Below are 57389 nucleotides of genomic sequence, written 5' to 3'. Positions count from 1 at the left end.
ACAAGCTGCAGCAAATCACCCACACTACCCTACGCCTGTGGCCTGAACTGCTGAAGACCTGATCGCTTTGTTGACCGGGAAACGTCATTTCCCGGTCCTTCCACACCATGATTCCCGCATAATAACTAATGTTATCACTGAGTTAGGTTCACTTTTTTGTAAAAAAACATTGATAATAACAATTATTATCAGCAATATTCGCATTTGATTTTGTATCTGTTTCACAATGTAACAGCCGGCTACGACCGGTGAAAACCTTCACCTGCACAGATATTTTCAGAAAGGAATGCGAATGAATAAGCGTCTTTGGGTTCTCAACCCTGTCCTGTTAGCCCTGACTCTGCCCGCTGCGGCGGCGCAAACAGAAGAAGAAAACCTCATCGTCAGCGCTAACCGTAGCCAGAAAACTGTCGCCGAGATGGCACAGACCACCTGGGTCATTGAAGGCCAGGAGATTGAGCAACAGGTTCAGGGCGGCAAAGAGTTCAAAGACGTGCTGGCGCAACTGATTCCGGGCATCGATGTCAGCAGCCAGGGACGTACCAACTACGGAATGAACATGCGTGGTCGTGCGATTGTCGTGCTGATCGACGGCGTACGCCTGAATTCTTCACGTACCGACAGTCGTCAGCTGGATTCTATCGATCCCTTTAACATCGCCCACATTGAGGTCATTTCAGGCGCAACCTCGCTATATGGCGGCGGCAGTACCGGCGGCTTAATCAACGTTGTGACCAAAAAAGGCCAGCCGGACCGCCAGGTTGACCTTGAACTGGGCAGCAAATCGGGTTTTAACAACAGCAACGATCACGACGAGCGCGTTGCCGCCGCGGTCAGCGGTGGAACGGATCGCGCGTCTGGTCGACTGTCCGTAGCCTATCAGCGCTTTGGCGGCTGGTACGACGGTAACGGTGATGCCCTGATGCTTGACAACACGCAAACCGGCCTGCAGCACTCCGATCGTCTGGACGTAATGGGGACCGGCACCCTCGATATCGATGACAATCGCCAGATACAGTTGGTCACCCAGTACTACAAGAGTCAGGGCGATGAAGATTACGGGTTATACCTGGGCGAAAACATGTCCGCCGTTACCGGTAGCGGCACCGCCAGCACACGCAGCGGACTGAGTTCAGACCGTATTCCGGGGACGGAGCGCCATCTGATCAGCCTGCAATACTCTGACGCGGACTTTTTCGGCCAGAATCTGGTCAGCCAAATCTATTACCGCGACGAGTCGCTAAAGTTCTACCCCTTCCCGACGCTCAGCAAAGGTCAGGTGACCAGCTTCTCGGCGTCGCAGCAGGATACCGACCAGTTCGGCGCCAAAATCACTCTCAACAGCCAGTTGATGGACAACTGGGAGCTGACGTGGGGTGTCGATGCGGATCATGAAACCTTCGACTCCAACCAGAAGTTCTTCGATCTGGCCTGGTCTGTGCCGTCAGGCGGGATGGACAATCGCACGGCCTACACGACCGGACGTTATCCCGGATACAGCATCACCAACTTCGCTCCGTTCCTGCAAAGCAGTTACGACATTAACGACATCTTCACTCTGAGCGGTGGTGTGCGCTATCAATGGACAGAAAACCGCGTTGATGATTTCGTGGGTTACGCGCAGCAACAGGGGATTGACAACGGTTTAGCAAGTTCTGCCGATGTCATCCCTGGCGGCAAAACCGATTACGACAACTTCTTGTTCAATGCCGGGCTGTTGGCGCATCTCACCGAACGCCAGCAGACTTGGTTTAACTTCTCCCAGGGCGTTGAGCTACCGGATCCCGGGAAATACTACGGCAACGGCACTTACCAGTTGGTGGGCGATCATTACCAGCTCCAGCGCAGCGTGAACGTGGCGGATTCGCGTCTCGAAGGGATCAAGGTCAATTCGTATGAGCTGGGCTGGCGTTATACCGGCGATAATCTGCGTACCCAGCTGGCGGCGTACTATTCGACGTCCGATAAGTCGATTGTGATTAACCGTAGCGATATGACGATCCGCGTGGAACCTGACGATCGCCGGATTTACGGCGTGGAAGGCGCGGCGGATTACTTCATCCCTGACACTGACTGGAGTCTCGGTGCGAACTTTAACGTCCTGAAATCTGAAGTGAAAAAGAACGGGAAATGGGAAAAATGGGACGTAACGCTCGCGTCGCCGTCCAAAGCCACCGCCTGGGTCGGCTGGGCGCCCGAGCCGTGGTCGCTGCGGGTTCAGACCCAACAGTCGTTTGATCTCACCGATGCCAGCGGCAACAAGCTGGATGGCTATAACACCGTGGACTTTATTGGCAGCTATCAACTCCCGCTGGGCAAACTGACCTTCAGCATTGAAAACCTGCTGGATGAAGATTACACCACCCTGTGGGGACAGCGCGCGCCATTGCTGTACAGCCCAACCTATGGCAGTCCATCGCTGTACGAATATAAGGGCCGGGGTCGCACCTTTGGTCTGAACTACGCCTTAACTTTCTGATAAAAAAAGCCCCTCAGCCTGAGCGAATGAGGGGCTAACTTACAGAGTACCGCTTTTTTACGCGTTGTTATTCAGAATCAGCTGGCCGTTATTATCCAGCGGGATCTGTGTGCCGGGATCTTTATCCATGCGAATCTTGCCCTGCTGGTCGCCAATCTTATAGGTGACATCGTAACCGAGCATTTTTTCCGACTTGTCATAGACGGTTTTGCAGCGCTGCTGCGTGGACGTATAGGTGTCGTTTTCCTGCATCGAGCCCTGGATCTGGTTACCGGCGTAACCGCCCCCCAACGCCCCGACCACCGTTGCCACATCCTTACCTCGTCCGCCGCCGAACTGATGACCAATCACGCCACCGGCAACCGCGCCCAGCACTGAACCGGTAATGCGGTTCTCATCCTGGACAGGCTTGCGATGCGTCACCGTCACGTTGCGACACTCCTGCCGCGGCGTCTTAATCGTCTCTTTGATAGGTGTTGCAGAAACCACCTGAGCATACTGTGGGCCACGATCAAACACGTTAAGACTGGCAACCGCCGCCACACCCAGCGCAGCAGCTACGCCAATCCCTATACCCGCCAACATCGATTTATTCACGGGAGATCCTCCTTCTTTGCTATTGGTTACAATTTTGCAACCAATGCAATAAGAAGCCCATCAGACTGCGGATGAAAATATCGTTGGTCGTCGTTAAAACAGGATGATTCAGAGAACTCTGAAGGAAGAGGCAGAACGGAGAAGGCACTCAGCACCGCCAACGGGCGATGCTGAGTCAGGCGGGATTAATGCAGTTTCAGACGCGGGCGGATCACACGGTTAATGCTGCCCACCAGCATCATCAGACCGGTTTTAAAATAGCCGTGCAATGCGATCTGGTGCATACGGTACAGTGAGATGTAGACGAAACGAGCAATACGCCCTTCCACCATCATCGACCCTTTGGTCAGATTGCCCATCAGACTGCCGACGGTCGAGAAGTTGGAGAGCGACACCAGCGAGCCGTGGTCTTTGTACTGATATGCTTTCAGCGGCTTACCGTTCATCTGCGCCAGAATATTGTTCATCGCACAGGTCGCCATCTGATGCGCAGCCTGAGCACGTGGCGGCACAAAGCCCCCTTCCGGACGCGCACAGGAAGCACAGTCGCCAATCGCGTAAACATCAGGATCGCGGGTGGTTTGCAGCGTCGGTTCGACCACCAGTTGGTTAATCCGGTTGGTCTCCAGACCACCAATCTCTTTCATAAAGTCCGGCGCTTTGATGCCCGCCGCCCAGACCATCAGATCGGCCTCAATATATTCACCGTCTTTAGTGTGCAGGCCGCCCGCATCCGCGCTGGTCACCATCGTCTGGGTCAGTACGCGAACGCCGAGTTTCGTTAATTCGTTATGCGCCGCCGAAGAAATACGCGGTGGCAGTGCAGGCAGAATACGTTCACCGGCTTCCACCAGCGTCACGTTCAGCGCGTCGTTGGTCAGTCCTTTGTAGCCGTAGCTGTGCAGCTGTTTCACTGCGTTATGCAGTTCCGCCGACAGTTCTACGCCCGTCGCGCCGCCACCGACAATCGCAATATTCACCTTACCGTTCGCGCCCAGATTGGCGGAATACTTCAGGAACAGGTTCAGCATTTCCTGGTGGAAACGACGCGCCTGATGCGGGTTATCAAGGAAGATACAGTGTTCTTTCACGCCCGGCGTGTTGAAGTCGTTGGAGGTGCTACCCAGCGCCATCACCAGCGTGTCATAGGCAATTTTGCGTTCAGGCACCAGCAGCTCACCTTTCTCATCGCGCAGTTCTGCGATAGTGATGGTTTTCGCTTCGCGATCGATGTTCATCACCGAGCCCAACTGGAACTGGAAGCCATGGTTACGGGCATGCGCCAGATAGCTCAGCGCGTCCACGCCTTCATCCAGCGAACCGGTTGCCACTTCGTGCAGCAAGGGTTTCCACAGGTGGCTGTGGTTTCTGTCAACCAGCGTAATTTTCGCTTTTTTCTTGCGACCCAGCTTGTGTCCCAACTGCGTCGCCATTTCCAGCCCGCCAGCTCCCCCGCCGACAATCACGATCTTTTTCAATGGTGTAGTCAACGTGACCCCCCTTAAAATTATTAACCAATTGTTAATTAAACGTTATAAACATAGCCTTTAATTAACAACAAGTTACGACAATGAAAATGTCCTTCGAGAGTGAGAATAACACATGCGGTGCATTGGTCATACCAAAATTGATGTGTATCAAGTTTTGCTGCTGAAAAGATAGACAACGCCAGAAAAACAGGCAAAAAAAACCAGCCCGAAGGCTGGCTTGATTCGACAATTCTGACAGACAAGGGGTCAACCCAGGGTCTTAAACGCTTTGATGCGCTGCAAGTGCGGCGAAATATTCTTAAACTTATGTGTCTGCTCTTCATCCCACACGATCTCATAGAAATGGTGGAGCTCTTCTGATGACCGTTGGCTGTTCAGGGCTTCGTCATGACGCGAGAGAATAACCAGGCAACGATCGCGATTCTTCTCGCGGAAGTTGGTCACGCACTTAGTGGCGATATCGGCATACTCTTCCGGACGATCGATCTTGCCTTCCATGTTCTCATACGGGAACAGGTTCGGATTAAACACCACCTGGCGAACATCGCAGAGAAAACCAATGCGTTCTGCCCAGTAGCCGCCGAGGCCAACGCCGCAAATCAACGGTCGCTCATCAACATTAAGCTGCAACATTTTGTCCACTTCTTTCAGCAGATGCTGCATGTCATGTTTCGGATGACGCGTGCTGTAGCTTATCAGTCTGACGTCCGGGTCGATAAACTGCAGCTGCAAGACTTTTTCGTGGTTTCCCGGACTGTTAGAGTCGAAACCGTGTAAATAGATAATCATCGCATCCTCACCAAACGTGCGTTAATGACCTGCTTTCTCTTCCTGCCAGCGTTCATGTAACTGGTTGAGCTGCGCGCTGACGGTTTTCCAGCGTGCCGAGTCCATCAGTTCCTGACGCGAAAATGAACCTTTATGATACAAACGTGTAACACGCTCTGCATTGATCGGCGACAGATTATCTAACACACTGACCGCCCCTTTACGATTATTGCAGACCAGAATCATATCACAACCCGCATCCAGCGATGCCTGCCCACGCTCAGCATAGCTGCCCATGATCGCGGCCCCTTCCATCGACAGATCATCAGAGAAAATGACGCCGTCAAAACCTAACTCCTGACGCAGAACTGTTTTCAGCCAGTGCGGAGAGCCGCTCGCCGGACGCGGATCAACGTCGCTGTAAATGACGTGCGCCGGCATGATAGCGTCCAGCTTGTTTTCGGTAATCAGCGTGCGGAACACGGACATATCTTTCGCCCGAATTTCCGCTTCCGGACGCGGATCGGTCGGCGTCTCTTTATGCGAATCGGCGGTTACCGCGCCGTGTCCAGGGAAATGTTTGCCGGTGGTTTTCATTCCTGCCGCGTGCATACCGTCAATAAAACGGGTCGCCATCGCCAGCGCTTTGATCGGGTCAGCATGATAGGAACGTTCGCCAATCGCGGCGCTGATATGCCCGACATCCAGTACCGGCGCAAAGCTGATATCAATATCCATCGCGATCATTTCACTGGCCATCAGCCATCCGGCCTCTTCCGCCAGTTTACCGCCTGTTTCCAGCCCGTGCAGCGCCGCAAAAGACTGTGCGGCGGGCAGTCGGGTGAATCCTTCCCGGAAACGCTGTACGCGCCCGCCTTCTTGATCGACGGCCACTACCAGATGGTTGCGCGACGCCGCACGGATCTGGCGCACCAGTTCACGTAACTGTTCCGGGTCGTGGTAATTGCGCGTAAACAGAATCAAACCGCCCACCAGCGGATGGGCCAGAATCTCACGCTCTTCCGCATCCAGCTCAAACCCTTCGACATTCAACATTACTGGACCCACACTGCTCTCCTTAATCCTTCGTTGCCAGCTGCCGCCAGGTTGCATCGGCCAGACTGATAAATTGTCGTTCGCCGGTCTGTTGCCAGCGGTATTCAAACCAACCGGCCTTCAGCATCAGTATCCACGGATACCAGCGTCTGACCTGTTGCCATAATTTGTGCCCGTCTATGCGTGCGCTAACGGCATACGCATCGACCAGTTGCCGGTGTTGCTCAACATCGTCCACCCACACCGCTGCCAGTTCAAGAGCGATATCACCGTCTCCGGCATATTCCCAGTCGATCAGCTGTAGCCCTGCCGGGCCATGAACGATGTTGGCGGCGTGGACATCCATATGCAGCGGCGCGAGGCGTAGCGGACGAGGCTCCCCTCGCTTGCGCAGACGTTTTAACTCTCTTAACCAGCGTGGTGTTCGCCGTGCCGGATCGCTTCCCTGCCAGTATTGTTCCAGCAGCGGTAGCAAACAGATACGCCAGCCAAAGCAGGGCTGCTGATGAAGATAATACAGTAAGCTCGCCAGTTCGTCGGCTCCCGGCAGTCCGGATTTTATCTCACCCGGAACATAGTCCACCGCCATCCAGCCGTTCAGGTAAAAACGCGGCTTCGGCGCAAGGCTTTCAGGAAGCCGCGATAAAGCATGATACTGGCGTAAAAAATGCGCTTGCGGCGCATCGGGATCGTGATGGCGGCGAAGAACCAGCCGCTGGGTTGGACTTTCAATAATCACACTCCCACCGCTAAGACCGCTCTGGCCTTCAGCGACGGGACGATAGTGCGGAAAGTAGCGCGACAACACCGCGTCGCGCTCTGGGATATTATTGCTGCTGAACGGCACCTTTACCTGACCAGATTATCTCGCCAGTTTGTACCAGCATTAGTTGCATTTGCAGTGATGGCGCGTTGACGTTACCCGAGGCGCTGGAATAAAGCACATAGTGCGCGCCAACGTTACGGGCAATACCAATCGCTTTGCTACGCGTTCCCAGACTGTCCTGCGGCGACAGCCCTAACTGCTGTTTTGCCATCGACAACTGTTGCGCAGAGACCAGGGTAAATTTGCCATTGTTCGCCAACGCATTGCGCAGCGTTTCAGTGGCTTCACCCGCGTTCAGCGAACCGTTAGTACGGTTATTCACGCTATCGACCAGCAGTACGCTCCCCGCCGTCACGCCATCGGCCTGCAACATTTTGCCCACCATCGGCTGCATCGCGCTATTCCAGTCGTAATGACGTATGCGCGGCGCCGGTGCCGCAGTCTGATCTTCATGTTCAATAGGCCCCGGCTGCCCCGGGATCGTGGGCACCGAAGGCACCCCTGGAGCAGGTTCTTGCGGCTGTGCGGGCTGTTCCGGCGTGGGTTTCACCTCTTCAACCGGAGCAGGTTCACGTTGCACCACACAACCGGACAGGAACATCGCCAGCGCGGCTATCAATGCGTAGCGACTCATTTTTGTCTTCAAGATTCACCCCTTACAAATAAAGATAGAGTCTGACTTTGTGCGCCCCCAGATAATTGGCGCTGCCATACAGCGTGACCGACGAATGCGCCGGAATCGTCACGCTGCGCGGCGCTTCCAGAGGATGCATTTCTAACCCCCTGGCGTCATACCAGTAAAAGCGATAATGAACGGTAACGGGTTTTTGCCTTTCGTTATACAGCGTTGAGGATGCAGAGGGCTGAATATCAGACGTGGTCAATGTCGGCGCTTGCGCGGTGATCCCCGCCGCCAGCAGCGTCGACTCCATCACCAGCGACTGTTCATCGCTTACCGGGATCTCAGGATGAGAACGGCACCCGGCAAGTAAGAGCAGACCCAGTGACAGCGCAATGCATCCTCTGGTCATCATGACAGGCCTTTGTGCGCGAGCATAGGACCGAGCGCGCGACCGCCCAGCAGATGCATATGGATGTGATACACCTCCTGACCGCCATGACGATTGGTATTCATGATCAGGCGGTAGCCATCTTCGGCAATGCCTTCCTGCTCGGCAATTTTTGCCGCCACGGTAATCATCCGTCCCAGCGCCTGCTCATGCTCTGCGCTGACGTCATTGACCGTCGGGATCAGAACGTTGGGAATGATCAGGATGTGTGTAGGCGCCTGAGGTGAAATATCCCGGAATGCCGTCACCAGGTCATCCTGGTAAACGATATCGGAAGGGATTTCACGACGAATAATCTTGCTGAATATAGTCTCTTCTGCCACGACGTTTTCCTTTTCTAAAAATTGCCATGCGTGATGTCATGCTACGCTGAGCCACATTGCGAGTATAGAGTATGATCGACTTAAACCTGCTCTTTCAACCTTAACCCACGATTTCTTAAGCAAAAAACCATCACAATGGCGCTCTTATAACCATTTATCCCCTCTCCTGTGCCAAAAAGTAATGAAACAAGATTTCAGAAAGTAAGTTACATCTGTTTACAGAGTAAATATGAATGCGTATATTTCGCATTTGCATTTTCATGCGTATTAAATGGTTAGAAAAATAAAAAGGGGCTCATCGCCACCTTACACGGCCTGAGCCAGAGTTCGTTCACTATTAAGGGCTTTCTGATGTCTTTCACAACACACAACAAGGATGAACAATGCCAGGCTGGCGCAACACCCTCGTTGCTGGCAGCCTGCATCGCGATGGCATTGATACCATCCATGAGTTTCGCGGCGACCACACCGGAAGAGACCGTCATTGTTGACGGTTCTGCACCAGCAACCTTTGCGGACAACGACGAACAGGATTACAGCGTCAAATCCACCACCGCCGGAACCAAAATGATGATGACCCAACGCGATATTCCGCAGTCGGTCAGCATCGTCAGCGAACAACGTATGGAAGACCAGCAGTTGCAAACGCTGGGCGACGTGATGGACAGCACGCTGGGGATCAGCAAAAGCCAGGCGGATTCTGACCGCGTCAGTTACTTCTCCCGTGGTTTCCAGATTGATAACTATATGGTTGATGGTATTCCGACCTGGTTCGAATCCCGCTGGAACCTGGGTGACGCCCTCACCGATATGGCGCTCTACGAGCGCGTGGAAGTGGTACGCGGTGCAAACGGTCTGATGACCGGCACCGGCAACCCGTCAGCCTCCATCAATATGATCCGCAAACACGCCACCAGCCGCGAGTTCAAAGGTAACGTCTCGGCGGAATATGGCAGCTGGAATAAACAGCGCTACGTGATGGATCTGCAAAGCCCGCTCACCGATGACGGTAATGTACGCGGCCGCATAGTGGCGGGTTATCAGGACAACGACTCCTGGCTCGATCGCTATCACAACGAGAAAAACTTCTTCTCTGGCATCATTGATGCTGACCTGGGTGAAACCACCAGCCTGGCCGCCGGGTATGAGTACCAAAAAATCAGAGTGGATAGCCCAACCTGGGGTGGCCTGCCGCGCTGGAACACCGATGGCAGCAAAAACAGCTATGACCGCGCCCGTAGCACCGCGCCAGACTGGGCGTATAACGATAAAGAGATCAATAAAGTCTTTGTCACGTTCAAACAGCGTTTTGCCGACACCTGGCAGGCGACGATGAATGCCACTCACTCGGAAATCAAGTTCGACAGTAAAACGATGTATGTCGATGCGTATGTGAATAAGGCAGATGGCATGCTGGTCGGTCCTTACAGCAACTATGGACCGGGGTTCGATTACGTGGGCGGTACGGGCTGGAACAGCGGCAAACGTAAAGTCGATGCGCTGGATCTTTTTGCTGACGGCAGCTATGACCTGTTTGGTCGTCAGCATAACCTGATGTTCGGCGGCAGCTACAGCAAACAGAACAACCGCTATTACAGCTCCTGGGCTAACGTCTTCCCGGATGAGATCGGCAGTTTCAATAACTTCAATGAAAATTTCCCGGAAACCGACTGGGCACCGCAATCACTGGCCCAGGACGACACCACGCACATGAAGTCGTTGTACGCCGCAACGCGCGTTTCACTGGCTGATCCGCTGCACTTGATCCTCGGCGCACGCTATACCAACTGGCGTATTGATACCCTAAGCTACAGCATGGAAAAAAACCACACTACGCCCTATGCCGGTCTGGTTTATGACATCAATGATAACTGGTCTACTTACGCCAGTTATACCTCCATCTTCCAGCCTCAGAATAAACGCGATAGCGGCGGGAAATACCTTACGCCCATCACCGGTAACAACTATGAGGTTGGCCTCAAGTCTGACTGGATGAACAGCCGACTGACCACCACCCTCGCCGTGTTCCGCATTGAGCAGGATAACGTTGCCCAGTCGACCGGTTCACCGATTCCGGGTAGCAATGGCGAAATCGCCTATAGAACAGCGAACGGGACCGTCAGTAAAGGGGTTGAGTTCGAAGTTAACGGCGCGATTACCGATAACTGGCAGATGACCTTTGGCGCGACGCGTTACGTCGCAGAAGACAATGAAGGCAACGCCGTTAATCCGAATCTGCCACGTACCAGCGTCAAGCTTTTCACCCGCTACCGTCTGCCGGTGATACCTGATTTGACCGTCGGCGGTGGTGTGAACTGGCAGAACCGCGTCTACACCGATACCGCGACGCCGTACGGTACCTTCCGTGCTGAGCAAGGCAGTTACGCGCTGGTGGATTTGTTCACCCGCTATCAGGTAACCAAAAACTTCTCCGTGCAGGGTAACGTCAATAACCTGTTCGATAAAACCTACGATACCAACGTTGAAGGGTCGATTGTTTATGGTGAGCCACGCAATGTGAGCATCACCGCAAACTATCAGTTCTGATTGTAGCCCGTAAAAAAGGCAGCCATTCGGCTGCCTTAGTTCTCCCCAACTTCTTAGGTCTTAGCTGTTACGGATGTATTCATCCATCTCAGTTTTCAGGTTATCGGATTTCGTACCGAAAATTGCCTGAACACCGGAACCTGCGACCACCACACCTGCGGCACCCAGTTTCTTCAGGCCAGCCTGATCCACTTTCGCCACGTCAGCCACGCTGACACGCAGACGGGTAATGCACGCATCCAGGTTAGTGATGTTTTCTTTACCACCAAATGCCGCAATCAGCGCAGGAGCCATTTCACTGGTCGCGCCCGCTTTCGCGTCATCGGTATTATCTTCACGACCCGGAGTCTTCAGATCCAGCGCTTTGATCAGCACGCGGAAGATGGTGTAGTAAACAATCGCGTAGCCCGCACCGACAATCGGGAACAGCCACAGCTTGCTGCTGTTACCGGACAGCACGATAAAGTCGATCAGACCGTGTGAGAACGACGTACCGTCACGCATACCCAGCAGGATACAGATTGGGAACGCCAGACCCGCCAGAATCGCGTGGATAACGTACAGGATCGGCGCAACGAACATGAAGGAGAATTCGATCGGTTCGGTGATACCGGTCAGGAACGAAGTCAGCGCCGCGGAGATCATGATGCCGCCCACTTTGGCGCGGTTTTCAGGTTTCGCAGAGTGCCAGATAGCGATCGCAGCCGCCGGCAGACCATACATTTTGAACAGGAAGCCGCCAGACAACATGCCCGCCGTCGGATCACCCGCCATGTAGCGAGGGATATCGCCGTGGAAAACCTGACCTGCCGCGTTGGTGTATTCGCCGATCTGCATCTGGAAAGGAACGTTCCAGATATGGTGCAGACCAAACGGTACCAGGCAGCGTTCAATGAAGCCGTAGATACCGAACGCCACAACCGGGTTCTGATACGCAGCCCACTGAGAGAATGTCTGGATTGCCGTACCGATTGGCGGCCAAATGAAGGACAGAACCACACCGGTAAAGATCGCCGCCAGACCAGAGATGATCGGCACGAAACGCTTACCAGCAAAGAAGCCCAGATACTCAGGCAGCTTGATACGGTAGAAGCGGTTAAACATGTATGCTGCAATCGCACCGGAGATAATCCCCCCGAGTACACCCGTATCCGCAAGGTGTTTTGCTGCGATTTCTTCAGCAGGTAAATGCAGAACCAGCGGCGCGACCACGGCCATGGTTTTTACCATGATGCCATAGGCGACAACCGAAGCCAGAGCCGAAACGCCATCGTTGTTGGTAAAGCCAAGCGCGACACCGATAGCGAAAATCAGCGGCATGTTTGCAAAAACAGAACCGCCGGCTTCTGCCATCACGTGCGATACAACGGCTGGCAGCCAGCTGAAGTTTGCGGACCCGACGCCCAGCAGGATACCTGCGATAGGCAATACGGATACCGGCAGCATCAGCGATTTACCGACCTTTTGCAGGTTAGCAAATGCATTCTTAAACATAATTGAGAGTGCTCCTGAGTATTTGTGCTTTCTACGTTCACACGCATTGGCGAGGGGGGAGAACCCCGCCGTGGACAGGGCATCTAAGTGCCCTTTATTTATTACACAGAGTAAAATAAATCGGCGAAATATAGTTTGACGGCTATCACGTTTCAACTCTGGACAGCGCGTTAAGTTGCACATTTTGACAAAAAAGGTATCAGAATGTGTCAGTTCGCTCATTCACCGCCCACTTTGTGGCGGTGAACTTTACTCGCTTTAGTTATTAATTACGAGCTTTAAAAAAACTCAACTACGAGGCTGAATGCAGGCGGGAAGCGTTGATATGGAACAGGCGGGCAAAGTTATCGGTGGTGATCTGCGCCAATTCTTCAACCGCCACACCTTTCAATACGGCCATGTATTCCGCCACATCGCGGACCATCGCAGGCTGATTCTCCTTACCCCGATGCGGTACCGGCGCGAGATACGGAGAGTCCGTCTCCACCAGCAGTCGATCCAACGGCACATATCGCGCAGCGTCACGTAATTGTTCAGCATTACGGAAGGTCACAATGCCGGAAAAGGAGATATAAAAACCCAAATCCAGGAGTTTACCCGCCGTTTCTCTGTCTTCTGTAAAACAGTGTAGTACGCCGCCACAATCCGTCACGTTTTCATGACGAAGAATCGCCAGCGTATCGGCGCGGGCATCGCGCGTGTGGACGATCACCGGTTTGTTCAGTTCACGGCCGATCTGGATATGATGAATGAACGACGCCTGCTGGCGCACTTTTGTTTCGGGAGTATAAAAGTAGTCCAGTCCCGTCTCTCCCATCGCCACCACGTCGTCATCAGCCGCCAGATGACGCAGTTCTTCCACATCATACGGTTCGTCCTGATTGAGTGGATGTACGCCGCACGAGAAAACGACGTTATCGCGCTGGCCGACCAGTTCCCGCATACCGCGGTACCCTGGCAGCGTTGTCGCCACCGCCAGACAGAATTTCACATCGCGCGCAGCGGCTTTCGCCAGCACGTCATCCACATCCTTATGCAGAGATTGATAATCCAGGCCATCGAGATGGCAGTGCGAGTCGACTAAAAACATAATGTCTCTCTTACAGGTGGGGAACAGGCAACACAGTGCCTGGTTGCAGGTAATGCTCGATTTGCAAAAGAAGATCGGTTAACACCAGTTCACGGTTTATTCCGGTCACGTTAAGCAGTTGTTCGCGGCAGTGGCAGATGGCATTGAGGATTGCCTGAATACGCGTCTGAGAAAGCTGACCGGCAATCGTGGCGATCAGTTGCCCGGCATCCGCGTTGGTCATCACACTGGCCCCATGCTGACGTTTAAGCGCATCCATCATTAACGTCGCCAGCCAGTGCAGTCTGGCAGGCGCCTGTTCATGGTTAAGCACCGTCAATAATGAGTACCAGTCACCAGCAGGAATGCTGCTCGCCAGCGCCTGACACAACGCGTCACGTTGGGACCAGCTTTCGGACCCCAGGAGCGTCAGCGCCCCCCCCGGAGAACCGGCACTCAGGCGCAGCGCAGTCAATGACGCAACTTGCGACACTGTCACTTCTCGTGCAAGCCACGATACCGCGTATGATTCACTCGGCGGCGCGAGATGATGTAAACGACACCGGCTGCGCAGCGTTGCCAGTAACCTCGCGGGTTCACGGCTGGCGAGAAAGAACCAGGTTTGCGCGGGCGGTTCTTCCAGCGTTTTGAGCAGCGCATTGGCGGCGGCATCAGTCATCAGCGCCGCATCCGGGATCCAGACCACTTTGGCTCCGCCCAGTCGCGCACGCTCATACAGTTTTTCACTCACTTCACGCACAGCATCAATGCCCAGCGTGCTTTTCCCTTTTTCCGGGAACAGTGAATAGTAGTCCGGATGCGTTCCTGCCTGCATCAACTGGCAACCACGGCAGTGGCCACAGCTTTTATGTCCATCCGGTTGTTGACAAAGCAAGTAGCGGCTCAACGCATAGATCAAAGCATCGTCGCCCATCCCCGGTAGGGCCTGAATCAGTAACGCATGGTGACCCCTTCCCGCCTGATAGCTCGCTACCAGCTTCTCGAAGTCAGGTCGTAACCATGGATACCATTTCATTCTCCCTGCTCCTTCACCCACTCGGTGATGGTGGTACGGATATCGCTCATCACCGTATCCAGCGGCTGCGTCGCATCAATCGTGCGGATACTGGCATCCTGAGCGGCAAGCTCGAGGTAACGAGCGCGAGTACGATTAAAGAAATCAAACGATTCCTGTTCGATGCGGTCCAGTTCGCCACGGGCGCGAGCGCGCTTCAGACCCACCTCTGGCGTGACGTCGAGGTACAGGGTTAAATCCGGGCGGAAATCCCCCAGTACCGCATCACGAAGCGTCGCCAGCATCTGCTGATCGACCCCGCGACCACCACCCTGATACGCCTGCGTGGACAGATCATGACGGTCGCCAATTACCCATTTACCTTCTGCGAGCGCAGGTTTAATGACCGTCTCAACCAACTGCACTCGCGCGGCATAGAACATCAGCACTTCGGCTTTTACGGTAATGGTTTCGTCACCGACCGAACGAATGTCCAGTACCAGGCTACGCAGTTTTTCTGCCAGCTGCGTACCGCCCGGCTCGCGGGTAAAAACCATCTCGCGAATACCGAGTTGTTCAAGCGTCTCAACCACAACATTCTTTGCAGTCGTTTTTCCGGCGCCTTCCAGCCCCTCGATGACGATATACTTACTGCGCATTTTTTTCCTTAAGCACTTTCAGATAGTCCTGCACTGACCGGTTATGGCTGGCAAGATTAGTATTAAAAGTATGACCGCCTTTACCATCGGCCACAAAATAGAGATACGGCGTTTTGGCCGGATGTGCCGCCGCTTTTAGCGAGGCTTCACCCGGCATCGCAATCGGTCCTGGCGGGAGTCCTGTTATCGTGTAGGTATTATAGGCCGTTGGCGTTTCCAGGTCCGCGCGCGAGATCTTGCCATTATAACGCTCCCCCATTCCGTAAATCACCGTTGGATCGGTCTGGAGACGCATCCCGATCCGCAGGCGGTTAATAAAGACAGAGGCGACCTGATCGCGCTCGCTGGCAATGGCCGTCTCTTTTTCAATAATCGAGGCCATCGTCACCAGTTGGTTTTGATCTTTATACGGCAGTCCTTCCGCACGCCCTTCCCAGACGCGCTCAACCGCCTTCACCATTTTCTGATGTGCGCGCTTAAGCAAGGCAACATCCGTGGTATTGGCGGTATACATCCAGGTATCGGGCCAGAACCAACCCTCCAGCCCATCCGTACTTTCAAGGCCCAGCGCTTTTGCAACGGTTTCGTAGCGATCGTCGCTCAGGGTATGCTTGATATACGGCGCATCACGCAGCTGTTTGAGATAGTCGCTTAAGCGCATACCTTCTACCAGCCGCAGTGGGAATTGCGCCTCTTTGCCACTTTCCAGCAGTTGCAGCATCTCGCGGACGCTCATACCCGGCGTTAAACGGTAGGTTCCGGCCTTAAAGTGGGAGAGTTCTGGTTCGACGCGCAGCAACCATTGAAACACGCGCGGGCGGTTAATTACCCGATCCGCATACAGCTGATCGCCCAGGGCCAGACGCCCGGTACCCGGCTTAAGGGTAAAAATGGTCTCTTCTTTGATCAGGATTTTACTGTCCGCCAGATGGCGAACCTTCCACATTCCCGCCCCTGCGGCAATGCCCAATACAACAACCAGTAAAAGGACAACACGAAACATTTTTTTCATGACTAATTCGGATGCTCACACAGTGGGGCCAGAAACTGAAATAATACACGTGAAGACAACGTGTTAGCGCCATAAGCCCGCACAGGTACAATCGGCATCAGCGCATTGCAGACCACCATTTCATCGGCATGTTGCAGCGCTGCTTCGCGGGCATGGGTTTCGACAACCTGAAAAGACGATTGTGCCAGTTTCCGGATACAGAATTGTCGCATAATACCGTTCACTCCCGCCTGATCGAGGCGCGGCGTATAGACCACATTGTCTTTTCGCCAGAATAAATTAGCCGCACAGCATTCCGTAACCCAACCCTCACTGTCAAGAACCAACGCCTCTTCGGCGTCCGACTGCTCAAGATGAGAACGGATCAGCACTTGTTCGAGCCGGTTCAGGTGCTTGATGCCCGCGAGCAAAGGGTTACGCCCCAGACGAACCGGGCTTAAGGCAAGCGTGATCCCCTGTTCGCGCCAGCGGTCATAATGCTGCGGATAGGCAGACACAGAGAGAATGCGGGTGCTGTCACGACACTGCGCGCCGCTGTATCCTCGTCCCCCACTTCCACGGCTGATAATCACCTTCAGTACCGCACGTGGATGGCCCGCGGCCAGCACGGTCATTTCGCGCTCAAGCACATCCCAGTCATCAAAGGCAATCAGCAACGTTGCGCAGGCCGCCTGCAAGCGCCGCAAATGCGCCGCCAGCAGCGATACGGTGCCGTCGAGAATGCACGCAGTGGTAAAGCAGCCATCGCCAAACTGGATGGCGCGATCGCTTGCGGGAAGAGATTCCTGTTCACGGCCATTGATCAAGAACATGGTGGCTCCTTATGCATGGCCCGTTAGTGTCGCAGGATGGTTAGCGCAGGACAAGGGAAGAAAACGCAATAAAAAAGGCCCGACAAGCGGACCTTTTAACCAGGAAGGCAGAACGGCGGTCAGACCTTTTTAAAGATCAATGAACCGTTAGTCCCACCGAAACCGAAGGAGTTACACAGCGTGTACTCCATTCCGCTGACCTGACGCGCTTCGTGAGGAACGAAGTCCAGATCGCAACCTTCATCCGGGTTATCCAGGTTGATGGTTGGCGGAACAGCCTGATCGCGCAGCGCCAGGATAGAGTAAATCGACTCTACCGCGCCCGCTGCACCCAACAGGTGGCCGGTCATGGACTTGGTGGAACTCACCATCACACGGCTTGCCGCATCGCCAAAGACAGATTTAACAGCCTGCGCTTCAGCTTTATCGCCTGCCGGCGTGGACGTCCCATGGGCGTTAACGTAGCCAATCTGGCCAGGTTCAATCGCCGCATCACGCAATGCATTGACCATCGCCAGGGCAGCACCAGCGCCGTTTTCCGGCGGCGACGTCATGTGGTAAGCGTCACTGCTCATCCCGAAGCCAACGACTTCAGCATAAATTTTTGCGCCGCGCGCTTTAGCATGCTCGTACTCTTCCAGTACCACCATGCCTGCACCGTCGCCCAGAACAAAGCCATCTCGCTCTTTGTCCCACGGGCGGCTTGCCGCTTGCGGGTTATCGTTACGGGTAGACAACGCACGTGCTGCGCCAAAGCCGCCTACGCCCAGTGGCGTACTGGCTTTTTCAGCACCGCCCGCGACCATCGCGTCCGCATCGCCGTATGCAATGATACGCGCGGCATGACCGATGTTATGTACGCCTGAGGTGCAGGCGGTCGCGATAGAGATGCTTGGCCCACGCAGGCCATACATGATGGTCAGGTGACCCGCCACCATGTTAACAATCGTCGACGGAACGAAGAATGGGCTGATTTTACGCGGTCCACCGTTCACCAGAGAACTGTGGTTTTCTTCAATCAGTCCGAGACCGCCGATACCGGAGCCAATAGCGGCGCCAATACGGGATGCGTTCTCTTCCGTTACTTCAAGGCCAGAATCCTGCATGGCCTGAACGCCAGCGACAATTCCATATTGAATGAAGGCATCCATCTTGCGCTGTTCTTTGCGCGAGATAATGTCATCACAGTTAAAATCCTTTACTAAGCCAGCAAATTTCGTTGCATAGGCGCTAGTATCGAAATGGTCGATCAGGCTGATGCCACTCTGACCGGCAAGGAGAGCTTTCCAGGTAGACTCTACGGTATTGCCGACAGGAGACAACATGCCCAGTCCGGTCACAACTACACGACGCTTAGACACGGTTGTCCTCCAGGGAGGGATAATTGATTCAAGTGGGACAAAAAGATAAAACTCAGGCGGTCGAATGACCGCCTGGAGATGTTCACTTACGCCTGGTGGCCGTTGATGTAATCAATGGCAGCCTGAACGGTGGTGATTTTCTCAGCTTCTTCGTCCGGAATCTCAGTATCAAACTCTTCTTCCAGAGCCATTACCAGCTCAACGGTGTCAAGAGAATCTGCGCCCAGGTCTTCAACGAAAGAAGCATTGTTGGTAACTTCTTCCTGCTTAACGCCCAGCTGTTCGCCGATAATTTTCTTAACGCGTTCTTCGATAGTGCTCATACTCTTAAATTTCCTATCAAAACTCGCTTTCGCGATGGTTTTCGTAGTGTATAAAATGTTGAAAAATTTGCAACTAAATCCCGGCAGGTCTTACCACGATTTTACGTTATTTTGAGGCCAAGACCTATAATAACGCAAATATTTTTCTACGCTTTATCCTTCAAATTGTCTCTGTGTTGGCTGCATCCTCAAACTCTGGTCACATAGTCATCTATGCTCGCCGGCTTTTCGGTCTTGCCGCCTTGATACAATTTGGATGATTTTGCGTATCTCGTGGTTAAACCATATACATCCCGCCGTTGACGTGCAAAGTCTCACCCGTGATGTAACCTGCTTCGTCAGAGGCTAAAAATGCAACCGCACTGGCGATCTCTTTCGGATCGCCAAGACGACCTGCAGGAACTGCCGCCAACGTACCCGCACGCTGCTCATCAGTCAGCGCACGCGTCATGTCCGTTTCAATAAAGCCCGGAGCAACAACGTTCACTGTAATACCGCGGGACGCAACTTCGCGTGCCAGCGATTTACTGAAGCCGATCAGACCCGCTTTCGCCGCAGCGTAGTTTGTCTGACCCGCATTTCCCATGGTACCAACCACAGAACCGACAGTGATAATACGTCCATGACGCTTTTTCATCATAGCGCGCATTACCGCTTTTGACAGGCGGAAAACAGATGAAAGATTGGTTTCGAGAATATCGTTCCACTCATCATCTTTCATTCGCATCAGCAGGTTATCACGTGTGATACCGGCATTATTGACCAGGATATCCACTTCACCAAATTCTGCGCGAATTTTTTCCAGAACAGATTCGATAGATGCTGGATCAGTCACATTCAACATCAGACCTTTACCTTTAGCACCTAAGTAATCGCTGATGGCCTGAGCGCCACTTTCGCTGGTCGCGGTACCGATAACGGTCGCGCCACGGGCAACAAGCGTCTCTGCAATTGCGCGGCCAATGCCACGACTTGCACCAGTAACCAGCGCGATTTTTCCTTCAAAACTCATGGTGTTCCTCTTTTATTGCGCAAGTGCCGCCGACATTGCCGCCGGTTCGTTCAGAGCCGAGGCAGTCAGGGTATCAACAATACGTTTCGTCAGGCCCGTAAGCACTTTACCTGGTCCCACTTCATACAGGTGCTCGACACCCTGAGACGCCATTAATTCAACGCTCTTCGTCCACTGTACCGGACTGTACAACTGGCGCACCAACGCATCGCGAATGGCGTCAGCGTCAGTTTCACATTTCACGTCCACGTTGTTGATAACCGGTACAGATGGCGCGTTAAAGGTAATTTTCGCTAATTCCGCTGCCAGTTTTTCCGCTGCTGGCTTCATCAGCGCACAGTGAGACGGTACGCTCACCGGTAACGGCAGCGCACGTTTTGCACCGGCGGCTTTACAGGCGGCACCAGCACGCTCAACGGCTTCTTTATGCCCGGCGATAACGACCTGTCCCGGTGAGTTATAGTTCACCGGCGAGACCACCTGGCCTTCTGCGGCTTCTTCGCACGCTTTTGCAATGGACGCATCATCGAGACCGATGATAGCAGACATACCGCCTGTGCCTTCCGGAACGGCTTCCTGCATGAATTTACCACGCAGCTCAACCAGACGCACTGCGTCAGCAAAATTAATGACACCGGCGCAAACCAGCGCAGAGTATTCACCAAGGCTATGACCCGCCATCAGCACAGGCGCTTTACCGCCCTGCTGTTGCCAGACGCGATACAGCGCAACGGACGCGGCTAACAGCGCAGGCTGCGTCTGCCAGGTCTTGTTCAGTTCTTCAGCCGGCCCCTGTTGAGTCAGCGCCCACAGGTCATAGCCCAGCGCCGCAGAAGCGTCGGCAAACGTCTCTTCGACGATGGGATAGCTTGCCGCCATATCGGCTAACATCCCAACGGTCTGGGAACCCTGTCCAGGGAACACAAATGCGAATTGCGTCATGTTTAAATCCTTATACTAGAAACGAACCAGCGCGGAGCCCCAGGTGAATCCACCGCCAAAGGCTTCAAGCAACACAAGCTGACCTTCTTTGATACGTCCGTCACGCACGGCTTCATCCAGCGCGCAAGGAACGGAGGCCGCAGACGTGTTGCCGTGTCTGTCCAGTGTCACCACCACATTGTCCATCGACATGCCCAGTTTTTTGGCCGTCGCGCTGATGATACGCAGGTTAGCCTGGTGCGGAACCAGCCAGTCGAGTTCTGAACGATCCAGGTTATTGGCCGCCAGCGTCTCGTCGACGATGTGTGCAAGTTCGGTAACGGCCACTTTGAACACTTCGTTGCCTGCCATCGTCAAATGAATCGAATTTTCCGGATTCACGCGATCGGCATTCGGCAGCGTCAGCAGTTCGCCATAGCGGCCATCCGCATGCAGATGGGTAGAGATGATGCCCGGCTTGTCGGAGGCGCTCAGCACCACGGCACCAGCACCATCGCCAAAAATAATGATTGTGCCACGATCGGTTGGATCGCAGGTACGGGCCAGAACATCGGAACCGACCACCAGCGCGTATTTGACCGCACCCGTTTTAACGTACATGTCGGCGACGCTTAATGCGTAAGTAAAGCCGGCACAGGCTGCGGCGACGTCAAACGCCGGGCAGCCTTTGATGCCCAGCATATTCTGAATCTGGCATGCTGCGCTGGGGAATGCATGTGTCGCTGAGGTGGTCGCTACCACAATCAAGCCAATCTGTTCTTTATCAATGCCCGCCATTTCCAGCGCGCGTTGAGCCGCCGTAAAACCCATCGTTGAGACGGTTTCATTCGGCGCAGCAATATGGCGTTCACGAATCCCTGTACGGGTGACAATCCACTCGTCAGACGTATCGACCATTTTTTCCAGATCGGCGTTAGTCCGCACCTGTTCAGGCAGATAGCTGCCAGTACCAATAATCTTTGTATACATGTACGCTCAGTCACTTTTTGGTTATATACCGCGCATCACAACGGCTAAGAAGCTGGGCTCTCACGCCACACCGTAATCAGTGTGGCTGCGATGTGTCGCCATTACCAGCATCCAGCATTGTAAATCCAGCTGGGTATACAGATTCCAGGCGAGCGGCAATTCGCTGAGGAACTTGTCGCTGCACCGCCTGCACTGCCTGTTCAATCGCGACGGTAAACGCTCGCTGATTGGCCGCACCATGACTTTTTATCACCGTGCCGCGCAATCCTAACAGACAGGCGCCATTATACTGGTCGGGGTTGAGGTGACTGAATCGCCTCGCCAGGCTTTTTTGTAACCAACGTTTTAATATCAGCAGCCACCACGACCGTTTTTTACCCTCACCCTGAGATTTCAGCAGTGAAAGGAACATTCTGACAACACCTTCCATCGTCTTTAATGTGACATTGCCTGTAAAACCGTCACATACCAGCACATCCGTTTTCCCCGTCAATAACTCATTGGCTTCAAGATAGCCGATGTAATTGATGGAAGGGATCGTTTTTAGCACCACAGAGGCATCCCGAATGCTGTCGAGCCCCTTGGTTTCTTCTTCACCAATGTTGAGCAAGGCCACACGAGGGTTGTTAATACCGACCACTTCTTCCGCAAGCACCGAGCCCATAATGGCAAATTGCACCAGCATCTTGCTGTCGCAATCGACGTTCGCCCCCAGATCGAGGACCACCGTCTTCCCTTTCTGCTGATGCGGCAAAACCGTCACCAACGCAGGACGCTCAATACCGTCGAGCGGTTTGAGCAATAATTTTGCAAGTCCCATCAGCGCACCGGTATTTCCTGCGCTGATGCAGGCTTGTGCTCGCCCTTCCTTCACGAGTTCCAGCGCCACACGCATAGAGCTCCCGCGACTGGCGCGGATTGCCTGCGAAGGCCGGGCATCACTGGCGATAACTGACTGTGCAGGGATAATCTGCAGACGCGAACGTTGTTCAAAGTCAGCTTTAGCAAGTAATGGCGTGATAGTATCGGGATCCCCGACTAAAAGAAGTGTGAGTTGTGGATTAGAATTCAGTGCCTGCAATGCTGCAGGCACTGTCACGGAAGGGCCAAAATCACCCCCCATGACATCTAACGCCAGGGTTAGACGTGTCAAAGTCGTTTCGCCGCCTGGTTTGGTATTTCCCCGCAGCAACGGGGAATTTCCTCACTAAGCTTCATCACACGGTTTCTCTTCGTTTCTTACGCGAAAGAGGCATTAACAGCCTGCCTGTTACGTAAAATTCGTTGAGTAACGCGTGATTACTTAGCGATTACCTTGCGGCCACGGTAGTAACCGTCGGCGGTGATGTGGTGACGCAGGTGTTTTTCACCAGAAGTTTTGTCTACAGACAGGCTGGTGACTGCGGTCAGAGCGTCATGAGAACGACGCATGCCACGTTTGGAACGGGTTGGTTTATTCTGTTGTACGGCCATGGACCTTACTCCTCAATTACTTACGCTTTAAGCTGGCTAATACGGCAAATGGGTTTGGTTTTTGCGCTTCATCAGGCAGTTCACCAAAGACCATGTCCGCCTCGGACACTTCACAGTGTTCAGAATCATGCACCGGAACTACCGGCAAGGAGAGGATAATTTCATCTTCCACCATTGCAAGCAGATCGATTTCACCGAATTCGTTAACCTCAATCGGCTCATACGCTTCCGGGAGTGCTTCAGCCTGTTCGTCGGAACGAACCGGACTGAAACAATACGTTGTGTGGACATGATGAGGAAACGGCTTCCCGCAACGCTGACATGCGAGCGTTACCGAAACCTTCGCATCACCGGTAATCACAGCAAGACGTTGGTTATCGATAGCAAACGACATGGCGCATTCCACATCACTGTCCACACTGACTACAGAATCGGCGACGCGCTCTACCAGATCAGAAGTATAGATACCTTCATAATCGAGGCGTTTTTGAGCCGTACGAACCGGATCAAGAGTCAGGGGTAATTTTACCTTTTGCATAGGGCGCGCATATTAACTTTGTAACGTCATATAGTCAAAGAAAAAGGCAGCCTGCGGTTGCCTTTTGCCAATAATTCGCACACATTGCGGTTTACAGACTTATTTTCGCTCAGGAGACGCCACAACGGCACGCCTGAAGGACGAAGAGCATAGTTTAAAATGGCTCTCATCAATACGCTATATCTGGTGGAAAAAATATGCCTAATCTCATTCTTGCCTCCACATCTCCCTGGCGCCGCGCCCTGCTGGAAAAACTGGCGATGCCCTTTGAATGCGCGGCCCCTGAGGTTGACGAAACGCCGATGCCCGGAGAGAGTCCTCGCCACTTAGTCAACCGACTGGCGCAAGAGAAAGCGCAATCGCTGGCTCACCGCTTTCCGTCTCATCTTATTATTGGTTCCGATCAGGTATGCGTACTGGATGGCGAAATCGCCGGTAAGCCCTTAACAGAAGAGAAAGCCTGCCAACAGTTAGCCAAAGCCAGCGGCAATATCATTACGTTCTATACCGGTCTGGCGCTGTATAACTCCGCGACGGGACATTTACAGACCGAGGTGGAACCCTTTGACGTTCACTTCCGCCATCTCAGTGAAGCGGAAATTGAAGACTACGTGCGTAAAGAACGCCCGCTGCACTGCGCAGGGAGTTTTAAAAGCGAAGGTCTGGGGATTGCGCTCTTTGAGCGCTTAGAGGGGCGAGACCCAAACACGCTGATTGGTTTACCGCTGATCGCACTGTGCCAGATGTTACGTCGGGAAGAGATGAACCCGCTGAAAACCTGATTAATGGCACTATCCAGTAGGCGGGAGAATACAACGCCTTCAGGCGTAAACCTGCCGGATGGCGACGTAGTCGTCTTATCCGGCAGGTTTAGCGCGATAAATGCGCATCAGGCCGGCTTACGTAACACCTGTAAACAGCGCTTCAGTTGGTCGTCCATCGGCGCTTCAATGCGCAGCACCTCACCCGTACCCGGGTGGGTAAATTTCAGTGCTGCTGCATGCAGGAACAGACGCGACAATCCGGTTCCTGCCAGTTGCTTATCGAAGTCGCGATCGCCGTAGCGATCGTCAAAAGCAATCGGATGGCCCGCGTACTGGGTATGCACGCGAATCTGGTGTGTGCGGCCCGTCACCGGGCTACAGCGAACCAGCGTGGCGAACGCGTAACGTTCTTCCACCTTAAAACGCGTTTCCGACGGTTTGCCTTCCTGATTCACCCGCACAATACGCTCGCCGCTTTGCAGAATGTTCTTCAATAACGGTGCCTGTACCGTTTTGACATGCGACTGCCATTGCCCGCGCACCAGGGCGAGATAATCTTTTTGCATCCCCTTCTCGCGCAGTTGCTCATGTAGCGAACGCAGTGCTGAACGTTTCTTCGCGACCAACAGCACGCCCGACGTATCGCGGTCAAGACGGTGTACCAGCTCAAGAAAACGCGCCTCAGGACGCAGCGCTCGTAACCCTTCAATCACGCCAAAGCTTAACCCGCTGCCGCCATGCACCGCGGTTCCCGACGGCTTGTTCAGCACCAGAATATGGTCGTCTTCATAAAGGATAACGTCCGCCAGCGCCGCCACTTTTTGCAGATGCGGCGAGACGGCCTCTTCTTCACGCTCCGCCACGCGAACCGGCGGAATGCGCACTTCATCACCCGCTTCCAGTTTGTATTCGGGTTTGATGCGTTTTTTATTCACCCGCACTTCGCCTTTACGCAAAATGCGATAAATCATACTTTTCGGCACACCTTTGAGCTGTGTGCGCAAAAAATTATCAATGCGTTGCCCCGCTTCGTCAGCAGTAATAGCAACAATTCTTACGGATGGAGTCTCTGTTTTCATGGGGGCCGATTCTAAATAGCCACAAGGATTAGCGCCACTCATTTTTCTATGCTTATATTTATCTTTATCCTTCGTCACTCACATGTTTCATGACTGATTTGGTGGTTATTAAACCAATCACCGCGCATAAGTGAAAAAACTGTGAGTAAGCGGGTGATAAATGGTAAAAGTCATCTTGCTATAACAAGGTTAGCAGTGGAATAATGTCACCGCTTCCGTGCTGAATCTTGTTAAAACAAGGAATTTTACGGAAAAACCCAATTTTGTCCGGACGATCATCCACGCAGCAATGGCGTAAGACGTATTGATCTTTCAGACAGTTAGCGGGCTGCGGGTTGCAGTCCTTACCGGTAGATCGGATCTTCTCTGGAGAGTAATACCCAGGCGGTTCCCCTGATAATTGCGCTGCGTTTCCGTATGAAATGCAGGCAACCGACACTCTGCGCCTCTTTGAGCTGACGATAACCGTGAGGTTGGCGACGCGAATAGACACGAGGCCATCGGTTCACACCCGGAAAGGCAATACTCTGCCCGCAGCTTAGTCGTCAATGTAAGAATAATGAGTAAGTTACGATGAAAAGAATGTTAATCAACGCAACTCAGCAGGAAGAGTTGCGTGTTGCCCTTGTAGATGGGCAGCGTCTGTACGACCTGGATATTGAAAGTCCTGGACATGAACAGAAAAAAGCGAACATCTATAAAGGCAAAATTACCCGTATTGAACCGAGTCTGGAAGCGGCTTTTGTTGATTACGGCGCTGAACGTCACGGTTTCCTCCCGTTAAAAGAAATTGCCCGCGAATATTTCCCCGCTAATTACAACGCTCATGGTCGTCCAAACATCAAAGATGTGCTGCGCGAAGGCCAGGAAGTTATTGTTCAGATTGATAAAGAAGAACGTGGCAACAAAGGCGCTGCCCTGACCACTTTTATCAGCCTGGCGGGCAGCTATCTGGTTCTGATGCCAAACAACCCGCGTGCGGGGGGTATCTCTCGTCGCATCGAAGGCGACGACCGTACCGAGCTGAAAGAAGCGCTGGCAAGCCTTGAACTGCCTGATGGCATGGGCCTTATTGTACGTACTGCGGGCGTAGGCAAATCTGCCGAAGCGCTACAGTGGGACTTAAGCTTCCGTCTGAAACACTGGGAAGCCATTCAGAAAGCCGCGGAAAGCCGCCCTGCTCCGTTCCTGATCCATCAGGAGAGCAACGTGATTGTTCGCGCCTTCCGCGACTATCTGCGTCAGGATATCGGTGAAATCCTTATCGATAACCCGAAAGTGCTCGAACTGGCGCGCCAGCATATTGCGGCGTTAGGTCGTCCGGATTTCAGCAGCAAAATCAAACTTTACACCGGTGAAATCCCGCTGTTCAGCCACTATCAGATCGAGTCGCAGATTGAATCCGCGTTCCAGCGTGAAGTGCGTCTGCCTTCCGGCGGCTCTATCGTTATCGACAGCACCGAAGCGTTAACCGCCATCGACATTAACTCCGCTCGCGCAACCCGCGGCGGCGATATTGAAGAAACGGCGTTCAACACTAACCTGGAAGCGGCCGATGAGATCGCCCGTCAGTTGCGCCTGCGTGACCTCGGCGGCCTGATCGTTATCGACTTCATTGATATGACCCCGGTACGCCATCAGCGTGCGGTGGAAAACCGTCTGCGTGAAGCGGTCCGCCAGGATCGTGCGCGTATCCAGATCAGCCATATTTCACGCTTCGGCCTGCTGGAAATGTCCCGTCAGCGCCTGAGCCCGTCGCTGGGCGAGTCCAGCCATCACGTCTGCCCACGCTGTAGCGGTACCGGCACCGTGCGTGATAACGAGTCGCTGTCCCTGTCTATTCTGCGTCTGATTGAAGAAGAAGCGCTGAAAGAGAATACTCAGGAAGTCCACGCGATTGTCCCAGTGCCAATTGCCTCCTATCTGCTCAACGAAAAACGTACTGCCGTTAATGCGATTGAAACCCGACAGGATGGCGTGCGTTGCGTGATCGTACCTAACGATCAAATGGAGACGCCGCACTACTCCGTACTGCGCGTGCGTAAAGGTGAAGAGACGCCGACTCTGAGCTACATGCTGCCGAAGCTACATGAAGAAGCGATGGCGTTACCGTCTGAAGAAGAGTTCGCCGAGCGTAAACGTCCTGAGCAGCCCGCTCTTGCCACCTTCGCGATGCCAGAAGTTCCGCCTGCGCCAACGCCTGCCGAACCGCCAGTGAAAGCCGCTGCGCCGAAGGCCGCCGTTGCGCCAGCCGCTCCGGCAGAGCCGGGGCTGCTGAGCCGTTTCTTTGGCGCACTGAAATCGCTGTTCAGCGGTAGTGAAGAAGTGAAACCTGCCGAGCAGCCTGCGCCGAAAGCCGCGGAGAAGCCGGAGCGTCAGCAGGATCGCCGTAAACGCCAGAACAACCGTCGTGACCGTAACGATCGCAACGAACGTCGTGACAACCGCGATAACCGTGGCGAACGTTCAGAAAATGGCGAGAACCGCGACGAGAATCGCCGTAACCGCCGTAATGCGCAGCAGAATGCCGAAAACCGTGATAACCGTCAGCAAGCGACCGACGTAGCGGATAAAGCAAAGTCTGGTGATGAGCAGCAGCAGCCACGTCGCGAACGTAACCGCCGTCGCAGTGATGATAAACGTCAGGCTCAGCAGGAAGTAAAAGCGCTGAATCTTGATGAGCAGCAGACTCCAGAGACCGAACAGGAAGAGCGCGTTCGTCAGGCTCAGCCGCGCCGTAAACAGCGTCAGCTGAACCAGAAAGTTCGTTACCACGACCAGGCCTCAGAAGTGGCAGAGGTAGAAACCGCCACCACGGAAGAGAGCATTGTCGCACCGGTTGCAGCACAGACTGCGCCAGCGCAAAGCACTGAACTGGTGAAAGTGCCGCTGCCTGTCGTGACAGAAGCAGCCCCAGAGCAGGATGACAATGGTGAAGCACGTGATAACGCTGGTATGCCGCGTCGTTCGCGTCGTTCCCCACGTCATCTGCGTGTGAGCGGCCAGCGTCGTCGTCGTTATCGTGACGAACGTTACCCACTGCAGTCGCCGATGCCGCTGACTGTCGCCTGCGCCTCGCCAGAAATGGCGTCCGGCAAAGTGTGGATCCGCTACCCGGTAGCCCGTCCTCAGGATGCGCAGCCAGAAGCACAGGAAGTCGAACAGGTACAGGCCCAGCCTGTTGTGACCGAACCGCAAGCCGTGGCAGCCGCCGTTGAAGCTGTTGCCGCAGTCGAACCCGCCGTTGAAACTGTCGTTGAAACGGTAACAGAAGCACCGGTTCAGGCTGAAGCCGTGGTTGAAACGACGCATCCGGAAGTCATTGCCGCCCCGGTGGTTGAACAGCCGCAGGTGATTGCCGACGCCGATGTGCCGGTCGCCGAAGAGGTTGCCGCTCAGGCAGAGCCTGTCGCTGAAACGCAGGAAACCGCTCCGGTCGTTGAAGAGACACCAGACGTGGTTACGGTCGAGCCTGAAACAATGACTGTCGTGCCTGACGTGGTTGCGGCTGAATCTGTCGCCGTTGAACCTGAAGTGGTTGCAGAGCCTGAAGTCATTGCAGAACCGGTTGCAGCGCCTGTGATCGTTGAAGCACCCACAGCGCCTGCGCCAGTATCCGAACCCGTTGTCGTTGCACCGATCGCAGAAGCCGCAGCGCCAGTCGTGGCAGAACCTGTTGCTGAGCACAGCCACGCAACCGCACCGATGACCCGTGCGCCAGCGCCGGAATATGTGCCTGAAGCGCCACGCCACAGTGACTGGCAGCGCCCTGCTTTCGCCTTTGATGGTAAAGGCGCCGCAGGTGGTCACACTGCCTCGCACAGTGCCTCTGCTGGACCGACTCGTCCTCAGCCTGTCGAGTAAAATCGATAGCGTAAAAAGCCGACCTCAGGGTCGGCTTTTTTATTCCCCTTCAGGTCGGCGCATTCCCGCCAGTTCCGGCATCACCTTTTTCATCAATTCCAGAAACTTACGCAGGCGAGTGGGATAATAACGCGCCCAAGGATAGACCAGGTGTACTGGCAAAGGTGCGGCCTGCCAGTCAGGAACCAGCTCGACGAGTCGTCCTTGCGCGATATCCTCGGTCACCGTCCAGCTTGACACCACCACCACGCCTAACCCCGCCAGCGCTGCATTGCGCGCTACGTAGATACTGTCGGTACTCAGTCGCGGCGTGATCGGAAAGGTCACCGGTTCCCGACTGTGCTGATGGCTAAGTGAGACGTTGTGTTGATAGAAGGTGTTGACGGCAATCCAGGGCAGCGACGATAGCTGTTCTGGCACCGCGATCGTTGCAAATTGCGCCAGCAGCGCCGGTGAAGCGACCACGCTACGCGGCACTTCCGCTAGCAGCACCGAAACCGTTGCCGGATCGACCTCCGCGCCCACGCGGATCGCGCAGTCGATATTGTCGCTGAGAAAATCGACCGTTTTATCGTTGAGCATCCACTCCACCGACAGATTGGGGTAGCGCGCTAAAAAGTGCAGTAACGGCGTGAGGAGCTGCTGCTGACCAAAAGCATGCGGAGCCCGCACCCGCAATGTCCCGACGGGCTCATCTTCCGTGACGTTGAGTCCGTCCTCCAGTGCCAGCCAGGCGTCAATGATATGTTTGGCGTGCTGGTATCCGCGCTCGCCGTCGTCCGTTAGCTTCATGGCGTGCGTGGTACGTAAGACCAGTTTTACCCCCAGCATCGCCTCCAGCGACTGCAACCGCCGACTGATTGTCGCCTGGGTCGTGTTCAACTGACGAGCGGCAGCTGACAACGATCCGGCCTCCACGATGCGCACAAACGTTCGCATCAGTTCCACCCTGTCTATACGCTCATTCTTTTTCATTCATTCGATGCTCATACGCTTTACGTATAATCGTTTTACCACATCGCTGACTACCAGACCACCGCCATTCAGAGAAAAATAGCCTCACACCTGTGATTGAGGATTTTGAAATGCACACACCGTCTCGTTGGCTGATCTTTGTTCTGGCGCTGGGCGCAGGCTTCAGCGTTGCCGCCATCTACTATGCACAACCGTTGTTACCGCTAATGGGGGCCGATTTGGCGCTCAGCATCACCGGCATGGGACTGGTGCCCACGTTAACGCAGGCCGGTTATGCGTTGGGGATCCTGTTCTTATTGCCGCTCGGCGACCGTTACGATCGGCGCTGGCTCATTCTGATGAAAAGCGCCGCGCTCGCCCTGTTGCTGCTGGCCTGTAGCGTCACAGGCCAGGTGCATTCTCTGCTGACTGTAAGCCTGTTGCTGGGGATGGCCGCGACGATGGCGCAGGATATCGTCCCGGCGGCGGCGATTCTCGCCCCAGAGGGCAAACAGGGAAAAACGGTCGGGACAGTGATGACCGGCCTGCTGCTGGGCATTTTATTGTCACGCACCGTGAGTGGTCTGGTCGGAGAAGCCTTTGGCTGGCGGGAAATGTATCAACTCGCCGCGCTCAGTATTGCCCTTGTCGGCGTATTGCTGTGGAAAGTCCTGCCCGCATTTACAGCCCATTCCACGCTGAGTTATCCCGCACTGATGGTGAGCCTGGCGCAGTTATGGCGTCGCTACCCGGCACTACGTCGTGCCGCCCTGGCGCAAGGTTTTCTGTCCGTCGCGTTCAGTGCGTTCTGGTCAACGCTGGCCGTGATGCTGGCAGAAAACTATCAGATGGGCAGCGCCGCCGCGGGGGCATTTGGTATCGCCGGGGCTGCCGGAGCGCTGGCTGCGCCGTTGGCCGGTCATCTGGCAGATAAGATAGGCGCAGAAAAAGTGACGCAACTGGGGGCATTGCTGGTGACCGTTTCTTTTGCGCTGATGTTCCTGTTACCCGCGTTGCCCGTGCACGCACAGTGGTTGCTGATTGCGCTCTCCGCCGTCGGCTTTGACCTGGGACTGCAATCGAGCCTGGTGGCGCACCAGAATCTGGTCTATAGCCTCGAACCGCAGGCCAGGGGGCGTCTGAATGCACTACTGTTCAGCGTCATATTCATTGGCATGGCGCTGGGCTCGGTGCTCGGCAGTCAGGTGTATGCGCTGGCAAACTGGCAAGGCGTCGTCACGCTGGCCACCCTCAGTGGCACCCTTGCGCTGATCATCAGACTGGCGGGAAAGCGTTCCTCTGCCCCTCTGAGGGTTAGCGTGTAACCGACAAAAAAATGCCCGCTCCGGGGTGAGAGGGAGCGGGCAGATAAAACATACCCAGTTTCATGATATGTTTCAAATCGGTATTAGCGGTTGAGCTGGAATAGCGACATCCCCTGCATATCGGTAAAGGCTTTATAAGAGGCCTGGAGCGCCGCCTGCTGCATGACGTACGATGAAATGGCCGCGTTCCAGTCCACATCCACCAGATTACTCATCTGCTGCGTTTGTCCTAGTGCGCGATCGGTGCCCAGCGAGTCCAGACTCTCCAGTTCCTTCAGTTGCGTCCCCAGTTCCGCACGCACGCTCAGTACATTATTAAGCGAGTTTTTCAGACCACGGTTGGTTTTATCAATCACCACTTTTGCCTGTTCTTTCAGCGTCGCATCGTCACCCACAGGGGAATTCAATGAGGCAATCGCCGAATCCAGCATTTTGAACAGGTTGGTTTCGGACGTGCCGTTGTTCGGTTCCGGAACCGCATTACTGGTGATCTTGTCGAAAATTTTGTTGCCGGTGTGGCCGATGGTCATCGAACGGGAGGCATCCACCTGCTGAGTGATGTTCTCCGTACCGCCGTTGTAGGTACCGTCAGCCTGAGCAAACGGAGCCGTTTCCGTTTTATAACCGGCAAAAATATAGCGACCGTTACCGTCGGTACTGTTTGCCAGGTTCATCAACTGATCGCGGATACCCTGTAAGTCCGTCGCCAGCGAGGCGCGGTCATCATCACTCAGCGTTCCGTTACCGGCGCTGACGATTTTTTCCTGTGCGCTTTGTATCGCCGTCGTCACCTGGTTTAACACGTTCTCTTCCAGCGAAACCTTCTGCGTGGCGAAAGTCCTCGCCAGGGCGAACTGGCTGTTCTCCGACTGCGCCTGTGACAACACCACGGCCTGGGATGCGGCGATAGGATCGTCAGACGGATTGATTACCCGCTTCCCTGTCGACATCTGCTCACCGTATTTCATCCACTCCGCCTGGGAATTGGTGATACCGCGCATGTTCTGCTGGTACATCATTTGGGTACTGATACGCATCGTTTCCTGCTCCCTTAGCGAATACTCAGCAGTGCATCAAACAGAGAGTTGGCGGTTTGCAACACCTGGGCATTGGCCAGGTAATACTGCTGGAAGCGTTGCAGGTTGCCGTACTCTTCGTCAAGGTTAACGCCGGAAATGGACTGTTGCTGATTGCTCAACTGCGTCACCACGTTGCCCTGGGTGGTGCTGCTGGTTTTCAGCGTTGCGGTTTTGCTGCCCACGTTGCTGACCAGCGTAGCGTAGGCGTCGTTAAACGATTTTGAACCACCTACCGTTGTGCTGTCCTTTTGCAAATCCAGCAATGCCTGACCATTACGGTTGTCGCTTTCACCGGCCGTTGCGTCCTTCGCCATCGCAATTTGCGATTCGTTGGTCACCAGAACGCCCATATTGATGATGGCGTCGCTGACCGGCTTGACGATGAAGCTGTCATTTTTAGCAGGGCCAACATCGATGTTAATCTCCAGGCCATCAAAGGTCAGTTTGCCCGCGTTTTCGGTCGCTTCAAAAGAGGTGTTATCCGCAAGACGCGTCACCTGCCATTTCGCTCCGTCATAAACCACTTTATAGTCAGTCGCCTGAACCTCTGAGGCGGTTTTAACGGTCGCGCTGATGCTGCCGGTATTCTTGCTATTTCCATACACAGCCGGGTCGCCGATGCTAAAGAAATCGACATTATTTTTGCCGTTCGCATCATACCCTTCGCGGTGCTGCTGGTTAAACGCATCGGCGAACGCCAGCGCCAGTTGTCCCAGCGTGTTGCGCGTCTGATCCAGATCCTGGGAACGGAAGGTCAGCAGACCACCGAGCGAACCGGTCGTGATCAGTTTTTCCGGAATTTCGATGTTTCCCGCGATGGAATCGACATAGGCAACGGTGATTCGTGAAGGGTCGGACTGCGACTGTACCGCCGCTAGCTGACGGGCATTACTTCCCTGCACCAGTGAATAGCCGTTCGCCATCGTGATGTTATAGGTGCCGCCGTCCTGAACGCTGACTTCCACGCCGACAATTTTGTTCAGCTCACTGACCAACTGGTCGCGCTGATCAAGCAGGTTATTCGGCGATGCCCCGGCACCTACACCGGTCAGACGCGAGATCTGGTCGTTCAGGCTGGCAATCTGCTTACTGTAGTTGTTGATCTGATCGACGCTGGAACCAATCGCGATATTGACCTGCTTGTCCTGATCGCGCAGATACTGGTCGGTCGTTTTGAACTGGTTAACCAGCCCATTGGCTTTGCCTATCAGCGTCTGGCGCGCCGCCGGGTCTTCGGCGTTACTCACCAGCGTTTGCAGGCTGGTGAAAAAATCCTGCATGGACGAGGAGACAGAGCTGGTTTTGCTGGCCAGCAGGTTGTCGATTTTGGACATCTGCTCATAACGGGTCGTCAACCCGCTACTCTGGTTCTGCGCCGCGCGCAGTTGATTGGTGATGAACGAATCATATTCGCGCTGTACACCGGAAACATAAACACCATTGCCCACCCAACCGCCGGCACCCAGCGTGCTATTGGCTTGCGCCATAATGGTCGTCTGACGGGTATAGCCCGCAACGTTATAGCTGGAAATGTTGTTACTGGCAGTATTCAGCGCCGCCTGAGCCGCGCTCAGCCCGCTCATAGCGTTATTAATCAAGCTGGACATGGAAGTTCCTTTTAATCCTTCAGTTACAGATTATTATCGGCAGCAGGTCACAGGACTTGAGCCATTTAGAAGAGATTGTCGAGATTCGTGTTGTAGGCGTTGCTCACCTTCTCGCTCATCGACTTCAGCTGTTGGATCATACTGGTCAATTTACGCGCATAGTTCGGGTCGGTGGCATAACCGGCGCTTTGCAGTGCCTGCGCGCCCTGTTCCGCGGTAACCGCCGTGGTCACCGCCGCATAGCGTGGATTGCGGGTCAGCAGACCGACGTAATCTGACAACGCTTCAAGGTACGAGCTGTACACGCGGAATTTGGCCTTCACCTTTTTCGCTTCGCCGTTTTCATATTCGGTCGTGGTGATTTCCGTCACCGGCCCCTTCCAGTTACCCGAGGCCTTCACGCCAAACAGGTTGAAACTCGGCTCGCCGTTTTCCCGGCGAATTTGCCGCTGCCCCCAGCCTGACTCCAGCGCCGCCTGCGCCAGAATCAGGTGATGTGGCACGCCGCTCTGCTCACTGGCCAGACGGGCCGGCAGCGACAGTTGTGCCAGGAAGTCTTTGCTGTCGCCGGAGAGCGGTTCGTCATTGCTCTGCGGTGTTTTCGGCATCGCTTTACGCACCAGTTGCGTCAGCGCCTGGTTCTGGTAACTGGTCACCGTTTCCAGCGGGAACTTCATCGGCACCTGCGGCGTTTCTTCCGTAGGCTGCGCCTGCCCCTGCGTCATCTGTTTGACCATCATTTCCGCCAGCCCCAGACCTTTTCCGGCGGTCATCTGCTGCGCAATCTGCTGGTCATACATGCTGGTATACAGACGCGTTTGATCGCTGCTGAAGACGCCATCTTTTGGCAGCGCTTCTCGCATGCTTTTCAGCATCATCTGGACGAACATGCCTTCCACCTGGCGGGCCACCGGGCGGATATTCGCCGCCGGATCCTGACCGGCTTTCGCCTTCAATTCATTCAGCGATTGCGCATCCCAGGCGGCGCTGGCCATCAGTTTGCTGTCGCTAATCATCAGATGATTTCCAGTTTCGCGCGTAAGCAACCGGCGCTCTGCATCGACTGCAGAATTGACATCAGATCCATCGGCGTCGCCCCCAGCGCATTCAGCGCACGGACCACGTTGTTCAGATTGGCGCTGGAACGAACGCTTTGCAGCGAACCGCCGCTCTGACGCAGATCGATTTGCGTTTGCGGTGTCACTACCGTCTGCCCCCCGCCAAACGGCGTATCCGGTTGACTGACATTAGCCTGACGGTTAACGGTCACGGAGAGATTCCCCTGCGCTACAGCACAGCTATCCAGCGTCACTTCGCGGTTCATCACCACCGAACCGGTACGTGAGTTGATCACCACTTTTGCATCCTGTGGCGTCACGTTCACTTCCATGTTCTGAATATCCGCCAGGAAGCGCACCTGAGAGCTGTTGCCGCTCGGTACGCGGACCTGAATCGTGCGCGCATCCAGTGCGGTGGCGCTGCCAAAGCCGCGTGACCGGTTGATGGTGTCAGCAATCTGCTGCGCCATGGTGAAGTCTTCATTATTCAGTTGCAGGTTTAGCGTATTACCCGCGCCGAACTGGCTGGGCAACTCGCGCTCGATTGTCGCCCCGTTGGTGATCCGTCCGCCGTTAAGCTGGTTCACCTGCACGCTGCTGCCACCCGCAGACGCCCCGGCGCCACCAACTAAAATGTTGCCCTGCGCCAGCGCATACACCTGGCTGTCGACCCCTTTCAACGGCGTCATCAGCAGCGTCCCCCCGCGCAGACTTTTCGCGTTCCCCAGCGAAGACACCACTACGTCAATGGTTTGTCCCTGACGACCAAAGGCCGGAAAGGAGGCGGTTACCATGACCGCCGCGACGTTTTTCAACTGCATGTTCGTCCCGGTCGGTACGGTAATACCCAACTGCGAGAGCATGTTGTTCAGGGTCTGGGTGGTAAATGGCGTCTGGGTGGTCTGGTCACCGGTCCCGTCCAGCCCCACCACCAGGCCGTAGCCAATGAGCGAGTTTTCGCGCACGCCCTGCACGCTGGTCAGATCGCGGATACGATCGGCATGCGCCAGCGTGGCGACGAGGACCAGAACCAGTCCAACTACAGATTTCAACATGGGAGACCTCGCTTACATCGGCGACAGGTTAAGGAAGAAACGCTGGAGCCAGCCCATATTTTGCGCTTCGTTGATGTAGCCGTTTCCGACATATTCAATACGTGCATCCGCCACCTGAGTTGACGGAACGGAGTTGCTGCCGCTGATGGTGCGCGGATTGACAACCCCGGAGAAGCGGATGAACTCAGTGCCCTGGTTGATGGCGATCTGTTTCTCACCCACGACATGTAAATTGCCGTTAACCAGCACCTGATCCACGGTCACGGTCAGCGTGCCGCTAAAGGTATTGCTGGCGTTGGCCCCGCCCTTACCGTTAAAGGTGTTACCGCCGGACGCCTCGACGTCCGCTCGCGCATTGCCGAATAATCCTTGCAGATAGCGTGGTACGGTATCAAAGCCAAAGTTGGTTTTGCCGTCACGGCTGGCGTTGGCAGAAGAGCTTTTACTGGCGCTGACGTTTTCCTGCAGCACAATGGTCAGCGTATCGCCGATGTTGCGCGGACGACGGTCTTCAAACAGTGGCTGATAGCCATAGTTGATTGGCTGCGCGGACTGAAAAATCGAACCATTTGCCACCGGCGTCGGGCCAGGAACAGGCTGTGCCGTGGTCGCGCCCTGGACGAGCGGAGTGGAAGGAATCCAGGCACATCCTGACAGTGAAACCACCAGCAGGGCCATGATCGGGTAAGCGTGCGCAGCGTTTTTTTGCATTGCCTTTATCTTCTGAATCAGGGTGCCGGTGAGACAGAAGCCTCACCGGACAACACCTTAGAGTTGCGTCAGTTTTTGCAGCATCTGATCGGTCGTTGAGACCGCTTTGCTGTTGATTTCGTAAGCGCGTTGAACCTGAATCATATTGACCAGCTCTTCCGCGACGTTGACGTTTGAGGTCTCGACATAGCCCTGGTACAACAGGCCCGCCCCGTTCAGACCCGGCGTGCTTTCATTCGGCGCGCCGGAAGATTGGGTCTCGGTATACAGGTTTTCACCAATGCTCTCCAGATCGGTATCGTTCATGAACGTGGTCAGATTAAGCTGCCCCACCTGCACGGGTGTTGCCTGTCCCTGTTGGGTCACGCTCACCACGCCGTCACGCCCGATGGTGATGCTCAGGGCGTTAGCCGGAATGGTAATCGCTGGCTGAACCTGGAAGCCGCCAGCCGTCACCAGTTGACCATTTTGATCGACCTGGAATGATCCATCGCGGGTATATGCAGAAGTACCATCCGGCAGCAGAACCTGAAAGAACCCCTGACCTTTGATGGCGACATCTTTACTGTTGTTGGTTTGCGACAGGTTGCCCTGGCTGTGCAGACGCTCGGTCGCCACCGGACGCACACCGGTACCGATTTGCAGACCGGACGGCAGCGTGGTCTGCTCAGAAGACTGAGCGCCAGGCTGACGAATGGTCTGATAAAGCAGATCTTCAAACACCGCGCGCTGACGCTTAAAACCATTGGTGCTGACGTTTGCCAGGTTGTTGGCAATCACATCCATGTTGGTTTGCTGCGCGTCCAGGCCGGTTTTGGCGATCCATAATGAACTGATCATAAAGTGTCCTGTATTAAGTCATCGACAGCAGTTGGTTAGCGCGACCAGCGTTGTCATCCACGCTGCTGATAACCTTCATCTGCATTTCAAAACGGCGGGCGCTGGCAATCATGTCGCTCATCGCTGACACCGCATTGACGTTGCTCCCCTCCAGTACTCCCGACATCACGCGAATGGTCGGATCGGCCTGCAGCACCGGGCCACGGGTTGCCTGTGCGGCAGCGGTCAGACGGAACATCCCGTCGTCGCCACGCTGTACTTCATTCCCCTCAGCCTTCACCAGTTTCAGACGTCCCACCGGCGCGATGGTGTTCGCCGGATCGCCGGGATTCAGCGCTGAGATGGTGCCGTCCGCCGCGATGGTGATTTCCGACCCTTCCGGCACCGCAATCGGCCCGGCTTCACCAATCACCGGGTGACCCTGAATGGTCAACTGTCCGGTCGGATCCACCTGAATGCTGCCGTTACGGGTATAGCCTTCGCTGCCGTTCGCGGTCTGTACCGCCAGCCAGCCATCCTGCTGTAACGCCACGTCCAGCGGACGCGAGGTGTAATCCATCTGGCCAGGCGTCATATCAGCCCCCGGCGTGGACGCCGTGACCAGCGTACGCGTCGGCAATGACAGTCCTTCGACGGGGACGGCGCGCAGCGCATTGAGCTGTGCACGAAATCCCGGCGTCGAGGCGTTGGCCAGGTTGCTGGCCGTCACCGCCTGTTGGTTCAGCGTCTGACTGGCCGCCCCCATCGCGGTATAGATTGCGTGATCCATTACGTTATCCCGTCAGGCGCTTAGCGCAGGTTAACCAGCGTGTTGAGGATCTGGTCCTGGGTCTTGATGGTCTGCGCGTTCGACTGATAGTTACGCTGGGCGACGATCATGTTCACCAGTTCTTTACTCAGATCCACGTTCGAAGACTCCAGCGCACCGTTGGTCAGCTTACCGAAGTTACCCGTTCCCGCCGTTCCCAGCAGTTCCACACCGGACGCCTGCGTGGCGGCCCAGACGTTATCGCCCTGAGAGGCCAGACCTTCGTTATTGGCAAAGTTCGCCAGCACGATCTGCCCCAGCACCTGCTTCTGTTCGTTGGAGTAGTTTCCGACGACGGTGCCATCGTCGTTAATCTGATAGCTAACCAAATCGCCCGGCTTGTAGCCGTTCTGCGTGGTGGCGATAACGGCGTTAGTCCCGGTGTTCTGCTGCATGGAGTTTTGCAGGCTGAGGGTGAAGGTCGCAGGAACCGCGCCATTGACTGTACCGGTAGTAATGGAGAATGACGGTGTGGCATTTGCCGCGCCAAGCGTCCAGGTTGGTTCAGTGGCAGGTGGAACAGGCGCAACTTCAGTATATTCTTTTACGTTATCCAGACCGCCGTTCTTGTCGAATGTCATCTGCGCGGACTTCACCAACGGCGAGTTGGCGACGCTGGAATCCTGCGTCCAGATATCCCATGTGTTATCACCCGTTTTAACGTAAAACAGGTTGATGTCATGTTGATTACCCTGGCTGTCGAACACCGTCACGGGTGCACGTTTGTTGTAGCTGTCAGCATCGGTTGGTTTGAAAGGCGTGTTCGCCGGAATCTTGTCCGTCGAGTTCAGGTTGATCTGCATTGCCGCCGTGTCGGTGCTTTTCGCCCCCATCAGGGTATTCGGGATGGTGATCGGACCCGGGTTTGCCCCTTGCTGAATGGTCGGCGGCGTACCCGTTGCCGGATAGCCGGTCAGTTGCATGCCCTGCATGTTGACCAGGTTACGGTTTTCATCCAGTTTGAACTGGCCGTTACGGCTGTAGAAAACTGAGCCATTGCTGTCGACCAGACGGAAAAAACCGTTCTGGCTGATAGCGACATCCAGACCGCGACCGGTGTTGGTGGTCGTACCATCAGTAAAGTCCTGAGTAATGCCAGCGACTTTTACGCCCAGACCGACTTTAGAACCGGCAAACATATCCGCAAAAGACGCCGCGCCGGATTTAAAACCATAGGTCGCGGAGTTGGCGATGTTGTTACCAATGACATCGAGGTTGGTGGCTGCGGCATTCAGGCCGCTAACCGCTTGTGAAAAAGCCATGATGACTCCTGATTAGTGTAAAGGCTTAGATTATCTGCCGTACTTCGTCGAGGGTGGTGGTTCCGTAAGTGCCCAGATCCAGGGTGTTACCGCCATTGCTGCGAATCACCCCTTGTACCAGCGCAAACTGCAAGGGTTGCGCCACCAGTTGCGTCGAGCCGTTGCTGGCGTGAATCGCCACGTTATACGAGCCGTTCACCGCCGTGGTGCCATCCGTCAGAGTGCCGTCCCAGGTAAAGGTATGGACACCCGCCTTCAGCGCGCCAATCTCAATCGTGCGCACCACTTTGCCGTCTTTGTCGGTAATGGTGGCGGTGACTTTGTCAGCCGGCTGTTGCAGCTCAACGCCAAACGGCGTGGTGGTGGTGGTGGCTCCCTCTTCGGTGCCTTTGCCCGCCAGAACGGTGGTACCCGGGATCATCACGCCATGACCAATCAGCGTGCTGGCCTGTAGTGACTGGTTGTTGTCGATCTGTCCGGAGATCGACCCCAGGGTCGTATTCAGTTTCTCAATACCGCTGACGGTACTGATCTGCGCGAGCTGTGTGGTCAGCTCGTTGTTCTGCATCGGGTTGGTCGGGTCCTGGTTTTTCAGTTGCGCCACCAGCAGCGTCAGAAAGCTGCTTTGCAGATCGGCGGCATTGCTGCCCGACAGGGAACTCCCGTTGCTGCTGCTTTTCACACCGGTGTTTGTCGGATCGTTAACGTTTACCGCAATTGACATGGCTGCCTCCTTTTACTGGCCCAGTGTCAGCGTCTTAAGCATCATGCTTTTAACGGTGTTGAGGACTTCGACGTTCGCCTGATAGCTGCGGGAAGCTGACATGGTATTAACCATCTCACCGACCACATCGACGTTAGGCATCTTCACGTAGCCATTGGCATCGGCCAGCGGGTTACCGGGTTCATAGACCAGTTTGTCCGGCGCCTGGCTCTCAATGACGTCCGACACTTTCACGCCCCCCGTTACTGCACCGGGAGCGGCATCCACCTGGAAGACAACCTGCTTTGCGCGATACGGTTGACCATCCGGTCCCGTGACGCTGTCGGCGTTGGCCAGATTACTGGCGGCCACGTTAAGGCGCTTGGACTGCGCCGTTAATGCCGAACCGGCAATATCAAAAATATTCAGCAGCGCCACGGATTAGTTCCCCCCCTGTAGCACGTTCATCATGCCTTTAATCTGCCCACTCAAGGCAGTCAGGCTCATCTGGTACTTCAGGCTGTTATCCGCAAACTGCGTGCGCTCCCGGTCCATATCGACGGTATTGCCGTCGAGTGAAGGCTGGTCGGGAATGCGGTAGAGCAAATCCGTAGACGGTGCGGTGATGGCCTGGGCGGGAATATGCTGTGCGGAGGTTAATGCCAGCGACACACCGCTGGTTTCTTGCCGTCCGCGCACCATGACTTTTTTTAACTCACTGGCAAAATCCATGTCGCGCGCCTGATACCCCGGCGTATCGGCGTTCGCAATGTTAGCGGCCAACACCTCTTGCCGTTGGGCGCGCAGATTCAGCGCTTCCTGTTGAAAACGTAAGGCGGCGTCGAGCTTATCGAGCATATCTCCTCCGCAGATGACAAAATTCAGCCGACAGCTTAAATCCCATTACGCGCGCGTTATCGCTGGAATAAACGCAAAATGGGTCGCTATTTATTGCGTTGATGGTTGCGTCACACGGGTAGAATCCTGTCATTGCGAAAACGGCGGGAGGTGACGATGCAAACGTTAAAACGTGGATTAGCCATGCTGGCGCTGCTGTTCAGTCCCCTGACGCTGGCCCAGGATTTGAATGCGCAGTTGAACGACTGGTTCGGACAGCGTCTGGCCGGATTCAGCGATGATGTGGTCGTGACCGTGCGAACGCCCCCCAACCTGTTGCCGCATTGCGACACACCGGCGTTCAGCATGACCGGGGCAAAACTGTGGGGAAACGTGAATGTGCTGGCACGTTGCGCCAATGAAAAACGTTATCTGCAGGTCAACGTGCAGGCGACGGGAAACTACGTAGTCGCAGCCGCGTCCGTTGCGCGTGGCGGCACGCTTGGCCCGGCCAGCGTCACACTAAAACGCGGACGCCTTGATCAGCTCCCCCCCCGTACCGTGCTGGATATCAGCCAGGTTCAGGATGCGGTGAGCCTGCGCGATCTCGCGCCGGGACAGGCCATCCAGCTCAATATGTTGCGCCAGGCGTGGCGCATTAAAGCCGGACAGCGCGTGCAGGTCGTTGCCAATGGCGATGGATTTAGCGTCAATGCGGAAGGTAAAGCGCTGAACAATGCGGCGGTCGCGCAGAACGCACGAGTGAGAATGTTATCGGGTCAGATTGTCAGTGGCATTGTCGATCCTGATGGGAATATTCTTATTAACCTATAATGAGTTAAAGATTTTGTTGCGGCTGCCGATAGTGATTACACATTCGATGATAGCTGGCCGCTACAGTATAACCCCTCGATGAGGATGATAAAAATGAGCATTGACCGTACCTCACCTTTGAAACCCGTTAGCACCGTTCAGGCGCGTGAAAATACGGATACACCGGTCCTCAAAGCGCGTCAGGAAAAAACCTCGACGGCAACCAGCACCAGCGTGACGTTAAGCGATGCTCAGGCAAAACTGATGCAGCCCGGCGTGAACGATATCAATATGGAACGTGTTGAAGCACTGAAAACCGCTATTCGTAACGGTGAGCTGAAGATGGACACGGGGAAAATCGCCGACTCGCTGATCCGCGAGACGCAGAGCTATCTCCAGAGTGAGTAACTGACCGTATGACGCGCTTGTCAGAAATACTCGATCAGATGACGGCTGTCCTGAATGACCTGAAAACGGTAATGGATGCCGAACAGCAACAACTTTCCGTTGGCCACATTAACGGTAGCCAGCTGCAGCGTATTACAGAAGAAAAGAGTTCTCTGCTGGCGACCCTGGATTATCTGGAACAGCAGCGACGGCTGGAACAAGACCCACAGCATAGCGCGAATAATGACGTCGCCGAGCGCTGGAAAGCGATTACCGATAAAACGCAGCACTTACGCGATCTGAACCAACACAACGGCTGGCTGCTGGAAGATCAGATTCAGCGCAATCAACAGGCGCTTGAGGTTTTAAAGCCCTATCAGGAACCGTCGCTGTACGGCGCGAACGGTCAACCCTCTTCTGCCTCTCGCGGCGGGAAAAAATTTTCTATTTGATGATTACCAGATGGCGGCGTTTCGCCTTATTCAGCCTACAGCGTTCTGTAGGCCGAATAAGCAAAGCGCCATCAGGCATCGTGATTACACCGTCCGGCGCGCAAACTCTTTCACTTTAAAGCCCATCACCGCCAGTGCGGCAAAGTAGGCGGCAATGCCGGCCGCAACCACCGCCATCAGGCGAAGCAGACGCCACGGCATAGTCCCCAGCGACCACTCCGGCATAATATGCAACATGCCAACCAGCACGGCTGACATCACCAGTACGGCGATAACGAGGCGAATCAGAAACCCCATCCAACCCGGTTGCGGAGTGAAAATGTTCTGCTTACGCAGTTGCCAGTACAGCAGTCCCGCGTTCAGACAGGCGGCAAGACCAATCGACAGCGACAGCCCGGCGTGCTTCAACGGTCCAATAAACGCAAGGTTCATCAACTGGGTCATGATAAGCGTCACAATGGCGATCTTAACCGGCGTTTTGATGTTCTGCCGTGAATAAAAGCCCGGTGCCAGCACTTTCACCACAATCAGCCCCATCAGCCCTACGGAATAAGCAATCAACGCACGCTGCGTCATCAGCGCATCGAAGGCCGTGAATTTACCGTACTGGAATAATGACGTAATCAAGGGGCCAGACAGGATCCCAATCGCCACCGCACTCGGCAGCGCCAGCAAAAAGCACAGACGCAATCCCCAGTCCATCAGGCGGCAATATTCGTCATGGTCGCCTTTTGCAAAGCTCTTCGACAGTGAAGGCAGCAGAATGGTCCCCAGCGCCACGCCCAGTACCCCCGACGGAAACTCCATCAGGCGGTCCGCATAGTACATCCACGAAACGGAACCAGACGCGAGAAAAGAGGCGAAAATGGTGTTAATGATCAGTGAGATCTGGCTGACGGAGACGCCGAGTATCGCCGGGCCCATTTGCTTCACAACCCGCATCGCCCCCGCATCGCGGAAGTTAATCCGCGGCAGCACCAGCATGCCGATTTTCTTCAGATGCGGAAGCTGATACACCAGTTGCAGCACGCCGCCAACGGTTACCGCCCATGCCAGCGCCAGCACCGGTGGATTAAAATACGGCGCGGCGAACAGCGCGAAACCGATCATGCTGATGTTCAAAAACGTGGGGGCAAACGCCGGAATGGAGAAGCGGTTCCAGGTATTGAGGATCGCTCCGACCAGCGACGCCAGCGAGATCAGTAAGATGTACGGAAAGGTGATTTGCAGCAGTTTGGTGGTTAACGCGAATTTATCGGCGGTGTCGGCAAACCCCGGCGCCGTCACCATAATCACCCATGGGGCGGCCAGCATCCCGGCAACGGTGACCACAGCAAGCGCCAGCGTCAGCAGTCCCGACACGTAAGAGACAAACACGCGAGTGGCGTCTTCGCCCTGCTTGCTTTTATATTCCGCCAGAATAGGGACAAAGGCCTGAGAAAAAGCGCCCTCCGCAAATATGCGGCGTAGCAGGTTAGGTAATTTGAATGCCACAAAAAAGGCATCGGTTGCCATCCCGGCACCAAAGATTCTGGCGACAATAGCATCACGTGCAAAACCCAGCACACGTGAAAACATCGTCATTGAGCTGACGGCGGCCAGCGATTTTAATAGGTTCATTGCTTTTTTATTCCAGACCCTACGGCAAAACGCCTGCAGTGCAGGCGTTGGAAGAGGCGCTTAGTCTACCTGGATTATGGTGAATTACTACCGCCAGATGTTACAGGTGATTATTCGCTCATCGCCTCGCGCCACAGCTTTTCCACCACGCGCTGGGCAAGAATCGCCTGTTCGCCCGCGGTTTCCGGAACCGTCTGATTTTGTACACATTCCACAAAATGGCGTGCGCACCCCACGAATCCACGCTGTTCAAGCGTGGTTTGCCAGCCAGGAACCGGTTTGTGCAAGACACCCTGCCCGCGCTCTTCACGCCACTCGCGCATATCCGTCACGTCAATCAGCCCGCCATCGGTCACCGCCTGTACGCTCTCTCGCTGACTGCCCGCCCGGCGATGCATACTGGTGGTGATTTGCAACTGACTGGTCGCGAAATGGTGCTCTGCATACAGCATCTCGCCCGCGTCGTTGGTTTGTAGCGTCCCGCTGCTGAGCTGGGCGTTGCCGCCCGCCAGCCACAGTGCGGTGTCAACGACATGCAAATAATCATCCAGCAGCGTGAACCGCAGAGCGTGAGGCCCCACGCTGTCGCTACGGTGTTTATCCATCCGCAGAGACGCCGCCGTCCCCAGTTCCGTCTTCAGCTCTCGGTACCGTGGCGCAAAGCGACGATTGAAACCGACCATCAGCGTCAGATTTTTCTTCGCCGCTAACGCCACTAGCCGCTCAGCATCACGTAAATTTTCCGCCAGCGGCTTATCAACGCAGACATGAACGCCGGCATTGAGTAATTCACTGACGACGGCGTAATGGGTTGCCGTGCTGGAGTGGACAAACACCGCGTCGCAGCCCGCGGCAAGATCGGTCAGCGAACCGGCATACGGAATGCGCCAGGCTGCGCAGATTTTCTCCGCTTTTTCACGCGACGGCGACCAGGCGGCCTGTAGCGTCCAGTCGCTGGCGGCGCCAAGCACGGGTAACCAGGCCTTCTGGGCGATGCCCCCAAGCCCCACCACCCCGATACGTAATGTTGTCACGTTATTCTCCCAGATGTTCCAGTAGCGACTCGAGGCGCTGTTTCAGCGCGGCGACTTCGCTTTCCAGCACCTCGACGCGGGCCTGTAGATCTCCCGTCGCCGCCTGTGGCTCATCGGCCAGGGCAACCGGCTCCTGCACGGCGCCACAGAACAGATGCATATAACGGCTTTCACGCTTACCCGGTTCGCGCGCCAGACGGACGACATAAGGGCCGTCTTCCCGCGTTGCCAGGCGTTCCAGCGTTGCCTCGACTTCCGCCATATCGCTGAACTCATACATTCGCGAGGCGCGACTGCGCAATTCGCCCGGCGTCTGCGCACCGCGTAGCAGCAGTGTCGTAACCAGCGCCACCTCCGCGGAGCTCAATTTCAGGTTGCCAAACTCCGAGTTACAGAAACGCTGCTCATACTTGGTGACGCGGCTACCAAAGCCGCTGACCGTGCGCAGAAAATGGCGCTTCACCAGATTGTCGAGGTGCTCCTGCACCTCGTGCTCCGCCATATTCATCACCGGTTCACGGTTGGTTTTCTGATTGCAGGCGGTGACCACGCCATTTACAGAGAGCGGATATTGCTCAGGCGTCGTGACCTGTTTTTCGAGCAGACAGCCAATCACACGGGCTTCAGCGGCAGTTAATTCATATTTCATAGGGTGTCCTCACCGACCTGCGGTCCATTCTGATGTCGTTAACGCCGTCAGCACGTGGTCGCGCCATTGCCCGTCAATCAACAGATAATCTTTTGCGTAGCCTTCTTTTTCAAAGCCAAGTCGCGCCAGTAAATCACCGCTGCGTTTATTGTGCGGCATGTAATTCGCCATAATGCGATGAATATGTTGCGTGCGTTGCATATAACGAATCGCGGCGGTCAGCGCTTCAAACATCAGCCCCTGCCCCTGCCATTTCTGCGCAATGGAATACCCCAGATAGCAGGCATGGAAAGACCCCCGCACCACGTTAGAAAAATTCGCTACCCCAATGACCTCTTTTTCATCCGGGTCCAGCAGCGCAAAGTAATAGGCGGAACCTTGCTTATGAAATTCGGCAATCATGCTCAGTCGCGCCTGCCAGCCGGAGGGATAGCAGTGGCTTTCATCACGAATCGGTTCCCAGGGTTTTAAGAAATGACGATTTTCCGCGTAATAATCTGCCAGACGCCAGGCATCACGCTCATGCACTAAACGCACGACCAGGCGGTCGGTGGTTAAGCGCACTTTTGGCACGTTACTGCGATAGCCAAACATATTTATTCCTACTCCTTCCCGAATCGCCGTTACACCCTGATTGACTTACTATACCTGTGCAAAACCACCCTGTGAAAAGTGCAATTTGCCATTTTTTGAATTATTCCGCCATTTTGATGAAAACTCTCTATCAAGATGGACTTTTGATAAAAAAATATTGTCCCGGCGAGGGTGGGCAAAAAGGCAGCAAAGCCGCAGAATAGGAGATACTTCGCTTTATCTACTCTCAATCATTCGAATGCCGCAAATTCCGCGCAACTCGAAGAATGACGAGTGTTTCCCGGGAGGGGAAATGTCGCGTGTCTCGCAGGCCAGGAACCTGGGTAAAACTTTCCTGCTCATCGATAATATGCTGGTCGTGTTGGGCTTTTTCGTCGTGTTCCCGCTGATCTCAATTCGCTTCGTCGACCAAATGGGCTGGGCCGCCGTTATGGTCGGCATTGCGCTGGGTCTGCGTCAGTTTATTCAACAGGGACTGGGCATTTTTGGCGGCGCGATTGCCGACCGTTTTGGCGCGAAACCGATGATCGTCACCGGCATGCTGATGCGCGCCGCCGGGTTTGCCACCATGGGGATCGCCCATGAACCCTGGCTTTTGTGGTTCTCCTGTTTCCTGTCCGGTCTCGGCGGCACGCTGTTCGATCCGCCGCGCTCGGCATTGGTGGTGAAGCTGATTCGCCCGCATCAGCGGGGTCGCTTCTTCTCAATATTGATGATGCAGGACAGCGCAGGGGCGGTTATCGGCGCGCTGTTAGGCAGTTGGTTGTTGCAGTATGACTTCCGTCTGGTTTGCGCAACCGGGGCAATATTGTTCGTGCTCTGCGCCGCCTTTAACGCCTGGCTGCTGCCCGCGTGGAAACTCTCTACTGTGCGTATTCCGGTACGGGAAGGAATGAGTCGGGTGCTCAGTGATAAACGCTTCGTCACCTATGTGCTGACGCTGGCGGGCTATTACATGCTGGCGGTGCAGGTCATGCTGATGCTACCCATTATGGTCAATGACATCGCCGGTTCACCTTCCGCGGTGAAATGGATGTATGCCATTGAAGCCTGCCTTTCGCTGACGCTGCTCTACCCCATTGCGCGCTGGAGTGAGAAACGGTTTCGTCTTGAGCATCGCCTGATGGCGGGCCTGCTGCTGATGTCACTGAGCATGTTACCCGTGGGGTTGGTGAGTGACTTGCAGCAGTTGTTCACGCTGATTTGCACTTTCTATATCGGTTCGATTATTGCTGAACCCGCCCGTGAAACGCTCAGCGCCTCGCTGTCGGATGCCCGTGCGCGCGGTAGCTATATGGGCTTTAGCCGTCTGGGGTTAGCCATAGGTGGTGCCATCGGGTATATCGGCGGCGGCTGGCTGTTTGATATGGGGAAACTGCTCCAGCAACCCGAGTTACCCTGGATGATGCTGGGGATCATTGGCTTCATCACTTTCCTGGCGCTGGGCTGGCAGTTTAGCCATAAACGCACGCCGCGCGGCATGCTGGAACCCGGCGCCTGATTTGATACCTGTGCGTGTCTCCTCCATACTGAAAGGGAACTGACAGTCAAATGGAGGAGAAACGTGAAGCTTTATATTTACGATCACTGCCCTTTCTGCATCAAAGCTCGCATGATTTTTGGCCTCAAAAACATCCCCGTCGAACTGATTGTCCTGGCCAACGACGATGACGAAACCCCAACCCGAATGATTGGCCAGAAAATGGTGCCCATTCTGCAAAAAGACGACAGCCGCTATCTACCGGAAAGCATGGACATCGTCCATTACGTCGATCAACTGGATGGCAAACCGCTGCTCACCGGCAAGATAAATCCTGCTATTGACGAGTGGCTGCGCAAAGTGAACAGCTACGCCAATCACCTGCTGCTGCCGCGTTTTGCAAAATCTGCTTTTGATGAGTTTTCCACCCCTTCGGCACGCAAATACTTTACTGAGAAAAAAGAGGCGATGATTGGCAGTTTTGCCGACCATCTTGCCCATTCCGCTGGCCTGACCAAAAAAATCAGTGAGGATTTGCGCACACTGGATAAGCGCATTGTGCAACCCAATGGTGTAAACGGTGAGCTTTCCGAAGACGACATCCAGTTATTTCCCCTGTTGCGTAATCTGACACTGGTGGCCGGTATCAACTGGCCGACACGGGTTGCTGACTATCGCGACAATATGGCGAAACAGACGCAGATCAATCTGTTATCATCAATGGCGATTTAACGTTTACCGGCGGTGGCTGAATCATACAGGCTGCCGCTTTTTTCAGTTTTTTCTACTGGCGAAGTTCGCGCTGGTGACACATGCTGCGTTATGTCAGGATTAAGACGATCGCATCGTGTAGAGGAACCCCATGAAGAAGATTTTTTTTGCTGCCGCGTTGATAGTTGGCGGCCTGTTGACCGGCTGTAATCAGCTCACACAGTACACCGTAAGCGAACAAGAAATTAATCAGGCGCTCGAAAAACGCAACAACTTTGCCAAAGATATCGGGCTTCCGGGCGTTGCCGATGCGCATATCGTCCTCAATAACCTCTCCAGCCAGATCGGTCGTGAAGAGCCGAACAAAGTGACGCTGACCGGCGATGCAAAGCTGGATATGAATTCGCTGTTTGGCAGTCAGAAAGCAACCATTAAGCTAAAACTGAAAGCGCTGCCAGTCTTTAATAAAGAAAAAGGGGCCATCTTCCTGCAGGAAATGGAAGTGGTAGATGCCACCGTGACGCCGGAAAAAATGCAGTCAGTGCTGCAAACCCTGATGCCTTATCTCAATCAGTCACTGCGTAATTACTTTAACCAGCAGCCAGCGTATGTCCTGCGCGAAGACAGCAGCAAAGGCGAAGCGCTGGCGAAAAAGTACGCCAAAGGGATTGAGGTGAAGCCGGGCGAAATCATCATCCCGTTCACCGATTAAACGACAAAGGCGCTGCGGCGCCTTTTTTTACGTGCAAACGAAAACGTTTCCCCTTATCCTTTGTTTCCGGCAAAAATGACATCCCCCAGCCGGAGCATATTGATGACAGCACCCTCCCAGGTTTTAAAGATCCGCCGCCCAGATGACTGGCACCTTCACCTTCGCGACGGCGAAATGTTAAAAACGGTCGTGCCGTATACCAGCGATGTTTATGCACGTGCGATTGTGATGCCAAACCTGGCGCCGCCGATCACCACGGTAGATGCGGCAATTGCCTACCGCCAGCGCATCCTTGATGCGGTCCCTGCCGGACATTCCTTCACGCCGCTGATGACCTGCTATTTAACGGACACGTTGGATCCCGCTGAACTGGAACGCGGCTTTCGCGAAGGCGTGTTCACCGCAGCCAAACTCTATCCGGCAAACGCCACCACCAACTCCAGTCACGGGGTCACCTCCATCGATGCGATCATGCCAGTACTTGAACGCATGGAAAAACTCGGGATGCCGCTGCTGGTGCATGGCGAAGTCACCCACGCCGATATCGATATTTTTGACCGTGAAGCGCGCTTTATTGAGACGGTGATGGAGCCTCTGCGCCAGCGCCTGCCTGGGCTGAAAGTGGTCTTTGAGCACATCACTACCAAAGATGCGGCGGAGTATGTCCGTGACGGTAACGAATTATTGGCTGCGACGATTACACCGCAGCACCTGATGTTTAACCGTAACCACATGCTGGTTGGCGGTATTCGCCCACACCTCTACTGCCTGCCAATTCTGAAACGCAATGTCCACCAGCACGCTCTGCGTGAGCTGGTTGCCAGTGGCTTTGAGCGTGCCTTCCTCGGCACCGATTCAGCCCCACATGCCCGTCATCGTAAGGAATCGAGCTGTGGCTGCGCGGGATGTTTTAACGCGCCAACGGCACTGGCGAGTTACGCGAGCGTGTTTGAAGAGATGAATGCCCTGGCGCACTTTGAAGCGTTTTGTTCACTGAACGGTCCGCGATTCTACGGCCTGCCGGTCAATGACACTTTCGTTGAACTGGTACGTGAAGAGCAGCAGGTACCGGAGAGCATCGCGCTGACCGACGATACGCTGGTGCCGTTCCTCGGGGGCGAAACGGTACGCTGGACGATTAAAAAGTAAAAAAAATCGATGCCGCCTGTTGTAACCTGGCCAGGATAACTGTATAAATAACCAGTATATTCAACAGGGGGCCATTATGCGTATTGAAGTCACCATTGCTAAAACTTCACCTTTACCTGCCGGTGCTATTGACGCCCTGGCAGGTGAACTCTCCCGCCGTATTACTCACCACTTTCCCGATAACGACGGTAACGTGACCGTTCGTTATGCCGCTGCGAATAATTTGTCCGTGATTGGCGCGACGAAAGAAGATAAAGAACGGATCAGCGAAATTCTTCAGGAAACCTGGGAAAGCGCTGACGACTGGTTCATTAAAGAATAAAAATGCTATGCCGTAGTCTCTTTGCCGGGTCGCCCCGGCTTTTTTCTCTCATCTTTAAAGCAATCTTTTTTGCGGCATCATTTAGTATTCTCCGTTGCCTTCGGAATTGATTATATTTTCACCAGTCACTCAAAATTATTGCACAACATACTTAAAAAGAATGAACAAGATGGTGATTAATTACTCACAAATTCTTAATTTGCAGAAATTTATGCTCCCCCCTCTTTAAAATCTCAGTGAATACCCTTATTTATTGATATACTGAAGTTGCTTCAGATAAAAACGCATTGAACCTCGAAAACCGTTGTCTTGTAACACGAATTAGGGGGCATGATGGAAAAGAATAATGAAGTCATTCAGACTCATCCGCTTGTGGGATGGGACATCAGCACCGTAGATAGCTATGACGCGCTGATGCTGCGTTTGCACTACCAGACTCCAAATCGTCCCGAAACCGATGGTACAGAGGTCGGTCAAACGCTCTGGTTAACCACCGATGTTGCCAGACAATTTATTTCGATATTAGAAGCCGGCATAGCCAAAATCGAATCCGGCGATTACCAGGCCAACGAATACCGTCGGCATTAACGAGACGGACATTCTCACTTAAAAAGGCACCTTCGGGGTGCCTTTGCTATTTCTGGGTTGTATTACGCATTTCACTTATTTACTCTGCATCAAACGCGACAGCAGAGAGAAACTGATGAAATACGACTTAATCATTATAGGCAGCGGGTCCGTTGGGGCAGCCGCAGGTTATTATGCCACTCGCGCCGGGTTAAACGTTCTGATGACCGACGCGCATATGCCACCGCATCAACAGGGTAGTCATCACGGCGACACCCGGTTGATCCGCCACGCCTATGGCGAAGGTGAAAAATACGTTCCGCTGGTGCTGCATGCGCAGGCGCTCTGGGACGAACTCTCCACGCAAAATGAAGAGCCGATTTTCGTCCGCTCCGGCGTTATCAATCTTGGCCCCGCCGGTTCGCCCTTCCTGGCAAACGTCGCGCACAGCGCAAAACAGTGGCAACTGAACGTTGAGCAACTGGATGCCGCCGCCATCATGGCGCGCTGGCCGGAAATCCGCGTACCTGCAGACTACACCGGCCTGTTCGAAGCTGATTCCGGTTTTTTACGCAGTGAACTGGCGATCAAAACCTGGATTCGTCTGGCAGAAGAAGCAGGATGCGCTCAGCTCTTCAACTGCCCGGTCACAGCCATTCACCATGATGATGACGGCGGGGTCACTGTGGAAACCGCTGACGGCGAGTACAGCGCGAAGAAAGCGCTGGTGAGCGCCGGTACCTGGGTTCAGGCTTTGCTCCCCGAGCTTCCCATCCAGCCGGTACGAAAAGTGTTTGCCTGGTACCAGGCCGATGGCCGCTATAGCATCAAGAATAAGTTTCCTGCCTTCACCGGTGAGCTGCCCAACGGCGATCAATACTACGGCTTCCCGGCGGAGAACGACGAACTGAAAATCGGTAAGCACAACGGCGGGCAACTTATCCACGCCGAAGCTGAACGCAAACCGTTTGCCAGCGTCGCCAGCGATGGATCTGAAGCATTCCCGTTCCTGCGCAATATCCTTCCGGGAGTGGGTTGCTGTCTGCACGGTGCGGCCTGCACCTACGACAACTCGCCGGATGAAGACTTTATCATCGACACGCTGCCCGGCCATGACAACACGCTGATCGTGACCGGGCTGAGTGGTCACGGCTTTAAATTTGCCTCCGTATTGGGTGAAATTGCCGCTGACTTTGCCCAGGAAAAGCCATCCGCTTTTGACCTGACGCCGTTCAGACTCTCCCGATTTACGGCATAATCGTTAAATGGCCTCGTAATGAGGCCTTTTTAATGGTGATTACAATATGCGTCGTCTGTTTCTTTATCTGGTCAACAATATTCGCGAGCATTTTATGCTCTACGTTATTTTATGGTCGCTGCTGGCGATTCTTGATGTTATTTATATCCTGTGTTACTGAGCCATCGGCATTGACAAATACTGACAAAAACTGAAAGTTATCTAATTTTTGTTTTGTTTTTTTGAATGACAAAACCCATCCCCTACCCCCCCACAAACCGTCATAAATCGGTCATTTCTGACGAATCCGTTGAATCAAAATCTACACTTAATACAAAATTATTGAATCAACGTTAAATCTCTCTCCCGGTGTTATTTTTTAGTTGCATTTATGTCTCTGTCAGGCCATTTTCATTCAATCCTGAAATATGAAATGGAATTTTTATGCAATTTTCAAATACGCCTCAACGGTATGGTTTTATTTCCGCCATGCTTCACTGGCTAACCGCGTTGGTGGTCTACGGGATGTTTGCACTCGGTCTCTGGATGGTGACGTTGAGCTATTACGACGGCTGGTATCACCAGGGACCGGAATTGCACAAAAGCATCGGGATCCTGCTGATGATGGGCCTGGTCGTTCGGGTCATCTGGCGTCTGATCTCGCCACCGCCGAAAGCGCTGAAAAGCTATTCGGCCCTGACCCGTGCTGGCGCAGCGTTGGGCCACCTCGCGCTATATCTGCTGCTGTTTAGCATTGTCATCAGCGGTTATCTGATCTCGACGGCGGACGGTAAACCGATCAGCGTTTTCGGCTGGTTTGATGTCCCGGCCACCTTCGCGGATGCTGGCGTTCAGGCCGATCTCGCCGGAAGCGTACACCTGTGGCTGGCCTGGACCGTCGTTATTCTTTCCGTTCTGCATGGCCTGATGGCCTTTAAACACCACTTTATCGATAAAGACGACACCCTGAATCGCATGTTGGGTAAGTCGTCATCTGACTATGGAGCTCAAAAATGAAAAAAAGCCTGCTGGGTTTAACTCTCGCCTCTCTGCTGTTCACCACCGGTTCTGCCATCGCGGCGGATTATAAAATTGACAAAGAAGGACAACATGCCTTTGTTAATTTCCGTATTCAGCACCTGGGATACAGCTGGTTGTACGGCACGTTCAAAGACTTCGACGGAACCTTTACCTTTGATGAAAAGGATCCCGCCGCCGATAAAGTGAATGTGACGATCAACACCAACAGCGTGGATACCAATCACGCCGAGCGTGATAAACACCTTCGCAGCGCTGATTTCCTCAATGTCGCGAAATTCCCGCAGGCGACCTTCACCTCCACCAGCGTGAAAAAAGACGGTGACGAACTGGATATCACCGGGAATCTGACGCTAAACGGCGTAACAAAGCCGGTGACGCTGGAAGCGAAGATGATCGGTCAGGGTGACGATCCGTGGGGGGGTAAACGCGCAGGCTTCGAAGCCGAAGGTAAAATCAAGCTGAAGGATTTCAACATCACCACCGATCTGGGTCCTGCCTCGCAGGAAGTGGAGTTGATTATCTCAGTTGAAGGCGTACAGCAGAAGTAAACGAGGAATGATGCCGGATGGCGATGTTGTCGCCGCCATCCGGCCACACCATTACTCGGCAGGATCCGGAATACCCAGTTTCGTATTCAGTCGTCCACGCGACTTGTTGAAGATTTTATTGCCATTCTCGCGTCCTGCGCGCAGGCGACGTTGCTCTTCTTCCGGTAATGCGCTCTCTTCGCAACAGATCTCGCTACAGCAGCCGTTGTACTTTTGCGCACATGCCGGGCACTGAATAAACAGCAGATGGCAGCCGTCATTTTTACAGTTGGTGTGGCTGTCGCACGGCGCGCCGCATTGATGACAATGCGCAATCACCTCATCTGAAATACGCTCACCCATGCGCTCATCAAACACAAAGTTTTTGCCGATGAAACGTACCGGTAACCCCTGCTCGCGGGCCTTGCGTGCATATTCAATGATACCGCCTTCAATGTGCCACACTTTACTGAAGCCATTGTGCTTCATCCAGGCGCTGGCTTTTTCGCAGCGAATACCGCCGGTACAGTACATCACAATCTTTTTATCTTTGTGTTCCTGCATCATTTCGACCGCTTTGGGTAACTGCTCGCGGAACGTGTCGGCCGGGATTTCCAGCGCGTTCTCAAAATGGCCCACTTCGTATTCGTAGTGGTTACGCATATCAATGAACAGCGCATCCGGGTCGTCGAGCATCGCGTTCACTTCCGCGGCCTTGAGATAGTCGCCGACATCGCTGGCATCAAAACTCGGGTCCTCAATGCCATCTGCCACAATCCGCTCACGCACTTTCATCCGCAGCACCCAGAAGGATTTCCCGTCATCTTCCAGCGCAATGTTCAGACGCACGCCGTCAAGTGCCGGATCAAAGGCGTACAGCTGCTGGCGGAACGTCTCCACCTGACTTTGCGGTACGCTGATTTGGGCGTTAATCCCTTCATGCGCCAGATAGATGCGACCGAAAACATTCAGCGCGGTTAACTTTTGATACAACGCATCGCGTGTGGCCTGCGGGTCTGCGATGGTAAAATATTTGTAGAACGAAATGGTCGTGCGCGGCTCAGTTTCAGCCAACATCCGGGCTTTGAGGGCATCATTGGAAATACGGTTATGTAACACTGGCATGGTGTACGGGTCCTGCGGCAGGTGAAATCAGAATCGGCGGCATCATATAGCAATCCGCGCCAATTTACATCCATACATTTTGCGCTACATTTCTTTCTTCAAAATAAAAAATTAACAACATTTGCTGCATTTATCGCCATTCCGGAGCCACAAATTTTTTCTGACGGCGAAAAAATGCAACAATACAGATAATTGCCCGTTTTAAGGTATACAACAGGAAAGACATGACGAATTTACCTAAGTTCTCCGCAGCACTACTGCATCCACGGTATTGGTTAACCTGGCTCGGTATTGGCGCACTTTGGTTGGTCGTGCAGTTGCCCTATCCGATACTCTATCGCCTTGGTCATATGATCGGTCACCTGGCGTATCGTCTGATGAAGCGGCGGACGAAAATTGCATATCGTAACCTCGAGCTCTGTTTCCCTGAAATGAGTGAGCGTGACCGCCATGCGATGGTGGTTAAAAATTTTGAATCCGTCGGTATGGGCCTGCTGGAAACCGGGATGGCCTGGTTCTGGTCCGATCGTCGCATTGCCCGCTGGACCGAAGTGATCGGCATGGAGCATATTCGTGACGTTCAGGCTCAGCAGCGCGGTATTTTGCTGGTGGGGCTGCACTTTTTAACCCTGGAACTCGGTGCGCGTCAGTTCGGTTTGCAGGAACCCGGCATCGGCGTTTATCGCCCGAATGATAATCCCTTGATCGACTGGCTCCAGACCTGGGGTCGTATGCGCTCAAACAAATCCATGCTCGATCGCAAGGATCTGAAAGGGATGATTAAGGCGCTGAAGAAAGGCGAAGTGGTCTGGTATGCGCCGGACCACGATTATGGCCCGCGCGCCAGCGTGTTCGTCCCGCTTTTTGCCGTTGAACAAGCAGCCACCACCTCCGGCACCTGGATGTTGGCGCGAATGTCTAATGCCTGCCTGGTGCCGTTTGTACCGCGTCGCAAGCCCGATGGCAAAGGCTACCAGCTGATTATGTTACCGCCAGAATGCTCACCGCCGCTGGATGACGCAGAGACCACCGCCGCCTGGATGAACAAGATTGTTGAGAAGTGCATCATGATGGCGCCAGAACAGTACATGTGGCTACATCGCCGCTTCAAAACACGTCCTGCTGGCGTACCTTCCCGTTATTAAATCCTGCATAGCAGCCCCTTTTGGGCTGCTTTCTCACCGTTTT

The 57389-nt window shown here is 54.4% G+C and carries 60 protein-coding genes (1 of these 60 running past the window's edge); 20 read left to right on the top strand and 40 right to left on the bottom strand.

Annotated elements, in window-relative coordinates; genetic code table 11:
* Both comR and HVZ37_RS09250 read left to right on the top strand, forming a co-directional pair.
* Positions 1-62, top strand: the 3' end of a protein-coding gene (gene comR / locus HVZ37_RS09255) for a TetR family copper-responsive transcriptional repressor ComR (RefSeq protein WP_090049936.1). 574 nt of this gene lie to the left of the window's left edge; only the last 62 of its 636 coding nucleotides appear in the window; its start codon lies off the left edge, out of view; it ends in the stop codon at positions 60-62.
* Positions 63-292: 230 nt separating this feature from the next.
* Complete coding sequence (locus tag HVZ37_RS09250; protein WP_181628364.1) at positions 293-2479, top strand: TonB-dependent siderophore receptor; 2187 nt, start codon at positions 293-295, stop codon at positions 2477-2479.
* A gap of 57 nt (positions 2480-2536) precedes the next feature.
* Here HVZ37_RS09250 and HVZ37_RS09245 read toward each other — a convergent pair whose 3' ends face one another.
* The 8 genes from HVZ37_RS09245 to hinT all read right to left on the bottom strand — a co-directional run bounded on the left by HVZ37_RS09245 (position 2537) and on the right by hinT (position 8609).
* Positions 2537-3076: a glycine zipper 2TM domain-containing protein gene (locus tag HVZ37_RS09245; RefSeq protein WP_043000968.1), complete on the bottom strand. Its 540-nt coding sequence runs from the start codon at positions 3074-3076 to the stop codon at positions 2537-2539.
* Between the two features lie 185 nt (positions 3077-3261).
* Complete coding sequence (ndh, locus tag HVZ37_RS09240; RefSeq protein WP_044267520.1) at positions 3262-4566, bottom strand: NADH-quinone dehydrogenase; 1305 nt, start codon at positions 4564-4566, stop codon at positions 3262-3264.
* Between the two features lie 246 nt (positions 4567-4812).
* Entirely contained in the window at positions 4813-5355 is a 543-nt protein-coding gene (gene ycfP / locus HVZ37_RS09235; protein WP_043000970.1) for an alpha/beta hydrolase YcfP, read from the bottom strand.
* 21 nt (positions 5356-5376) lie between these two features.
* The gene (nagZ, locus tag HVZ37_RS09230; RefSeq protein WP_043000971.1) at positions 5377-6402 is read right to left on the bottom strand and encodes a beta-N-acetylhexosaminidase; all 1026 of its coding nucleotides are present in this window, start codon (positions 6400-6402) and stop codon (positions 5377-5379) included.
* 10 nt (positions 6403-6412) lie between these two features.
* A complete protein-coding gene (gene thiK / locus HVZ37_RS09225) occupies positions 6413-7237 on the bottom strand; it encodes a thiamine kinase (RefSeq protein ID WP_061070234.1) in 825 nt (274 codons plus the stop codon).
* A complete protein-coding gene (gene lpoB / locus HVZ37_RS09220; protein ID WP_043000973.1) occupies positions 7218-7850 on the bottom strand; it encodes a penicillin-binding protein activator LpoB in 633 nt (210 codons plus the stop codon). The genes thiK and lpoB overlap by 20 nt, the downstream gene beginning before the upstream one ends.
* 22 nt (positions 7851-7872) lie before the next feature.
* On the bottom strand, positions 7873-8247 hold the full coding sequence (locus HVZ37_RS09215; RefSeq protein WP_043000974.1) for a YcfL family protein: 375 nt from the start codon (positions 8245-8247) through the stop codon (positions 7873-7875).
* Positions 8247-8609 carry a purine nucleoside phosphoramidase gene (hinT, locus tag HVZ37_RS09210; protein WP_043000975.1) on the bottom strand — a complete coding sequence of 121 codons (363 nt, stop codon included), beginning with the start codon at positions 8607-8609 and terminating at the stop codon, positions 8247-8249. The genes HVZ37_RS09215 and hinT overlap by 1 nt, the downstream gene beginning before the upstream one ends.
* Before the next feature lie 351 nt (positions 8610-8960).
* Between hinT and fhuE the strand changes: the two genes are divergently transcribed.
* On the top strand, positions 8961-11156 hold the full coding sequence (gene fhuE, locus HVZ37_RS09205; RefSeq protein WP_130097815.1) for a ferric-rhodotorulic acid/ferric-coprogen receptor FhuE: 2196 nt from the start codon (positions 8961-8963) through the stop codon (positions 11154-11156).
* A gap of 60 nt (positions 11157-11216) precedes the next feature.
* On the opposite strand, the gene ptsG is transcribed toward fhuE, so the two are convergent.
* The 14 genes from ptsG to yceD all read right to left on the bottom strand — a co-directional run bounded on the left by ptsG (position 11217) and on the right by yceD (position 23835).
* On the bottom strand, positions 11217-12650 hold the full coding sequence (ptsG, locus tag HVZ37_RS09200) for a PTS glucose transporter subunit IIBC (RefSeq protein ID WP_042319612.1): 1434 nt from the start codon (positions 12648-12650) through the stop codon (positions 11217-11219).
* 292 nt (positions 12651-12942) lie between these two features.
* Complete coding sequence (locus tag HVZ37_RS09195; protein WP_125339644.1) at positions 12943-13740, bottom strand: metal-dependent hydrolase; 798 nt, start codon at positions 13738-13740, stop codon at positions 12943-12945.
* A gap of 10 nt (positions 13741-13750) precedes the next feature.
* Positions 13751-14755, bottom strand: a complete 1005-nt coding sequence (gene holB, locus HVZ37_RS09190) for a DNA polymerase III subunit delta' (RefSeq protein WP_181628363.1) — start codon at positions 14753-14755, stop codon at positions 13751-13753.
* Positions 14752-15393, bottom strand: a complete 642-nt coding sequence (tmk, locus tag HVZ37_RS09185; protein WP_043000980.1) for a dTMP kinase — start codon at positions 15391-15393, stop codon at positions 14752-14754. The genes holB and tmk overlap by 4 nt, the downstream gene beginning before the upstream one ends.
* A complete protein-coding gene (gene yceG / locus HVZ37_RS09180; protein WP_044257997.1) occupies positions 15383-16405 on the bottom strand; it encodes a cell division protein YceG in 1023 nt (340 codons plus the stop codon). The genes tmk and yceG overlap by 11 nt, the downstream gene beginning before the upstream one ends.
* Before the next feature lie 2 nt (positions 16406-16407).
* Positions 16408-17217, bottom strand: coding sequence for an aminodeoxychorismate lyase (gene pabC / locus HVZ37_RS09175; protein WP_181628362.1), 810 nt, complete (start codon positions 17215-17217; stop codon positions 16408-16410).
* Between the two features lie 119 nt (positions 17218-17336).
* Positions 17337-18578, bottom strand: coding sequence for a beta-ketoacyl-ACP synthase II (gene fabF, locus HVZ37_RS09170; protein WP_043000983.1), 1242 nt, complete (start codon positions 18576-18578; stop codon positions 17337-17339).
* An 86-nt stretch (positions 18579-18664) separates the two neighbouring features.
* A complete protein-coding gene (gene acpP, locus HVZ37_RS09165; RefSeq protein ID WP_000103754.1) occupies positions 18665-18901 on the bottom strand; it encodes an acyl carrier protein in 237 nt (78 codons plus the stop codon).
* 277 nt (positions 18902-19178) lie between these two features.
* The gene (gene fabG / locus HVZ37_RS09160) at positions 19179-19913 is read right to left on the bottom strand and encodes a 3-oxoacyl-ACP reductase FabG (RefSeq protein ID WP_042319622.1); all 735 of its coding nucleotides are present in this window, start codon (positions 19911-19913) and stop codon (positions 19179-19181) included.
* 12 nt (positions 19914-19925) lie between these two features.
* The gene (gene fabD, locus HVZ37_RS09155; protein ID WP_043000984.1) at positions 19926-20855 is read right to left on the bottom strand and encodes an ACP S-malonyltransferase; all 930 of its coding nucleotides are present in this window, start codon (positions 20853-20855) and stop codon (positions 19926-19928) included.
* 15 nt (positions 20856-20870) lie between these two features.
* Entirely contained in the window at positions 20871-21824 is a 954-nt protein-coding gene (gene fabH, locus HVZ37_RS09150; RefSeq protein WP_043000985.1) for a beta-ketoacyl-ACP synthase III, read from the bottom strand.
* 76 nt (positions 21825-21900) lie between these two features.
* Complete coding sequence (plsX, locus tag HVZ37_RS09145; protein WP_181628361.1) at positions 21901-22977, bottom strand: phosphate acyltransferase PlsX; 1077 nt, start codon at positions 22975-22977, stop codon at positions 21901-21903.
* A 146-nt stretch (positions 22978-23123) separates the two neighbouring features.
* Positions 23124-23297: a 50S ribosomal protein L32 gene (gene rpmF / locus HVZ37_RS09140; RefSeq protein ID WP_000290727.1), complete on the bottom strand. Its 174-nt coding sequence runs from the start codon at positions 23295-23297 to the stop codon at positions 23124-23126.
* Positions 23298-23313: 16 nt separating this feature from the next.
* Positions 23314-23835, bottom strand: a complete 522-nt coding sequence (gene yceD / locus HVZ37_RS09135) for a 23S rRNA accumulation protein YceD (protein WP_043000987.1) — start codon at positions 23833-23835, stop codon at positions 23314-23316.
* A 197-nt stretch (positions 23836-24032) separates the two neighbouring features.
* Between yceD and HVZ37_RS09130 the strand changes: the two genes are divergently transcribed.
* Positions 24033-24617 (top strand): nucleoside triphosphate pyrophosphatase, encoded by a 585-nt coding sequence (locus HVZ37_RS09130; protein ID WP_043000988.1) that lies wholly within the window; start codon positions 24033-24035, stop codon positions 24615-24617.
* 107 nt (positions 24618-24724) lie between these two features.
* Here HVZ37_RS09130 and rluC read toward each other — a convergent pair whose 3' ends face one another.
* A complete protein-coding gene (gene rluC / locus HVZ37_RS09125) occupies positions 24725-25678 on the bottom strand; it encodes a 23S rRNA pseudouridine(955/2504/2580) synthase RluC (RefSeq protein ID WP_043000989.1) in 954 nt (317 codons plus the stop codon).
* Between the two features lie 573 nt (positions 25679-26251).
* On the opposite strand from rluC, the gene rne reads away from it, so the two are divergent.
* Positions 26252-29542, top strand: a complete 3291-nt coding sequence (gene rne / locus HVZ37_RS09120; RefSeq protein WP_181628360.1) for a ribonuclease E — start codon at positions 26252-26254, stop codon at positions 29540-29542.
* A 39-nt stretch (positions 29543-29581) separates the two neighbouring features.
* Here rne and HVZ37_RS09115 read toward each other — a convergent pair whose 3' ends face one another.
* A complete protein-coding gene (locus HVZ37_RS09115; RefSeq protein ID WP_044258009.1) occupies positions 29582-30517 on the bottom strand; it encodes a LysR family transcriptional regulator in 936 nt (311 codons plus the stop codon).
* A gap of 110 nt (positions 30518-30627) precedes the next feature.
* Between HVZ37_RS09115 and HVZ37_RS09110 the strand changes: the two genes are divergently transcribed.
* Positions 30628-31821, top strand: coding sequence for an MFS transporter (locus HVZ37_RS09110; RefSeq protein WP_181628359.1), 1194 nt, complete (start codon positions 30628-30630; stop codon positions 31819-31821).
* A gap of 83 nt (positions 31822-31904) precedes the next feature.
* Here the strand turns inward: HVZ37_RS09110 and flgL are convergent, their stop codons facing one another.
* The 11 genes from flgL to flgB all read right to left on the bottom strand — a co-directional run bounded on the left by flgL (position 31905) and on the right by flgB (position 41802).
* A complete protein-coding gene (flgL, locus tag HVZ37_RS09105) occupies positions 31905-32858 on the bottom strand; it encodes a flagellar hook-associated protein FlgL (RefSeq protein ID WP_181628358.1) in 954 nt (317 codons plus the stop codon).
* Positions 32859-32872: 14 nt separating this feature from the next.
* Positions 32873-34507 carry a flagellar hook-associated protein FlgK gene (gene flgK / locus HVZ37_RS09100; protein ID WP_044258013.1) on the bottom strand — a complete coding sequence of 545 codons (1635 nt, stop codon included), beginning with the start codon at positions 34505-34507 and terminating at the stop codon, positions 32873-32875.
* Between the two features lie 65 nt (positions 34508-34572).
* A complete protein-coding gene (gene flgJ / locus HVZ37_RS09095; protein WP_044258015.1) occupies positions 34573-35523 on the bottom strand; it encodes a flagellar assembly peptidoglycan hydrolase FlgJ in 951 nt (316 codons plus the stop codon).
* Positions 35523-36620 carry a flagellar basal body P-ring protein FlgI gene (locus HVZ37_RS09090; protein WP_043000997.1) on the bottom strand — a complete coding sequence of 366 codons (1098 nt, stop codon included), beginning with the start codon at positions 36618-36620 and terminating at the stop codon, positions 35523-35525. The genes flgJ and HVZ37_RS09090 overlap by 1 nt, the downstream gene beginning before the upstream one ends.
* Positions 36621-36632: 12 nt before the next feature.
* Positions 36633-37331 carry a flagellar basal body L-ring protein FlgH gene (gene flgH / locus HVZ37_RS09085; RefSeq protein ID WP_042319652.1) on the bottom strand — a complete coding sequence of 233 codons (699 nt, stop codon included), beginning with the start codon at positions 37329-37331 and terminating at the stop codon, positions 36633-36635.
* A gap of 57 nt (positions 37332-37388) precedes the next feature.
* Entirely contained in the window at positions 37389-38171 is a 783-nt protein-coding gene (gene flgG / locus HVZ37_RS09080; RefSeq protein ID WP_181628357.1) for a flagellar basal-body rod protein FlgG, read from the bottom strand.
* A 13-nt stretch (positions 38172-38184) separates the two neighbouring features.
* Positions 38185-38940 (bottom strand): flagellar basal-body rod protein FlgF, encoded by a 756-nt coding sequence (gene flgF, locus HVZ37_RS09075; RefSeq protein WP_044258017.1) that lies wholly within the window; start codon positions 38938-38940, stop codon positions 38185-38187.
* Positions 38941-38960: 20 nt separating this feature from the next.
* A complete protein-coding gene (flgE, locus tag HVZ37_RS09070) occupies positions 38961-40241 on the bottom strand; it encodes a flagellar hook protein FlgE (RefSeq protein WP_043000999.1) in 1281 nt (426 codons plus the stop codon).
* Between the two features lie 25 nt (positions 40242-40266).
* Positions 40267-40965 (bottom strand): flagellar hook assembly protein FlgD, encoded by a 699-nt coding sequence (gene flgD / locus HVZ37_RS09065; protein WP_043001000.1) that lies wholly within the window; start codon positions 40963-40965, stop codon positions 40267-40269.
* Between the two features lie 12 nt (positions 40966-40977).
* Positions 40978-41382, bottom strand: a complete 405-nt coding sequence (flgC, locus tag HVZ37_RS09060; protein WP_043001001.1) for a flagellar basal body rod protein FlgC — start codon at positions 41380-41382, stop codon at positions 40978-40980.
* Positions 41383-41385: 3 nt separating this feature from the next.
* Positions 41386-41802 carry a flagellar basal body rod protein FlgB gene (flgB, locus tag HVZ37_RS09055; protein ID WP_042319669.1) on the bottom strand — a complete coding sequence of 139 codons (417 nt, stop codon included), beginning with the start codon at positions 41800-41802 and terminating at the stop codon, positions 41386-41388.
* A gap of 156 nt (positions 41803-41958) precedes the next feature.
* On the opposite strand from flgB, the gene flgA reads away from it, so the two are divergent.
* The 3 genes from flgA (at position 41959) to flgN (ending at position 43433) form a co-directional block, all read left to right on the top strand.
* Positions 41959-42615, top strand: a complete 657-nt coding sequence (flgA, locus tag HVZ37_RS09050; RefSeq protein WP_043001002.1) for a flagellar basal body P-ring formation chaperone FlgA — start codon at positions 41959-41961, stop codon at positions 42613-42615.
* Between the two features lie 93 nt (positions 42616-42708).
* Positions 42709-43002 carry a flagellar biosynthesis anti-sigma factor FlgM gene (flgM, locus tag HVZ37_RS09045; protein WP_043001003.1) on the top strand — a complete coding sequence of 98 codons (294 nt, stop codon included), beginning with the start codon at positions 42709-42711 and terminating at the stop codon, positions 43000-43002.
* Between the two features lie 8 nt (positions 43003-43010).
* Positions 43011-43433, top strand: coding sequence for a flagella biosynthesis chaperone FlgN (flgN, locus tag HVZ37_RS09040; protein ID WP_044266030.1), 423 nt, complete (start codon positions 43011-43013; stop codon positions 43431-43433).
* Positions 43434-43517: 84 nt separating this feature from the next.
* On the opposite strand, the gene murJ is transcribed toward flgN, so the two are convergent.
* The 4 genes from murJ to rimJ form a co-directional block, all read right to left on the bottom strand.
* A complete protein-coding gene (gene murJ, locus HVZ37_RS09035) occupies positions 43518-45053 on the bottom strand; it encodes a murein biosynthesis integral membrane protein MurJ (RefSeq protein ID WP_109740170.1) in 1536 nt (511 codons plus the stop codon).
* Between the two features lie 110 nt (positions 45054-45163).
* Positions 45164-46087: a Gfo/Idh/MocA family oxidoreductase gene (locus HVZ37_RS09030; RefSeq protein ID WP_181628356.1), complete on the bottom strand. Its 924-nt coding sequence runs from the start codon at positions 46085-46087 to the stop codon at positions 45164-45166.
* Position 46088: 1 nt separating this feature from the next.
* A complete protein-coding gene (locus HVZ37_RS09025) occupies positions 46089-46736 on the bottom strand; it encodes a YceH family protein (protein WP_044327463.1) in 648 nt (215 codons plus the stop codon).
* Positions 46737-46745: 9 nt separating this feature from the next.
* Positions 46746-47330: a ribosomal protein S5-alanine N-acetyltransferase gene (rimJ, locus tag HVZ37_RS09020; RefSeq protein ID WP_043001008.1), complete on the bottom strand. Its 585-nt coding sequence runs from the start codon at positions 47328-47330 to the stop codon at positions 46746-46748.
* Positions 47331-47622: 292 nt separating this feature from the next.
* On the opposite strand from rimJ, the gene mdtH reads away from it, so the two are divergent.
* The 10 genes from mdtH to HVZ37_RS08970 all read left to right on the top strand — a co-directional run bounded on the left by mdtH (position 47623) and on the right by HVZ37_RS08970 (position 55097).
* Entirely contained in the window at positions 47623-48831 is a 1209-nt protein-coding gene (mdtH, locus tag HVZ37_RS09015; protein ID WP_044258032.1) for a multidrug efflux MFS transporter MdtH, read from the top strand.
* Between the two features lie 63 nt (positions 48832-48894).
* Positions 48895-49542, top strand: coding sequence for a glutaredoxin 2 (gene grxB / locus HVZ37_RS09010; RefSeq protein ID WP_181628355.1), 648 nt, complete (start codon positions 48895-48897; stop codon positions 49540-49542).
* Positions 49543-49672: 130 nt separating this feature from the next.
* Positions 49673-50233 (top strand): lipoprotein, encoded by a 561-nt coding sequence (locus HVZ37_RS09005; RefSeq protein ID WP_043001011.1) that lies wholly within the window; start codon positions 49673-49675, stop codon positions 50231-50233.
* A gap of 102 nt (positions 50234-50335) precedes the next feature.
* Positions 50336-51382, top strand: coding sequence for a dihydroorotase (pyrC, locus tag HVZ37_RS09000; RefSeq protein ID WP_043001012.1), 1047 nt, complete (start codon positions 50336-50338; stop codon positions 51380-51382).
* Between the two features lie 76 nt (positions 51383-51458).
* Positions 51459-51704 (top strand): DNA damage-inducible protein I, encoded by a 246-nt coding sequence (gene dinI, locus HVZ37_RS08995; RefSeq protein WP_042319691.1) that lies wholly within the window; start codon positions 51459-51461, stop codon positions 51702-51704.
* A gap of 333 nt (positions 51705-52037) precedes the next feature.
* Positions 52038-52292 carry a biofilm formation regulator BssS gene (bssS, locus tag HVZ37_RS08990; protein ID WP_043001951.1) on the top strand — a complete coding sequence of 85 codons (255 nt, stop codon included), beginning with the start codon at positions 52038-52040 and terminating at the stop codon, positions 52290-52292.
* A gap of 115 nt (positions 52293-52407) precedes the next feature.
* The gene (solA, locus tag HVZ37_RS08985; protein ID WP_181628354.1) at positions 52408-53529 is read left to right on the top strand and encodes an N-methyl-L-tryptophan oxidase; all 1122 of its coding nucleotides are present in this window, start codon (positions 52408-52410) and stop codon (positions 53527-53529) included.
* 46 nt (positions 53530-53575) lie between these two features.
* The gene (locus HVZ37_RS08980) at positions 53576-53689 is read left to right on the top strand and encodes a YceO family protein (protein WP_044258036.1); all 114 of its coding nucleotides are present in this window, start codon (positions 53576-53578) and stop codon (positions 53687-53689) included.
* Between the two features lie 263 nt (positions 53690-53952).
* Positions 53953-54525, top strand: coding sequence for a cytochrome b (locus HVZ37_RS08975; protein WP_125339631.1), 573 nt, complete (start codon positions 53953-53955; stop codon positions 54523-54525).
* Positions 54522-55097: a YceI family protein gene (locus tag HVZ37_RS08970; protein ID WP_043001016.1), complete on the top strand. Its 576-nt coding sequence runs from the start codon at positions 54522-54524 to the stop codon at positions 55095-55097. The genes HVZ37_RS08975 and HVZ37_RS08970 overlap by 4 nt, the downstream gene beginning before the upstream one ends.
* A gap of 51 nt (positions 55098-55148) precedes the next feature.
* Here the strand turns inward: HVZ37_RS08970 and HVZ37_RS08965 are convergent, their stop codons facing one another.
* On the bottom strand, positions 55149-56201 hold the full coding sequence (locus tag HVZ37_RS08965) for a rhodanese-related sulfurtransferase (protein WP_044258040.1): 1053 nt from the start codon (positions 56199-56201) through the stop codon (positions 55149-55151).
* 224 nt (positions 56202-56425) lie between these two features.
* On the opposite strand from HVZ37_RS08965, the gene HVZ37_RS08960 reads away from it, so the two are divergent.
* Positions 56426-57346 (top strand): Kdo(2)-lipid IV(A) acyltransferase, encoded by a 921-nt coding sequence (locus tag HVZ37_RS08960; protein WP_044258041.1) that lies wholly within the window; start codon positions 56426-56428, stop codon positions 57344-57346.
* Positions 57347-57389 lie beyond the last annotated feature (43 nt).

This window comes from Citrobacter sp. RHB35-C17, from assembly GCF_013816795.1.
In the GTDB taxonomy this organism is placed as follows: Bacteria; Pseudomonadota; Gammaproteobacteria; order Enterobacterales; family Enterobacteriaceae; genus Citrobacter_A; species Citrobacter_A amalonaticus.
The sequence above is the reverse complement of the archived record's forward strand: the minus strand, read 5'-3'. Positions and strand labels throughout refer to the sequence as shown.

Bases quoted from the DNA above. Each gene is read 5' to 3' on its own strand.
- HVZ37_RS09250 (WP_181628364.1), top strand. From the start codon at position 293: ATGAATAAGCGTCTTTGGGTTCTCAACCCTGTCCTGTTAGCCCTGACT.
- ycfP (WP_043000970.1), bottom strand. From the start codon at position 5,355: ATGATTATCTATTTACACGGTTTCGACTCTAACAGTCCGGGAAACCAC.
- lpoB (WP_043000973.1), bottom strand. From the start codon at position 7,850: ATGAGTCGCTACGCATTGATAGCCGCGCTGGCGATGTTCCTGTCCGGT.
- HVZ37_RS09215 (WP_043000974.1), bottom strand. From the start codon at position 8,247: ATGACCAGAGGATGCATTGCGCTGTCACTGGGTCTGCTCTTACTTGCC.
- fhuE (WP_130097815.1), top strand. From the start codon at position 8,961: ATGTCTTTCACAACACACAACAAGGATGAACAATGCCAGGCTGGCGCA.
- ptsG (WP_042319612.1), bottom strand. From the start codon at position 12,650: ATGTTTAAGAATGCATTTGCTAACCTGCAAAAGGTCGGTAAATCGCTG.
- HVZ37_RS09195 (WP_125339644.1), bottom strand. From the start codon at position 13,740: ATGTTTTTAGTCGACTCGCACTGCCATCTCGATGGCCTGGATTATCAA.
- holB (WP_181628363.1), bottom strand. From the start codon at position 14,755: ATGAAATGGTATCCATGGTTACGACCTGACTTCGAGAAGCTGGTAGCG.
- tmk (WP_043000980.1), bottom strand. From the start codon at position 15,393: ATGCGCAGTAAGTATATCGTCATCGAGGGGCTGGAAGGCGCCGGAAAA.
- yceG (WP_044257997.1), bottom strand. From the start codon at position 16,405: ATGAAAAAAATGTTTCGTGTTGTCCTTTTACTGGTTGTTGTATTGGGC.
- pabC (WP_181628362.1), bottom strand. From the start codon at position 17,217: ATGTTCTTGATCAATGGCCGTGAACAGGAATCTCTTCCCGCAAGCGAT.
- acpP (WP_000103754.1), bottom strand. From the start codon at position 18,901: ATGAGCACTATCGAAGAACGCGTTAAGAAAATTATCGGCGAACAGCTG.
- fabG (WP_042319622.1), bottom strand. From the start codon at position 19,913: ATGAGTTTTGAAGGAAAAATCGCGCTGGTTACTGGTGCAAGTCGTGGC.
- fabD (WP_043000984.1), bottom strand. From the start codon at position 20,855: ATGACGCAATTCGCATTTGTGTTCCCTGGACAGGGTTCCCAGACCGTT.
- fabH (WP_043000985.1), bottom strand. From the start codon at position 21,824: ATGTATACAAAGATTATTGGTACTGGCAGCTATCTGCCTGAACAGGTG.
- rpmF (WP_000290727.1), bottom strand. From the start codon at position 23,297: ATGGCCGTACAACAGAATAAACCAACCCGTTCCAAACGTGGCATGCGT.
- yceD (WP_043000987.1), bottom strand. From the start codon at position 23,835: ATGCAAAAGGTAAAATTACCCCTGACTCTTGATCCGGTTCGTACGGCT.
- HVZ37_RS09130 (WP_043000988.1), top strand. From the start codon at position 24,033: ATGCCTAATCTCATTCTTGCCTCCACATCTCCCTGGCGCCGCGCCCTG.
- rluC (WP_043000989.1), bottom strand. From the start codon at position 25,678: ATGAAAACAGAGACTCCATCCGTAAGAATTGTTGCTATTACTGCTGAC.
- rne (WP_181628360.1), top strand. From the start codon at position 26,252: ATGAAAAGAATGTTAATCAACGCAACTCAGCAGGAAGAGTTGCGTGTT.
- HVZ37_RS09115 (WP_044258009.1), bottom strand. From the start codon at position 30,517: ATGAAAAAGAATGAGCGTATAGACAGGGTGGAACTGATGCGAACGTTT.
- HVZ37_RS09110 (WP_181628359.1), top strand. From the start codon at position 30,628: ATGCACACACCGTCTCGTTGGCTGATCTTTGTTCTGGCGCTGGGCGCA.
- flgL (WP_181628358.1), bottom strand. From the start codon at position 32,858: ATGCGTATCAGTACCCAAATGATGTACCAGCAGAACATGCGCGGTATC.
- flgK (WP_044258013.1), bottom strand. From the start codon at position 34,507: ATGTCCAGCTTGATTAATAACGCTATGAGCGGGCTGAGCGCGGCTCAG.
- flgJ (WP_044258015.1), bottom strand. From the start codon at position 35,523: ATGATTAGCGACAGCAAACTGATGGCCAGCGCCGCCTGGGATGCGCAA.
- HVZ37_RS09090 (WP_043000997.1), bottom strand. From the start codon at position 36,620: ATGTTGAAATCTGTAGTTGGACTGGTTCTGGTCCTCGTCGCCACGCTG.
- flgH (WP_042319652.1), bottom strand. From the start codon at position 37,331: ATGCAAAAAAACGCTGCGCACGCTTACCCGATCATGGCCCTGCTGGTG.
- flgG (WP_181628357.1), bottom strand. From the start codon at position 38,171: ATGATCAGTTCATTATGGATCGCCAAAACCGGCCTGGACGCGCAGCAA.
- flgF (WP_044258017.1), bottom strand. From the start codon at position 38,940: ATGGATCACGCAATCTATACCGCGATGGGGGCGGCCAGTCAGACGCTG.
- flgE (WP_043000999.1), bottom strand. From the start codon at position 40,241: ATGGCTTTTTCACAAGCGGTTAGCGGCCTGAATGCCGCAGCCACCAAC.
- flgD (WP_043001000.1), bottom strand. From the start codon at position 40,965: ATGTCAATTGCGGTAAACGTTAACGATCCGACAAACACCGGTGTGAAA.
- flgB (WP_042319669.1), bottom strand. From the start codon at position 41,802: ATGCTCGATAAGCTCGACGCCGCCTTACGTTTTCAACAGGAAGCGCTG.
- flgA (WP_043001002.1), top strand. From the start codon at position 41,959: ATGCAAACGTTAAAACGTGGATTAGCCATGCTGGCGCTGCTGTTCAGT.
- flgM (WP_043001003.1), top strand. From the start codon at position 42,709: ATGAGCATTGACCGTACCTCACCTTTGAAACCCGTTAGCACCGTTCAG.
- flgN (WP_044266030.1), top strand. From the start codon at position 43,011: ATGACGCGCTTGTCAGAAATACTCGATCAGATGACGGCTGTCCTGAAT.
- murJ (WP_109740170.1), bottom strand. From the start codon at position 45,053: ATGAACCTATTAAAATCGCTGGCCGCCGTCAGCTCAATGACGATGTTT.
- HVZ37_RS09025 (WP_044327463.1), bottom strand. From the start codon at position 46,736: ATGAAATATGAATTAACTGCCGCTGAAGCCCGTGTGATTGGCTGTCTG.
- rimJ (WP_043001008.1), bottom strand. From the start codon at position 47,330: ATGTTTGGCTATCGCAGTAACGTGCCAAAAGTGCGCTTAACCACCGAC.
- mdtH (WP_044258032.1), top strand. From the start codon at position 47,623: ATGTCGCGTGTCTCGCAGGCCAGGAACCTGGGTAAAACTTTCCTGCTC.
- HVZ37_RS09005 (WP_043001011.1), top strand. From the start codon at position 49,673: ATGAAGAAGATTTTTTTTGCTGCCGCGTTGATAGTTGGCGGCCTGTTG.
- pyrC (WP_043001012.1), top strand. From the start codon at position 50,336: ATGACAGCACCCTCCCAGGTTTTAAAGATCCGCCGCCCAGATGACTGG.
- dinI (WP_042319691.1), top strand. From the start codon at position 51,459: ATGCGTATTGAAGTCACCATTGCTAAAACTTCACCTTTACCTGCCGGT.
- bssS (WP_043001951.1), top strand. From the start codon at position 52,038: ATGGAAAAGAATAATGAAGTCATTCAGACTCATCCGCTTGTGGGATGG.
- solA (WP_181628354.1), top strand. From the start codon at position 52,408: ATGAAATACGACTTAATCATTATAGGCAGCGGGTCCGTTGGGGCAGCC.
- HVZ37_RS08980 (WP_044258036.1), top strand. From the start codon at position 53,576: ATGCGTCGTCTGTTTCTTTATCTGGTCAACAATATTCGCGAGCATTTT.
- HVZ37_RS08975 (WP_125339631.1), top strand. From the start codon at position 53,953: ATGCAATTTTCAAATACGCCTCAACGGTATGGTTTTATTTCCGCCATG.
- HVZ37_RS08970 (WP_043001016.1), top strand. From the start codon at position 54,522: ATGAAAAAAAGCCTGCTGGGTTTAACTCTCGCCTCTCTGCTGTTCACC.
- HVZ37_RS08965 (WP_044258040.1), bottom strand. From the start codon at position 56,201: ATGCCAGTGTTACATAACCGTATTTCCAATGATGCCCTCAAAGCCCGG.
- HVZ37_RS08960 (WP_044258041.1), top strand. From the start codon at position 56,426: ATGACGAATTTACCTAAGTTCTCCGCAGCACTACTGCATCCACGGTAT.